Origin of the sequence: Streptomyces sp. NPDC041068 (genome assembly GCF_040647455.1) — a bacterium.
Lineage (GTDB): Bacteria > Actinomycetota > Actinomycetes > Streptomycetales > Streptomycetaceae > Streptomyces.
Genome location: NZ_JBEZCG010000032.1, coordinates 1 through 57,671, shown reverse-complemented (window position 1 = coordinate 57,671; position 57,671 = coordinate 1). Strand labels below are relative to the sequence as shown.

The window sequence follows — 57,671 nt, the reverse complement described above, 5'->3', positions numbered from 1 at the left end:
GTACGGGCTGGGGTGAGGGTGCGGGCATGCTGCTGCTGGAGCGGCTGTCGGACGCGCGGCGCAACGGTCACCCGGTGCTGGCGGTGGTGCGCGGCTCGGCGGTGAACCAGGACGGCGCGAGCAACGGTCTCACCGCGCCCAACGGCCCATCGCAGCAGCGGGTGATCCGCGCGGCGCTGACCGACGCGCGGCTCTCCACCACCGATGTGGACGCCGTCGAGGCCCATGGCACCGCGACCACACTGGGTGATCCGATCGAGGCGCAGGCGCTGTTGGCGACGTACGGCCAGGAGCGGTCGGAGGACCGCCCGTTGTGGCTCGGCTCGGTGAAGTCGAACATCGGTCATACGCAGGCTGCCGCCGGTGTGGCCGGTGTCATGAAGATGGTGCTGGCGATGCGGCACGGTGTGTTGCCGCGGACGCTGCATGTCGATGAGCCGTCGTCGAAGGTGGATTGGTCGGCGGGTGCGGTGGAGTTGCTGACGGAGTCGCGTGAGTGGGCGGAGGTCGAGGGTCGTCCGCGTCGTGCGGGCGTCTCGTCCTTCGGTGTGAGTGGCACCAACGCGCACGTGATCCTGGAGCAGGCGCCGGAGTCGGAGCAGGTCCCGGAGTGGGAGTCGGAGTCGGAGTCGGCGGTGGCGTCTGCTGACCCCGTCGAGCCTCTGGCGCTGCCGTGGCTGCTCTCGGCACGTGGTGCGGAGGCGCTGCGCGACCAGGCCGCGCGACTTCTCTCCCACCTCCAGGCTGACCCGGCCCTGTCCCCGATCGACGTGGGTTGGTCGCTGGCGTCCGGACGTACGGAGTTCGGCCACCGCGCCGCTCTGGTCGCCAGGGACCGGGACGGTCTGGTCTCCTGCCTGGAGACGCTGGCTCGTGGGGAGAGTGCCCCGGGTGTGGTGACCGGTCCTGCCGGGGGTACGTCGGCTGGGTCTCGTGGCCGGGTGGTGTTTGTGTTCCCGGGTCAGGGTGCGCAGTGGGCGGGCATGGGCGTGGAACTCCTGGACGCTTCCCCGGTGTTCGCCGAGCGGCTCGGTGAGTGTGCGGCGGCTCTGTCGGAGTTTGTGGACTGGTCGTTGGTGGACGTGCTGCGTGGGGTGGCGGGTGCGCCGTCGTTGGAGCGGGTGGACGTGGTCCAGCCCGTGTCCTGGGCGGTGATGGTCTCGCTGGCCGAGGTGTGGCGCTCCATGGGCGTGGAACCCTCGGCCGTGGTGGGGCATTCGCAGGGTGAGATCGCTGCCGCGTGTGTGGCGGGTGGTCTGTCGTTGCGTGATGGTGCGCGGGTGGTGGCGTTGCGCTCGCAGGCCATCGCGGAGCATCTTGCGGGTCGTGGCGGGATGATGTCGGTGGCGCTGCCGCTGGCCGAGGTGGAGTCCCGGCTGGAGGGCTGGGTCGGCCGGTTGGAGATCGCGGCGGTCAACGGCCCCTCCTCCACGGTGGTGGCCGGTGAGCCGGACGCCCTGGACGAGCTCCTCGCCGCGTGTGAGGCCGAGGGTGTGCGTGCGCGCAGGGTGCCGGTGGACTACGCCTCGCACACCTCGCACGTGGAGTTGATCGAGGACGAACTGGCCCGTGTCCTGGGCGACATCACTCCTCAGCCCGCTCGGGTGCCGTTCTATTCGGCGGTGACCGGACAGCCCGTGGAGACCACCGGGCTGGACGCGGGCTACTGGTACCGCAACCTGCGCCAGACGGTCCGCTTCGAGGAGTCGATCGGCGCGCTGTCCGGTGCGGGCTTTGGCGCGTTCGTCGAGGTGAGCGCGCATCCGGTGTTGACGATGAGCGTGCAGGAGGCACTGGAGGGCGTTGAGCGGCCCACGGTGGTGGTGGGTTCGCTGCGGCGCGACGAGGGCGGCCTGGACCGCTTCCTGACCTCGGTCGCCGAGGCCTGGACCCACGGTGTACGCGTCGACTGGACGCGGGCCTTCACCGGAACCGGCGCCACCCGCGTGGAGTTGCCCACGTATGCCTTCCAACGCCGGCGCTACTGGATCCAGGTCGACCCCGCGGTGACCGGTGACCTCAACGCGGTGGGTCTGCTCCCGACCGAGCATCCGCTGCTCGGCGCGGCGGTCGAACTGCCCGACTCCGACGAGGTCGTCTTCACCGGTCGGTTGTCGGCGTCGGCGCACCCCTGGCTCGCCGAGCTGTCGGTGGGCGAGGACGGGGCCGTACTGGTACCCGGCACCGCCTTCGTGGAGCTGGCGATCCGTGCCGGTGACGAGGTGGGCAGCCAGGCGCTGGAGGAACTGACGCTCGACGCCCCGCTCATCCTGCCCGCGCAGGGCGCCGTCCAGCTGCGGGTGAGAGTCGCCGGACCGGATGCCGCCGGTCGCCGGGCGATCAGCGTCTACGCGCGCCCGGAGCACGCCCCTGAGCACGCCGACGACGCGGTCCGAGCCGTCTGGACGCGGCATGCGACCGGTGTGCTGGCCGCTGATGCTGCTACGACCGGGGACGCCGCTGAGGCGTCCGACACGGCCGATGTGACCCCCTGGCCCCCGGCCGGAGCCGTCACGGTCCCCATGGGAGCGGTGCCCGTCGAGACGACCGGCGCGCTTCAGGCGCTGTGGCGCGGCGACGACGAGGTGTTCGCCGAAGTGGCCCTGCCGGAGGAGCGGGAGACGGAGGCGGCGGGCTTCGGCCTCCACCCCGCGCTGCTGGACGCCGCGCTCGACGCGGCCCGATTCGCCGCCCGTGCCGCCTTCGGTGACGCCGAGGACGGCACGGAGGGGGAGGACGAAGCGCAGCGGGACGTCGAGGCTCTGTGGCTGCCGTCCTCCTGGCGCGGTGTCGCCCTCCAGGCCGTCGGTGCCACCTCGCTGCGCGTACGGATCGCCGGAGCCAAGCCGGACGCGCTCGCCGTCACCCTTGCCGACACCACGGGCGCGCCGGTGGCACGGGTGGACACGCTGGCCCTGATGCGCCGGGACGTCACGGACCTCGTGGCGGAGTCCGGCGCGGCAGTCGGGACAGGCGAAGGGGTACGGGTCGCCGTACGCCGTGCTCCGGCCAGGCGGACGGCCGCCGCGGGCGGCAGCGCTCCCGTCGGACCGGACCTGGCCCGGCAGTTGGCGGGGCTCCCGGAGACGGAGCGGACCTCCGTCGTCGTCGACCTGGTGCGGGCCGAGACCGCCACGGTCCTGGGCCACACCGCACCGGAGACGGTGGAACTGGACCGCGGGTTCTTCGAGTCGGGGTTCAACTCCCTGATGGCGGTGGACCTCCGCAACCGGTTGAGCGTGGCCACCGGGCTGCGACTGCCGACGGCGTTCCTCTTCGAGTACACCGTGCCCTCGGCCGTCGTCTCCTATCTGCTCAGGGAGTTGGCCGAGGCCGACACGGCGGACGCGGACGGCGGCCCGGCCGGGGCCGGAACGAGGTCATCGGACGGCGCGGGCACGGGGAGCACCCGGAGCGCGCAGCCGGGCGGCGTCACCGCGCTGTTCCGGCAGGCACACGCCGAGGGACGGCACGTCGCGGGCAACGAGCTGATCACGGCCGCGTCGGTGCTGCGCCCGACGTTCGACGCCGCGACCGCCGCCGACCACGTCCCGACCGCCGTGCGGCTGGCGGCCGGGGAGGCCCGTCCCCGGCTGCTCTGCCTGCCGGCGGTCGTGGCCACGGCGGGGCCCCAGCAGTACACGCGGTTCGCCGAGCACTTCCGCGGCAGGCGGGACGTGACCGTGCTGCCGCAGCCGGGGTTCCTGCACGGCGAGCACCTTCCCGCCGACATGGAGGCGCTCGCGGAGCTGCACGCCGATGCGGTGCAGCGGGCCGCGGGCGAGGACCCGTTCGTACTCGTGGGACACTCCGCCGGCGGCCAGATCGCGCACGCCGCCACGGCCCGGCTAGAGCGCCTCGGCGTCCGTCCCGCCGCGCTGGTGCTGCTGGATGTGCCCTGGCCGGAGGACACGGCCGACGACGACGTGGCGGCGGCCATGCTCGGCGTGGTCTTCGACCGCGAGGCGAAGCTCGGCGGGGACATCATGAACGACAACCGGCTCACCGCCATGGGCGGTTACCACCGGATCCTCGGCCCCTGGCGGCCGGAGCCCATCGCCACGCCGACCCTGGTGGTGCGGGCCACCGAAGCGATGCCGGGGCCGTCCGGGACCACGAAGGACGGCGCGATGCTGCGCGTCACCTGGAAGTTGGACCACATGGTGCGGGACGTGCCCGGAAACCACTTCACCATCGTCGAGGAATGCGCCGGATCGACGGCACGCGCCGTCGAGGAATGGCTCACCGAAACGGTCTGACCGGCCCTGACGGCACCCGGCGGCCAGGAGACTCGGCCGCCTCGAAACACCTGAAATAGGAGTACGTCTCAGTGAAGCACCACATCGCGTTCCTCGGCTCGCCCTATCAGGGGCATGTGAACCCCACCTTGTCCGTCGTCGCCGACCTGGTGAGGCGGGGCCACCGGGTGACCTACGTGACCACGGACCAGTTCGCCGAACGCGTGGCCGCCACCGGCGCCGAGGCCGTGCGCTACACCTCCGTATGGCCCGCGGACCGCAGCGCGCCGGCCGAGATGTCGGCCGACGAGATGGCCCAGGGGCCGTTGCAGCACCTCCGCGAGAACATCGCCGCGGCGACCGCCGCCGAGGCGGAGCTCGCCGCGGACCTGCCGGACCTGGTGGTGTACGACGCGCTCATGAACTTCGCGGGCAAGGCGCTCGCCGAGAAGTGGAAGCGCCCGGCCGCCCAGTCGGTGCCGATGTTCGCGTCCAACGAGCACTTCTCGGTGCTCCAGGCGCTCGCCGAGGAGTTCCCGGCACTCGACCCGCAGCACCCGGCGCTGATCCAGTTCGGCACGGAGCTCGCGGAGTTCCGGCTGGGACAGGGGCTTTCCGCACCCGGCCCCGGCGACTTCCTCGCCGCGGCCGAGGACCTCAACGTCGTCTTCCTCGCCGAGGAGTTCCAGCCCGCCGCGGACACCTTCGACGAACGGTACGTGTTCGTCGGCGCCGGCCTGGTCGACCCCTCGACCCAGAAGCCCTGGAACCCGCCGGCCGACGGCAGGCCCGTGCTGCTGATCGCCCTGGGCACGGTCTTCAACGAGCGGCCGGACTTCTACCGTGCCTGCGCCGAGGCGTTCGCGGACCTGCCCTGGCATGTGGTGATGGCCACCGGTCACCGGGTCGACCCCGCCGAACTGGGCGAGCTCCCGGACCACTTCGAGGTCCATCGCCATGTGCCGCAGACGGCCGTGCTGGAGCACGCACGGGTCTTCGTGACCCATGCCGGAGTCCGCAGCGCGATGGAGTCCCTCCACCACGACACCCCGATGGTGGCCGTACCGCAGTCCGTCGAGCTGGACTTCACGGCCCGTCGGACCGCCGAACTGGGCCTGGGGCTGCGGATCGCCCGCACCGAGGCCACCCCCGAGGCGCTGCGCGCCGCCGTGCTGAAGGCCGCCGAGGACCCGGAGATCCGGCGGCGGGTGTCGGAGATGGGGCGGCAGGTCCGCGCGGGCGGCGGCGCCCGCCGGGCCGCGGACGCCATCGAGGCGTACCTGGGGCGTGGCTGACATGGCGTCGGACTACTGGTCCGGCCGCACCGTTCTGGTGACCGGTGGGCTCGGCTTCGTCGGCTCCCACTTCGTCGAGGAGTTGCTGGACAGGGGCGCGGAGGTGCTCTGCCTGTACCGGGGCGAGCGGCCCGAGGTCCTCGCCGAACTCCCCGCCGCCCAGGGGCTGCGGCTGCTGCGGGTGGACCTGCTGGACCACGAGGCCCTGCTCGCCGCCACCGAGGCCGTGCCGCGCATCGACGCCGTCATCAACTGCGCCACCCTCGACGGCAACATGGAGTTCCTGCTCCAGCAGGCGGGACGGATGCTGGACGAGAACATGCGCATGCTGTCCCATGTGCTGAACCTCGCCCGGGACCGGCGAATCGCCGATGTGGTGCTGCTCAGTTCGGCCGAGATCTACTCGTACCAGAGCACGTCCCCGGTGCGTGAGGACGACGACCACCGTCGGCACATGCAGTACACGCCGAACGGCTACCGGCTGTCGAAGATGTTCACCGAGGTGCTTGCGGACCTGTACCGCGAGCAGTACGGGATGAAGATCTATACACCGCGCCCGACCAATGTGTATGGTCCCCGTGACGATTTCGGTACGACCACGAATCACGTCATCCCCAACATGCTCGGCAAGCTCGCCTCCGAGCAGGACATCGAGATCTGGGGAGACGGCAGCCAGACCCGGACCTTCATCTACGTGAAGGACCTGGTGCTCGCCGTGTTGAAGATGGTCGAAGACGGCCGGTTCCAGACGCTGAACGTCGGAACCGAGGAGTCGGTCTCCATCCTCGACCTCGCCCATCTCGTGGCGGAGGCCGCCGGATGTGACGCCGGCAGGGTCAGGATCGATCCCGACAAGCCCGTCGGGGCCTCCCGGCGCGCACTGGATCTCGACGCCTTCCATTCCCTGGTGGACTTCGCACCGAGATCCCTGAAGGACGGCCTGCGCGAAACCGCGCAGTGGTACCACAAGAACTTGCAGAGGGCGAAATGAAGGTTTCACTGCAGACGTTCGGGACGCGCGGCGACGTGTACCCCTTTGTCGCGCTGGGGGCAGGGCTCCGTGCCCGCGGCCACGACGTCGACCTGGCCACCTCGGTGGACTTCAAGGCCATGGTGGAGGAAGCAGGGCTCAACTTCCGCGAGATACCCGGCAGCGGCGCCCACTACTTCGCCACGCCCGCGGTCGTGAAGGCCATCCGGAAGAGCCCTTCGTCCATCCGCACCGCGATGGCCATGCCCCGCCCCAGCGTCGACGAGGTCGCCGACTCGCTGGAGCGGATGTACGACAACGCCCAGGGCGCCGACTTCATGCTCAGCAACCTGATCACCCGCGGCATCGGCTACGCGGGACCGGGTGTGCCCTGGGGCACCGTCTCGTGGTGGCCCATGACTCCCACCCGGGAGTTCCGCGCCTACAAGACCCCCGACCTGCCGCTGGGTTCGGCCTACACCCGGCTCACCCACGGCATGGCCGCCCAGATGGAATGGGCGTTCAACCGTCCCGCCGTCAACCGGTTCCGCACCCGCAGGGGGCTGCCCAAGCTGTCCAAGTCCCCGGTCGGGCAACTGGGCCACCAGCAGCCGGTGTTCTACCCGTACAGCCCCCACTTCCTGCCCCCGCCGTCCGACTGGCCCGAGCGCGTCCACGTGACCGGCTACTGGTCCTGGGAGCGGCCGGAACAGCAACACCAGGCCGATCTGGTGGACTTCCTCGCCGCCGGCTCCAAGCCGATCGTGCTGGCGCTGGGCAGCGCCTGGCCGGTGTACGGCGAACAGACCCTCGACCTGGTCCGGCAGGCCGTACGGCAAGCCCGGCGCCGCCTCATCGTCGTCGGCGGGCCCGAGGGCGACCGTCCCGACGACGAACTGCGGGTGCAGGAGGTCGACTACGGCTGGCTGTTCCCGCAGGTCGCCGCCGTCATCCACGGCGCGACCTTCGGCACCACCGCGGACGTGCTGCGCTCCGGGGTGCCCCAGGTGACCGTGCCCTGCTGGGCCGACGGCCCCTACTGGGCGGCCCGGCTCGCCCAGGTCGGAGTGGCCCCCGCACCCATCCCGTTCCAGAAGCTCACCGGCGCGCAACTGCGCGCCGCCCTCGACGAGGTCGTCACCGACCCGGGGTACGCCGAGCGCGCCGCCGAACTCGGTGCCCGGGTGCGCGCCGACCGCGGTGTGGAGAAGGCCTGCGACCTCATCGAGACGTGGGTGTCGAACACCACCGCCTGACCCACCGACCCCTCGTGCGAGCGGCGCCCGCCCTCGCCGGCCTCCCGCGGCCGTCCCGCGGCGCCCTCGCACACCCTTTCCCGAACTCACCTTTGCCTGCCGGAGCCTTCAGGTTCCACGTCCCACGACCTTGGAGGTTCCACTCCCCATGACCACGTACGTCTGGAACTACCTCACCGAGTACGAGAACGAGCGCAAGGACATCCTCGACGCGGTCGAGACGGTCTTCGACTCCGGTCAGTTGGTGCTCGGCGCCAGTGTGCGCGGCTTCGAGGAGGAGTTCGCCGCCTACCACGGCGTCCGCCACTGCGCCGGCGTGGACAACGGCACCAACGCCATCAAGCTGGCGCTCCAGGCCGTCGGCGTCGGCCCCGGCGACGAGGTGATCACGGTCTCCAACACCGCGGCCCCCACTGTCCTCGCCATCGACGGCACCGGCGCGACCCCGGTCTTCGTCGACGTCAGGGAGGAGGACTTCCTGATGGACACCGACCAGGTCGCCGCCGCCATCACCCCCCGTACCAAGGCCCTGCTGCCGGTTCACCTGTACGGGCAGTGCGTCGACATGGCCCCCCTCAAGTCCCTCGCCGAACAGCACGGGTTGGCGATCGTCGAGGACTGCGCCCAGGCGCACGGCGCCCGCCACCACGGCCAACTCGCCGGCACCATGGGCGAGGTCGCCGCCTTCTCCTTCTACCCCACCAAGGTCCTTGGCGCCTACGGCGACGGCGGCGGGGTCATCACCAACAGCGAGGAGGTCGACGCCGCCCTGCGCCGACTGCGCTACTACGGCATGGAGAAGGTCTACTACGTCGTCCAGACCCCGGGCCACAACAGCCGTCTGGACGAGGTGCAGGCAGAGATCCTGCGCCGCAAGCTGACCCGTCTCGACGCCTACGTCGACGGCCGGCGTGCCGTCGCACGCCGCTACGAGGAGGGCCTGGGCGACCTCACCGACCTCAAGCTGCCCACCACCAACGACGGCAACGAGCACGTCTATTACGTCTACGTGGTGCGCCATCCCCGGCGTGACGAGATCATCGAGCGGCTCAAGGCGTACGACATCTCCCTGAACATCAGCTACCCGTGGCCGGTGCACACCATGACCGGCTTCGCCCACCTCGGGTACGCCAAGGGATCCCTGCCGGTCACCGAGGCGCTCGCCGACGAGATCTTCTCCCTGCCCATGTACCCGTCGCTTCCCACGGACGTCCAGGACAAGGTGATCGCCGCGCTGCGCGACGTCCTGTCCACCCTGTCCTGACCACCTCCTGACCCTCTGAGGAGAGACCTCCGATGAAAGCACTGGTGCTGTCCGGGGGCATGGGCCTCCGCCTGCGGCCCTTCAGCCATTCCCGGCCCAAGCAGCTGATACCGCTGGCCAACAAGCCCGTCCTGGTCCATGTGATCGAGGAGCTGAGGGCCATGGACGTCACCGACATCGGCATCGTGGTGGGCGACCGCCCGGAGAAGATAGCCGACCTCCTCGGCGACGGCTCCGAACTGGGGGTCCGGCTCACCTACATCCCCCAGGAGGCCCCTTGCGGCCTCGCCCACTGCGTGGCCATCGCCCGGGACTTCCTGGCCGACGACGACTTCGTGATGTACCTGGGGGACAACGTCCTCACCTCGGGCGTCGCGGACATCGCCGAAGAGTTCCGGAACAACCGGCCCGCCGCCGAGCTGGTGGTGCACAAGGTGGCCGATCCGCGGGCCTTCGGCGTCGCCGAGGTCGATGCCGAAGGCCGGGTGCTCAGGCTCGTGGAGAAGCCGGAACACCCGGTCAGCGACCTCGCCGTGGTCGGCGTCTACTTCTTCACCCCCGCCATCCACGAGGCCGTCGCCGCGATCGAGGCCAGCGCCCGCGGCGAACTGGAGATCACCGACGCCATCCAGTGGCTGGTGACCCAGGGGGCGGAGGTCACCGCCCGTACCTACAGCGGCTTTTGGAAGGACGCCGGACGGGTCGAGGACGTCCTGGCGTGCAACCGCGAGCTCCTGGACCGGCTGAAGCCGTCCGTGTGCGGCGAGGTCGACGCCGACAGCGAGCTGATCGGTGCCGTGGTCGTCGAGGAGGGGGCGCGGGTGGTGCGCTCCCGGATCATCGGCCCGGCGATCGTGGGCGCCGGGGCGCTGGTGGAGGACAGCTCCGTCGGCCCGCACACCGCCGCCGGCCGTGACTGCCTGCTGAGCGGTGTGGACGTCAGCGACACGATCGTGCTGGAGGGCGCCAGCGTCCGCGATGTCGGCCCGGTGCGCGCCTCCGTCATCGGACGCGAGGCCAGCGTCAGCCGGTCCGCCGCGCCCGAAGGACCCCACCAGCTCATCGTGGGCGACCACAGCAGGATCGAGGTGGCCGCATGAGGATCCTGGTGACCGGGGGCGCCGGGTTCATCGGCTCCGCCTACGTCCGCACCCTGCTCGACGGCGGCTACGGCGGCCACGAGCAGGCGCGCGTGACCGTGCTCGACAAGCTCACCTACGCGGGCAACCGCGCCAACCTCCCGGCCCAGCACGAGCGCCTTGAGTTCGTGCACGGCGACATCTGCGACCTGCCGCTGCTCCTCGAGCTGCTCCCCGGCCATGACGCCGTGGTGCACTTCGCGGCCGAGTCGCACGTGGACCGCTCCATCGACGACCCCAGCGCCTTCATGACGACCAACGTCACCGGCACCCAGGTGCTCCTTGAGGCATGCCTGCGCAGCGGCGTACAGCGGGTGGTGCATGTCTCCACCGACGAGGTGTACGGCTCCATCACCAGCGGCTCGTGGACCGAGCAGTGGCCGCTTGCGCCCAACTCGCCGTACGCGGCGTCCAAGGCGGGCGGCGACCTGATCGCACGGGCCTACTGGCGCACCCACGGCCTGGACGTGTCCATCACCCGCTGCTCCAACAACTACGGGCCGTACCAGCACCCGGAGAAGTTGATCCCGCTGTTCGCCACCAACCTGTTGGCGGGTGAGTCGGTGCCGCTGTACGGCGACGGCTCCAACATCCGCGAGTGGCTGCACGTCACCGACCACTGCGCCGCGATCCAGCTGGTCCTCACCGGCGGCAGGGCCGGCGAGGTCTACAACGTCGGCGGCGGCAACGAGCGGACCAACCGGCAGATCGCCGACGCCCTCCTGGAGCTGTGCGACGCACCGGCGGGGCTGCTGCGGCAGGTGGCCGACCGCAAGGGGCACGACCTGCGCTACGCCCTGGACGACAGCAAGATCAGGGAGGAGCTCGGGTACGCCCCCGCGGTGTCCTTCGAGCGCGGGCTCGCCGACACCGTGGCGTGGTACCGGGACAACCCCGGCTGGTGGAAGCCGCTCAAGGAGCGGAAGGGGGATGCCGCATGACCGCGGTGCTCCCGTCCGGCGTGCTGCGGCCCGCCGACGACCCCGAGCTCCCCGCACGACTCCTGGCCTCGGCACGGGCTCGCGACGAAGGGCTGATGCCGACCGAGGAGTTCGACGTATGGCTCGAAGGGCGGCGCAGGGCGCACCCGTTCAAGGTCGAACGTGTGCCGTTCGCGGAGGCCGACGGCTGGAGCTTCGCGCCCGACACCGGCGACCTCGTCCACTCCAGCGGCCGCTTCTTCAGCGTCGACGGGCTCCGGGTGACCTCGGCCGACGGCCCCTACGGGAACTGGGACCAGCCCATCATCCGGCAGCCGGAAGTCGGCATCCTGGGCATCCTGGTCAAGGACTTCGGCGGGGTGCCGCACTTCCTGATGCAGGCCAAGATGGAGCCGGGCAACCCGAACCTGCTCCAGCTCTCGCCGACGGTGCAGGCCACGCGCAGCAACTACACGCGGGTGCACCGCGGTTCAGCGGTCCGCTACATCGAGCACTTCGTCGGGCCGCGCCGCGGCCGGGTGATCGCCGATGTGCTGCAGTCGGAGCACGGCTCCTGGTTCTACCGCAAGAACAACCGCAACATGCTCGTGGAGACCGACGAGGACGTGCCGCTGGGCGACGACTTCCAGTGGCTCACGCTGGGGCAGCTCAACGAGCTGCTTGCCCGGGACAACGTGGTCAACATGGACGCGCGGACGGTGCTGTCCTGCCTGACCCCCTTCCTGCCCCGTGAGGAGGGTGGCGAGGGCGCGCTGCACCCCACCCCGGAGCTCCAGAGCTGGTTCACCGGGCAGCGCAGCGACCGGGACATCGAGGTGTCCAGGATTCCGCTGCGCGACACGGAGGGCTGGCATCGCGACGCCGAGCGGATCGCGCGTCCGGACGGCCGCTTCTTCCGCGTGGTGGCCGTCTCGGTACAGGCCGGGAGCCGCGAGGTGGCGCGCTGGAGCCAGCCGCTGTTCGAGCCCACGGGACCGGGCGTAGTCGCCTTTGTGGTACGGGAGTTCGACGGAGTGACGCATGTGTTGATGCGGGCCCGGGCCGAGCCAGGATTCCGGCAGACGGTGGAGCTGGGGCCGACGGTGCAGTGCGTACCGGAGAACCACACCGTCGAGCCGCCGCTGCTGGAATACGTGCTCGCCGCGGACCCCTCCCGGATCCGGTACGACGCGGTGCACTCGGAGGAGGGCGGACGGTTCCTGAACGCGGTGTCGCGGCACCTGGTGGTCGAGGCGGACGACGCCCATCCGGTGCAACCACCCGCGGACTGCGCGTGGTTCACGATGGCTCAGCTGGGGGAGCTGCTCCGGCACGGCAACTACCTGAGTGTGCAGGCGCGTACGCTGCTCGCCTGCATGAACGCCCTGCCGCGCCGGTAGCTCAGCTGTCGTCCCGGTGCAGTGCACCGTCCCGTTCCGTGTAGCCCTCGCCCGTGTCCGGGCAGCGGAACCGGCCCTCGCCCTGGTCCTCGAGCGGTACTCCGGCGCGTCCGACCCAGCCGATCCGGCGGGCCGGCACTCCGGCGACCAGGGCGTGGTCGGGGACGTCCCTGGTGACCACCGCACCGGCCGCGACAGTGGCCCAACTGCCGATGGTCACCGGGGCCACACAGACCGCCCGCGCACCTATGGAGGCACCGTGACGGACCGTCACACCGACGGGCGTCCAGTCCTCGGCACGCTTGTGCCGCCCGTCGGGGGTGATGGCGCGCGGGTGGGTGTCGTTGGTGAACACCACCGCGGGGCCGATGAAGACGCCGTCCTCGACCTGCGCGGGCTCGTAGACCAGGGCGTGGTTCTGGACCTTGCAGTCGTCTCCCAGCGTCGTCCCCGGGCCGATGTACACGCCGCGTCCGATGTTGCAGTTCCGGCCCACCGAGGCGTGCTCACGGATATGGGACAGGGCCCAGACCGAAGTTCCTTCGCCGACCAATGCTTTGCCGTCCACCTCCGCGTCGGGGTGAATGTACGCAGCCAACGTTCCTCCTCAACTCGGGAGCGCCAGAGCGTACCTCGTACCCAATTGTGATTGAAATCACAGGAGGGTGCGGTTTGCTGAACAACGCGTAAACGATCACTGAGGGTAAGGGTGGTGCCGTGCCGTTGGGTGTGGAATTCGGGGTGTGGGCGCCCTTGTCGTCGATGTGCTGGTCACGGTCTGTGGTCGGTTTTGGCGCATGGCTGCCGCGGCCGTCGGCCGGGCCTTCGTGCCGCTTCCGTCAGGCCTTGACACGAAGGTCTGAAAGATATTTAGCTGGGCGATAGTCGCCGACGTATTCGGGCACGGGGGAACATTTTCTGGAGACGGGGCAGGGGTTTCACAACGGGGTCTTATCCAGACCTTCCGTATGCGTAAAATCCTTTCGTAGTGCCGCGCCGAAGTTCATTTCTCTCTTTCTTCCAAGCGACCGTACCGAAAGGATTCCGGAATGCGGGTTGAGGATGTCTACATCGACTCGATCGGGACGTACCTGCCCACATGGGTGGCCACCGAGGATGCTCCGGGCATCGGGGAGTACCAGCTCGGTGAGTTCACCGCCGCCGGCCTCGTCGGGACCTATGTAGCCGGTGATGAACCCGCCGTTGACATGGCCGTTCGCGCGGCGCGCAACGCCATCGAGAGGTCCGCGGCCGACGTCGCCGCGATCGACGCGCACGTTCACGGCAGCGTCTATTACCAGGTTCCCGAAGGGGCCTACGCGCCCGGTTACATCCTTCGCGAACTGGGTGCGGGAAACATCCCCTCCTTCGATGTCCACCAGGGCTGCAACGGGCTCCTCGGCGCCCTTGAGGTGGGAATCGGGCAGCTGACCGGTGCCGCCCGCCGGAAGAATGTGCTGCTGACCACGGCGTCGAACTTCACCACCCCGCTCTTCAACCGGTGGAACGACTTCGGCACCTCCTCCATCTACTCCGACGGTGCCGCGGCAGCGGTGGCCAACAGCACCGGCGGATTCGTCAAGGTGCGTTCCCTGAACTCCGGCACCCTGCATGAGATCGAGAAGTGGCACCGCGGCGAGGAATCACTTCTCCCGCCGCGCGGGGAAGCCGCCAAGCATTTCAACATGGGTGAGCGGTCGCAGTATTTCGTCGACAACGTCATGGATTTCGCGCAGCTTTTCCAGACCTTCTTCAAGTTCGACCTCGACGTCATCAACGAATCCCTTTCCGACGCCGATGTGACCGCCGCCGAAATATCCAAGGTCATCACCATCAACGTCGACACCCGAATGGTCGACCAGGCACTTCTGCGGCCCCTTGGAATTCCGGCCGAGCGGCTGTGCGCGGAGTACGGGAAGAAGGTCGGCCACTCCGGGGGCGCGGACATCTTCCTCACCTTGGACCACCTGGCCAGGACCGGGGAGCTGCAGCCCGGCGACAACATCCTCATGACGTCCCAGGGCCCCGGCTGGATCTGCTCCGCCGCCGTGCTCACGGTCGTGGACCTGCCCTCCTGGAGCGAGGCGTGATGCGGGCGGATCGCCAGGCCGTCGCCGAGACGGTCAAGAGCATCGTCATCGCCGAAGCCCGCGCCGACCTCGAACCGGGCCAACTGCCCGACGACGAGCCGCTCGACGGCGAGTTGCTGAAGGTCAGCTCCATGGGGCTGCTCGGCATCCTGACGCGGATGGAGGACGAGTTCGGCGCCGCACTGCCGGACGACCTCTTCACCGGCCGCAGTCTGAAGACGGTTCAGGACCTCATCGCCCTGGTGAACGAGCTCCCGGAGGGGGCCGAATGACCGAGCGCGCCCCTCTCGGCACGTCCGGCCATCCCGGTGCCCCCGTCGTCCCCGATGTCGTCGAGGTGCCCGAACCCGCCGTCCACGCGGAGCTGTTGGACTGCCTGCAGGCCAACCTCGCCCTGCTCGCCGACCGGTACCACGGCGCCGGCACCCACCTCAGGCTGGGCGCCAGGCTGCGCTTCGCACCCCGTCCGGGGGAGGGCGCACTGCCCAGCACCGAGCCCACCCTCGCCGACCATCTCGCGGACGCCGAGGACCTGTTGGGCCTGGTGGCCACCGACCACCGGCAGCGCGTGCCCGGGGCGGAACTCGCGGCCGTGACCGAGCCCGTGTACGTGGTCGCCGACGCCTACCACCTGCCCTGGGTGCCGTACCACGGCACCAAGCACGTCGAGCACAGCTTCCTCGTCGGGCCCGACGGCGACGGCCCCGACGGCGACGGGCTCGCGATCGAGGACGCGTACCACAACGACACCCAGTGGGGCCGGGCCCGCCCCCAACGGCTGCGCTACGGACGTGCCGAGCTGGCGGCCCTCGTGGACTCCCTGCCCGAGGGCGCGGAAGTGGTGTGGCTGAACCCCAAGCCGCCGGGCCCCGCGCCCGAACCGGTGGCGCTCGGCGCCGAGCCCGCCGACGACTACGCGCGCCGGTGCGAGGACTACGTACGACGCTTCACCGAACACCCGGACCGCGTCGAGGCGTTGGACCGCTTCACCCTGGAGACCTGGCTGCTCGCCCGTGCCCGTCGGCTGCACGCGCGGTACCGCTTCGACGGCACGGAGCTCCCGCCGTCGGTCGCCGAGCACCTGGCCCGGTGGGACAGCGTCGTGGAGCACGCCTACCTGGCCTACCGACGGGTCGCCCGCGGCCGCGCCGAACCGCCCGAGCTGCTCGCCAGGGCCGCGGACGCGCTCCGCGCCGACACCGAGCTCTTCGCCGCCGCCCCGAGCCCGGCGCCCTCCGCGGGGCCCGGCGACGGCGACGACGCGCAGGCGCTCCACGCCGCCGTGCGCGCCGTCGTCGCCTCCGTCCTCGGCACGGCGCCGGAACTCCTTCCCGACGACGACCTCACCGCACTGCCGGCGTTCACCTCGCTGCGCATGGTCGAGATCGTCGAGCAGCTGGAGACCTCGTACGAGGTGGAGTTCGCCCCCTCCGACCTGGTGCCCGAAAAGCTGCACCGCCTCGCCGACCTCACCGAACTGGTGCGTCGCGCACAGCGCGACGCATAGCCGAATCCTCCCTCGCGAAAGGCGCCGGACCTCCCGTGGACCCGCGATTCATCGAACTGCTCACCCCGTTCCTCCCGTATCTCCATGACCGACCCCTCACGGACGAGACCCCGCTGCGTACCTACGGCCTGGACTCCATGCAGGCCATCGAGCTGATGTTCGCGGTGGAGGACACCTTCGGCGTCCAGCTGCCGGACGAGCTGCTCACGGAGGAGACCTTCAGCACCGCGGGCAAGCTGTGGAGCGCGGTCCACGCCGCGACGGGGGAACAGTCCGGCTCGGCGGTGGACGCCTGATGACCGGCGTCGTGGCGGCTCCGCAGGGCGTGCGTCCCGAGCTGGCCGCGGCCGTCGAACAGGTCCGGGCCCTGGCGGAGAAGCACGCGGACGCCACGGACGAGGCGGCCGAGTTCCCGGTCGCCGTCCTGGACGAACTGCGCGCCACCGGACTGCTCGGGCTCATGGTGCCCACGGAGCACGGCGGGCTCGGCGGCAGCCTGGACGACATGCTCGACGTCAGCATGGCTCTCGGCCGGGCCGACATGTCGGTGGCGATGATCTTCTCGATGCACTGCCAGCAGGTGGCGGGCATCGTCGACCACGCCGACGACCGGCTGGCCGGTGAGCTCCTTCCGCAGATCGCCGCGGGACGTGCCTACCTCGCGTCGGTGACCACCGAAGCCGGGAAGGGCGGCCACCTGCTGACGGCGGAGGCCGAACTCACCGCGGAGCCGGGCTGGCTGGACATCGACCGGTTCGCACCGATCGTGACCGGCGGGCTGCACGCCGACGGCTTCCTCGTCACCATGCGCAGCCCCGATTCCCGGTCGCCCAACGAGGTCTCCCTGGTGTACGCGCACCGGGACCAGCTCGACATCAAGCCGTCGGGGGAGTGGAACCCGCTCGGCATGCGGGCCAGCCACAGCACCGCGCTCCACCTCACCGGCCGGGTGCCGGAGCATCAAGTGATCGGCGAACACGGCCAGTTCCGCCACATCGTCCTTGACACCTTCGGCCCCCTGGCGCACCTGGGCTGGTCGGCGAGTTGGCTGGGCACCGCGAGCGGCGCCCTGTCCCGGGTGCTGCGGATGCTGCGCAGCCCCGCCGGGCGCAAGAGCGCCAACCTCGACTCCGAGCTGCTCCTCACCCGGCTGTCCCGGGCCCGCCAGCGCCTGGACACCGTGCACGCCCTGATGCGGCACACCGCCGCCACGTACCTCCAGGTACGGGCGGACGGGGACGACCTGTCCCGCCCCCGCTACCAGCTCCAGATCAACGCGCTGAAGATCACCGCGTCCGAGGAGTGCCACCGGGCCGTCGAGGACCTGATCGACGCGGTCGGGCTGCGCCACGGCTACCTCAAGAGCGGCCCGACAGGCCTGGAGCGGTCCCTGCGCGACCTGCGGTCGGCGGCCTTGAACTACAACAACGACCGGCTCCACCAAGCGGGTGGCAAGCTCGCCCTGCTCGACCCGGAGGTCCGCCTTGTCTGACGTGCTCGTCGGGCTGCCGGCCGAGGCAGGAGCCAGGGAGGCCCTCGCCGCCCTGGCCGAGGCGGGCCTGCTCACCGAGCTCTACGGAGAGCAGCCGACCGGCCGCCTCGACCCGCTGACGCTGCGTCGGCTGCTCGCCGCGGCCGACGCACGCGGCCCTCAGGGGCTGGTCCTTGCGCTCCTCGTGCAGTTGGCCACGGCCGTGCCGCTGCTCGCCGAGAACGCCACCACCCCACTCGCGGAGCGGACCCTCACCGAGGCGGTGGACGGCACGACGCTGCTGGCGCTCGCCGCCACCGATGAGGCAGCGGGTTCGGACCTCGCAGGACTCTCCACCACCGTCGAACTCGGCGACGGCAGCGGCGACCTGGTCGTGGACGGAACCAAGCGCTGGGTGACCTCCGCGCTGTCCGCCGACTACGCCCTGGTGCTGGCCCGCCATCGCCCTGGTCGGCACTTCACCTCCTTCACCTGGGTACTGGTGCCGCTTGCCGCGCCCGGCGTCACCGTCGAACCGGCCGACACCGCGATGTTCCAGGGCTCCGGAGTCGGCCATCTCCGCCTCTCGCAAGTCACCCTCTCCCGCGACCACCTGCTGGGTCGCCCCGGCCGAGCTCTGGCCATGTTCGCCCGGCACATCTCCGTCGAGCGCCTCGCCTCGGCCGCGTGGGCCATCGCGCTGTGCCGCAGAGTGCTCGCCGACACCGAACGACGGCTGCGCGCCAGGCTGGTGGACGAGGTGCCGCTGAGCCGCTCGGCGAGCGTGCGGCAACGCCTTGCCGAATGCGCCGTCCACATCAGCGCTCTCCACGCGCTCTGGACGACCTCGTGCGACGCGATCGCCACGGACCGCGACGCCACCGCCGCCGCGGTGCTCAAGGCCGCGTCGGGCGCCACCGTCGAACGGGTCCTCGCCACCTGCGCCCAGCTCCAGGGCGCGGACGGCTTCGGCCGCGGGGGAGTACAGGAACTCCGCGCGGAGGCGGCCGTGTTCGGCATCGGCGGCGGCACCACCGAGACCGTTCTGGACACGGTCGCCGACCGGCTCGACGCCGTACTGAACGGTCTTGCGCCATGACCCGTACGCCCCCGGAACCCCTCCAGGCAGCCCCCGGCATCCACGTCGCCACACAGACCGGCGACCCCGAACCCGGGCTGCTCACCGCCCATGACCGCGCCGGCGCCGCGCGGCTGCCCGCGTGGCGGGCCCGCCACCGTCTGCTCGGCCGGAGCGCGCTGCGCCGCGTGCTGGCCGCGCGGTTCCCCGAGGCCGCCGCCGCGGACGTGGTCCACGGACACCACGGCAGGCCCGAGCTGGCCGGCTGGCCCCGGATCGGCATCAGCGTCTCCCACGACCAGGACACCGGCGCTGCCTGCGCCGCGTGGGGCCACGCGGTCGGCGTCGACGTCCAGTACCCGCCCGACCGTCTCTCCGACTCCCTGCTGCGCCGCTGCCTGGGTGAGCACGCCGCGGTGCTCGACCCGATGGCGCGACGCTCGCGCGCCACCGAGTTCGCCTGGGTGTGGACCGTTCAGGAGTCCTGCGTCAAGGCCGCGGGCACCGGCCTTTCCGGCCGCCCCTGGGCCATCGGGGTGCGTCCCTTCACCCGGCGCGGTACCTGGGATGGCTACCGCTGGGTCAGTCTTCGCGAGCAGTCCCCCGTACCACTGAGCTGCGCGTTCGCCGAACTGCCCGCAGCACCTACCCCTCAGGAGGCCCCGTGAGCGAGCCCATGGAGCTGAGCTGTTACACCGCGAACCTGGTGGCCTACCTCGAGGCGGGGAACCCGGACATCGCCCGGGACCTCGCGGCCGCGGTCCGGCTGTCGGTCCGCACCGACCCGCCGGAGGGCGGTCTGGCCTTCTCGCACCACACCCGCGTGGACAGGGACGGCTCCGGCCGTGCCCTGGCGTACCGAGGCGCCCCCGACTGGAGCGAGGCGCGGGCCGCGCTGACGGCCGAACTCGACCGGCACGGCCGGGTCCTGCTCGTCGGCAACACCCGCTTCCTTCCCTGGTCCCCCGCGTACGAGCGGAGCGAGACCCCGCACTGGCTGCTGGTCCAGCGCGACGCGGACGACATGTGGTCGGTCCGCGACGACTTCGAGGCACTGACCCCGCACGGCGAACAGGCCCCCTATTCAGGGCAGTTCGACGACGAAGGGCTGCGCCGCCTGGCCACGCCACCGGAGGGGATGACCCCCGAGGCCGCCAACCGTGACCGCTACGCACTGGGCCTGCCCGTCGACCTGCCGTCGCCCACCGGCTACCGCTGGCTGGTCGTCACCGACCCGGAAACAGAGGCGGAAACAGAGGCGGAAACAGGCGCGGCCACCGACGCCGCCGCGGACGCCGAACAGGGCGCCTGGGTGCACGGCACGGCCCCCGCGCTGCGCTGCGTCGCCGAGCGCCTGTGCGCGGACGACGGCGCGCTGGCCCGGCACGCGGACGACGTATGGACGGCCTCCCGGCATCAGCGGCACCGCCTGGCGCTGCTTCCCGCCGCCGGGGACAAGGAAGCGGCGGCGGCGGCCGAGGCAGCCGCCGCGTGGGGCGAGCTGCCGCGTGCCGTGCGCTTCGCCATCGCCTCCGCCGAGCGCGGCCGGCCCCGACGGGCCCTGGTCGAGAAGGCGTTCACCGCGGTACTGGACGCGGTCGAGCGCCTGGAGGACACGAAAGGCGGCACCACCCATGACGGCTGACGGCACCCCCCGCCACCTGTACGAGTGGTTCGCCGGGACGGCGCGGCGCCATCCCGACGCGGTCGCCCTCGAGGTGGCGGGCGAGGCCCACACGTACGCGGAGCTGGACGCCCTCGCCGGGCGGCTCGCGGCGGCACTGCTCGACGTCGGCTCCACCCGCCCGGCCCGTGTGGGCCTGCTGGCCGCCCGTACCCTCACCGCGTACGCGGGCTACCTCGCCGCCCAGCGGATCGGCGCCACGGTGGTGCCCCTCAACCCGGCCTTCCCGGCCGCGCGCAACGCCGCCGTCACCGCCGCGGCGGGGCTCGACCTGGTCCTTGCCGACTCCGACCGCGCCGATGCCGAACTGCCCGCGCCGGTGTGCGCGTTCGACGCGGCCGACCCGGCGTTCGCGACCGGAGGGGCCGATGCGCCCCCGCCGGCCGATCCGGGCCCGGAGGACGTCGCGTACATCCTCTTCACCTCCGGATCGACCGGTACCCCCAAGGGCGTGCCGATCCAGCACCGCAACGTCAGCGCCTATCTGGACCATGTGATTCCGCGGTACGAGCTGGGCGTCGGATCCCGGCTGTCGCAGACCTTCGACCTCACCTTCGACCTGTCGGTCTTCGACCTGTTCGCGGCCTGGGGCTCGGGCGCCACCCTCGTCGTCCCCGAGGCGAGCGATGTGCTGGCACCGGTCCGGTACGTCAACCGCGCCCGGCTCACCCACTGGTTCTCCGTGCCGTCGGTGATCTCCTTCGCGATGCGGCTGCGCGGACTTGCTCCCGACTCCATGCCGACGCTGCGCTGGAGCCTGTTCTGCGGAGAGCCGCTGACCGCCGCCCAGGCCGCGGCCTGGACCGCGGCCGCCTCGGGCAGCGTGCTGGAGAACCTGTACGGGCCCACCGAACTCACCCTCAGCTGCACCCAGTTCCGGCTGCCCGGCGGCACCGAGATCCGGGAGGAAGCGGGGGAGACCGTGCCGATCGGCGACCTCTACCCCGGCCTTGAGCAGCTGGTGGTGGACGAGGACGGCCGACCCGCGGCGGAGGGAGAGCTGTGCGTCCGCGGCGTCCAGCGGTTCCCCGGCTATCTGGCGCCGCAGGACAACGTGGGCCGCTTTCTGCGCTACGAAGGTGAACGGGCCACCGTGGTCCAGGAATCGGCGCCACCGGACGAGCGGCTGTGGTACCGCACCGGGGACCGCGTCCGTGTCCGCGATCGCGGCCTGGTCCATCTGGGCCGCCTTGACCAGCAGGTCAAGGTGCGCGGCTACCGCGTCGAACTCGGTGAGATCGAGGCGATGCTGCGGGCCCAGCCCGGGGTGCGCGACGCCGTCGTGGTGGCGATCCCCAAGCCCCGGGGCGACAGCGCTCTCGCCGCTGCCTGCACGGGAGATGACTCCGACCCCGAGCGGCTGCTCGCGGCGGTGCGCGCCGCCCTGCCCTCGTACATGGTCCCGGACACGCTCACCCCGTTCGACCGCTTCCCGCTCAACGCCAACGGCAAGATCGACCGCCGGGCCCTCGAGCGGGCTCTCGCACCGGCGAACGGAGTCGCGCGGTGAGCGGGGACGGCGCCGCGGTCCACCCCGGCCCGGCCCTCCACGAGCCGGTCTCCCGCGAGGACTTCAAGGAAGCCATGACGCGGTTCGCCACCTGCGTGACGGTGGTGACCGCCACCGCTTCGGGCGCCCCCGTCGGCTGCACGGTGACGGCCGTGTTCTCCCTGACGGACCAGCCGCCCACCATGGCGGTGTCCCTGCGCACCGAAAGCAGGACGCTGCGCGACATCCGTGCCGCCGGAACCTTCGCGGTCAACGTTCTGCCGTGGCACCGGCGGCAGTTGGCGCAGCGGTTCGCCACGGCCGACCCCGGCCTGCGGTTCGACGGCGTCGGTCATGTGATGCGGGACGGCGCTCCCGTGCTCACCGACGCCGTGGCCGCGGTGGTGTGCCGCACCGCCCAAGAGGTGCCGCTGCTGGATCACACCCTGCTGGTGGGCACGGTGCTGAGCGCCGAGACCGCGGCCGACGGGCAGCCGTTCGTGCTCTACCAGCGGGACGCCCACCCGCTCGGAGCGCCCTGACGTGGACCCTCTGACGAAGACCCCCTGACGCACCCGTCCCCGCCCCGACACCCGTCCCCGTCCCCGTCTCCGCCCCCCGACTTCCCTTCCCGACACCCTCACAGTGAGAGAGCACGTTGGACAGCCACTCCGATTCGATCCGCCACGACGCCACCGGGGACGCCGGGACGGCCCCCGAGGCGGGGCTCATCCACGCCCTGCTGGACGAGGCCGCGGCGGAAGTGCCCGACGCCTCCGCGATCCGGGACGCCAACGGTGCGTGGAGCTACCGGCGGTTGGCCGCCTTCAGCCACGCCTTCGCCGACTGGCTGCGGGCCCACGGCGTCGGCCGGGGCGACCGCGTACTGGTGCAGCTCCCGAGCAGTCGTGAACTGGTCGCCATGTTCTACGGCACGTCCCGCAGCGGCGCGGTCTTCGTGTCGCTCAACCCGGTCATGAAGCCGTTCCACCTGAGGTCGGTCGCGGAGAACGCCGAACCCGCGCTGATCATCGGGGACGCACGGACGGCAGGGCCGCTGCGCGAGCTGGGAGCCGCGCCGGTGCACGAGCTCGCCGACGTGCTGGCCGATGTCACCCGGCGCTGTGCGGACCTCGAGCGTACGGAGGGACAGGAGCCGGCTGCCACGCCGCGTCCGGCAGCCGCGCCCGCGCACCCCGACGACGTGGCGGCCCTGATCTACACCTCCGGTTCCACGGCCGCCCCCAAGGCCGTGGTCAGCCCGCACCGCCAAGTGGTCTTCGCCACCCGGGCCCTGACCCGGGCCCTGGGCTACCGGCGCGACGACGTCGTCTTCTGCCGCTTCCCCCTGTCCTGGGACTACGGCCTCTACAAGGTCCTGATGACCTGCGTGGCCCGCTGCGAGGTGGTACTGGCCGACGGGGAGTCCGACTTCGTCCTCCTCAAGCGGATGCGCGAGACCGGGGCGACCGTCGTGCCGATCGTCCCCTCCCTGGCCACGATCATCACGCAACTGGCCCGCCGCGACCGCGAAGAGCCGCCCCCGGTACGGATGTTCACCAACACCGGCGCCGCACTGCCGCAGAGCACCATCGACGCGCTGCGCAAACACTTCCCCGGAGCGCGGGTGGTGCGCCAGTACGGCCAGACCGAGGCCAAGCGCATCACCGTGATGCCCCCGGAGCAGGACACGGAGCGCCCCACCGCGGTGGGCCTGCCGTTGCCCGGCACCCGCGTGCTGATCCTCGACCCCGAGGGTGCGGCCGTCCCCACCGGCCAGACCGGTGAGATCGTCGCCGAGGGCCCGCATGTGATGAGCGGCTACTGGCGCAACCCCGAGGTCAGTGAGCGCACCTTCCGCACCGACCCGGCCACCGGCGCCCCGCGGCTGCACACGGGCGACTACGGAAGCCTGGACGAGGACGGTTACCTGTACTTCGAGGGCCGCCGCGACGACATGTTCAAGCGCAAGGGCCTGCGGATGTCCACGCTGGAGATCGAGAGCGCGGCCATGGACATCCCCGGAGTCCGGGCCGCCGCCGCGCTCGCGCCCACCGACCGGCACGACCTCGCGCTCTTCGTCGAGGCCGACCTCGACGTCCCCACCATCACCGACGAGCTGATAGCGCGCCTGGAACCGGCGAAGATCCCGGCCGTCGTCCGGGTGCTGTCCGAGTTCCCCTTCACCCTGCACGGGAAGAACGCGCGCCAGGAGCTGGCCGCCCTGCTGGACGGAGAGAACCAGTGAGCGCCCGAACCTCCCTTGAGGAGCTGGGCCGACGCTACGGCACCCCGTGCTACGTCTACGACCTGGACCGGGTCGAGGCGGCACGCCGGGACCTGGCCGCCCAACTGCCCGAAGGCACCGAGATCTTCTACGCCTTCAAGGCCAACCCCCATGTGGATCTCGTACGAGCCCTGCGCACCGGACCCGGTCCGGCCTGCAAGGCCGAGATCAGCTCCACCGGTGAACTGGCGGCGGCCCTCGAGGCCGGGTACCCCCCGTCGGACATCCTCTACACCGGCCCCGGCAAGACGCCCGGTGAACTGAACGAGGCGATAGCCGCCGGGGTGCGGATGTTCTCCGCCGAATCCCTCACGGACCTGGAACACATCGGCGAGGCCGCCACCGCGCACGGGACGGTGGCCGACTGCCTGCTGCGCATCAACAGCGCGACGGCGAGCGCCAGTACCGGTATCCGGATGACCGGCAAGCCCACCCAGTTCGGCATCGACAGCGAGACGCTGGCTTCGATCGCGGACAAGGTGCGCGCGGTCCCCGGCACCTCCGTCGTCGGCCTGCATCTGTTCTCGCAGAGCAACGCCAAGGACGAAGCGGCGCTGATCGGGGAGTTCCAGCACACGCTGGAGGTGGCCGTCCAGGCACAGCACGACCTCGGTGTCCCGCTGCGTCTGCTGGACATCGGCGGTGGGTTCGCCGTGCCGTACGGGCAGCGCGGGGAGCGGGCCGCCTACCCCCGGCTGCGCGCCGAGCTCGAAGCCGCTCTCGACGCACACTTCCCGCAATGGCGGCAGGGCGCGCCTCGGGTGGCCGTGGAGTCCGGCCGTTATCTCGTCGGCGACAGCGGCACCTTGCTCGCCACGGTCAGCAACGTCAAGGTCAGCCGGGGGCGGAAGTTCGTCATCCTCGACGCGGGCATCAACACCTTCGGCGGGATGTCGGGCCTCGGCCGGATCCTTCCGGTCTCCGTGACGGTCGAGGGCCGGACCGCGGACGGGGAGACGGACGGGGAGGCGGAGACGGAGAAGGCCAGCCTGGCCGGTCCGCTGTGCACTCCGGGTGACCTCCTGGCCCGGGAGGTCGAGGTGCCCGCCCTCGCCCCGGGCGACGTGGTGGCCGTGCCCAACACCGGCGCCTACGGCCCGACCGCCAGCCTCCTGATGTTCCTGGGCAGGCCCGCGCCCACGGAGGTCGTCGTCCGCGGCGACGAGGTGGTATCCGTCTCCCGCATCGAACACGTGCGGACCTATGGACGCGTGGGGCGGGATGAGTGAGGCACCCGTTCCCAGGGGTGAGGCACCCGTTCCCAGGGGTGAGGCACCCGTTCCCAGGGGTGGGACACCTGTTCCCAAGGTCGGGGCGCCGGACCGGCGCGACTTCACCGTCGTGGTCACCTCGATGGCCTCCGACGCCCACACCTGGAACCTGGTCTTCCTGCAGCTTCTGATCGAGGAGCTCGGGTACCACGTGGTGAACCTCGGCCCGTGTGTCCCCGACGAGTTGCTGCTCGCGGAGGTCCAGGCCATCGACCCGGCGGTGGTCGTCATCAGCAGCGTCAACGGCCACGGCCACCAGGACGGGATGCGGGTGATCCGGCAGCTGCGCGACCTGCGGGCGCTCTCCGCCACGCCCGTCGTGATCGGCGGAAAGCTGGGCGTCACCGACGACGTGGCGGGCACGCGCGCCCGCGAACTGATGGCCGCCGGGTTCGACGCGGTCTTCGAGGACAGCGGGGACCCGGTGGCCGCCCTGCGGAACTTCATCGGCGCACTGCCCGGAGCGGCACCCGCCGTCGTGGGGCAGCCGCCGGCCGGCTCGGAACAGCAGGTGCGGGCCGCGGAGCAGACACCGGCGATCTCAGGGCAGGCACGAGGCGTATGACCGCTGATTTCGGTGAGTTCGTGCGGGCACGGGGCGGCAGCGGCCGGCTGGTGGTCCAGCCGCGTATGGGGTTCAGCGGCCCCCGGGCGATGCGGGAGGGGCTGCTGGCGACCAAGCGGGCCGACGCCGCCACCGTCGGCACCATCACCTTGGACGCCCATACGCGCGTCGGCCATCTCGAGGCGGTACGGACCGCGCTGCGCGAGGGCATCGACCTCAACGGCTACCCGATCGTCAGCCATGAACCGGAGACCACCGCCTGGGTGCTCGGCGACGCCTGGGGCCCTGACTTCCCGGTCCAAGTCCGGCACGGCTCGGCCGCGCCGCTGGACATCTTCCGGGCCCTGGCCACGCTGCGGCTCGGCGCCAGCGAGGGCGGGCCGGTCTCGTACTGCCTGCCCTACGGACGCACCCCGCTCGCCGAGTCCGTCACCAACTGGCAGGACAGCGTCCGGCTCTTCGCCCAACTGCGGGACAGCGGGATCGAACCGCACCTGGAGACGTTCGGCGGCTGCATGCTCGGGCAGCTCTGCCCGCCCAGCCAGCTGGTCGCCATCAGCGTGCTGGAGGCGCTGTTCTTCGTCCAGCACGGCGTGCGCAGCGTCTCGGTCAGCTACGCGCAGCAGACCCACGCCGAACAGGACAGGGAAGCGGTCGCCGCGCTGCGTCGGCTCTGCGCCGAACTGCTGCCCACCGAGGACTGGCACGTCGTGGTCTACGCCTACATGGGGCTGTACCCGCAGACAGCCGAAGGGGCGTACCGGCTGCTAGGCCTTGCGGCGGAGCTGGCGGTGGCCAGCGGCGCCGAGCGGCTCATCGTCAAGACGGAGGCCGAATCGCGTCGTATCCCGACCATCGAGGAGAACGTGCGCGCCCTGGAGCACGCGGGCCAGGCCGCTCGGCGCGCCTCGCCCCGCCCCCCGGACACTGTCGCCGACAGCCAGACGTACCAGGAGGCGGCGGCCCTGGTCGAGGCGGTGCTGAACCTCGACGGGGACATCGGGAAGGCCCTGTTGCAGGCCTTCCGGTCCGGCTACCTCGACATCCCCTACTGCCTGCACCCCGACAACCACGGAGAGACCCGCAGCTACATCGACTCCAGCGGCCGACTGCGCTGGGACCGCACAGGCTCCCTGCCCATCGAACACCTGGTACGGAGCGAGGGCCCTCGACGGGTGACCTCCACCGGGCTGCTGGCCGACCTGTCGTACGTGAGACGCCGCTTCGACACCGCCCCGCTGGACCACGAAGCGCCCGCAGAGCTCTCGCCCTCGAACTGAGCATCTCGAGACGGATGTTGAGATGCCCCCCGTTGTGCGAAGTGGAATGTTGTGCGAAGTGGAATTTCGTGCCCTCTTCCACAGGCCCATACGGTCGGATTCATGGAGTGGAATTTTCCGACAGCCGAACAACTCGCGGCTGCCTTGCGTGCCGGTGAAGTGACCTCGGCGGAACTGACCGACGAGGCGATTGCCCGTATCGAGCGCGACGACAAGGCGATCAACGCGATCTGTGTGCCGGACTTCGACCGTGCACGGGCCGCCGCGCGCGATGCCGACCAGGCGCGCGCCCGCGGCGAGGACCGGCCCCTGCTGGGCATTCCGGTGACGGTCAAAGAGTCGTACGACATCGCCGGCCTGCCCACGACCTGGGGCATACCGCAACACCGGGACTACATGCCGCCCGAGGACGCGGTACAGGTGTCACGGCTCAAGGCCGCGGGCGCGGTGGTCCTCGGCAAGACCAATGTGCCCTTGGGGCTGCAGGACATCCAGAGCTTCAACGAGATCTACGGCACCACCAACAACCCGTGGGACCACCGTCGTACGTCGGGCGGATCCTCCGGCGGCTCGGCGGCGGCCCTGGCGTCCGGATTCGGCGCGCTGTCCATCGGCTCCGACATCGCCGGTTCGTTGCGCACCCCCGCGCATTTCTGCGGCATTTACGCGCACAAGCCGACACTCGGCCTTGCGGCGAGCCGCGGCATGGTCCCGCCGCCCGGTCCGGCCCTGCCGGTCGAGCAGGACCTCGCCGTCGTCGGCCCGATGGCGCGCACCGCTCGCGACCTCACGCTCCTGCTCGACGTCATGGCCGGACCGGATCCGCTGACGCTCGGTGCGGCATACCACCTGACGCTGCCGCCCGCACGCCACGAACGGCTCCGCGACTTCCGGGTCCTGGTCCTCGACGAGCATCCGATCATTCCGACCGGGTCCGCCGTGCGGTCGGGCGTGGGCCGGGTGGCCGACGCGCTTGTCGACGGCGGCGCCCGCGTCGAACGGCACAGTCCGCTGCTGCCCGATCTGACCGAAGCCGCGATGCTCTACAGGCAGTTGCTGTTCTCGGGCTCCGTCGCACGTTTTCCTGTCGAAGCGTACGAGCAGCTGCGGACCCGCGCCGCCGCACTGAGCGCAGACGACCAGAGCCTCGATGCGGCGATGCTGCGCGGCATGGTGTGCAGCCACAGCGACTGGATCGAGGCGAACAGCCGCCGCGAGCTCCACCGCCACGGCTGGCGCCGGTTCTTCGCCGAGTTCGACGCCGTGGTGTGCCCCATCACGCCCACGCCCGCGTTCCCGCACGACCACCACCCCGACCCGAGAGAACGCCTGATCGCCATCGACGGCGTCGAGTACCCGTACTTCGACCAGCTCGTCTGGGCCGGTCTGGCCACCATGCCCGGCCTGCCCGCCACCGCCGTACCGGCGGGCCGGTCGCCCGAGGGTCTGCCGGTGGGAGTACAGCTCATCGGCCCGATGTTCGAGGACCGCACCCCGCTGCGGCTGGCCGAACTGCTCGAGCGGAAGATCGGCGGCTTCCGGGCGCCGAAGTAGGGCGTACGGCTGGTGGTGAGGGGCGAGGGGCGAGCGGGCCGTCGACGCTCTGATCAGTGTGGTTCCCGAGGACGTCCCCGACGACCTCGCCCGATCACGAACAAGTGGCTGTACCACTCTCCGGGCCGGACGGCGAACAGGCGGGACTTGCGATCAAGTCCTGCGGCTCCCCGCTACAGCCAATCCCGCCGCTTGAACATGAAGTACAGGCTCACGCACACCACCGCCATCAGCAGAATCGCGAACGGATACCCGGCCGCCCACTTCAGCTCGGGCATCGTCTCGAAGTTCATGCCGTAGATGGTTCCCACCAGTGTGGGTGCGAACAGAATCGCCGCCCACGAAGAGATCTTCTTGATCTCCTCGTTCTGTTCGAAGCCCGCCTCCGCCAGCGCCCGCATCTCCGCGTTCTGCTGCTGGGTGACCAGCGTCGCGTTGACCGTGAGGATGTCGGCCAGGGCCTGGCGGAAGCCGTCGACGCGTTCGCTGGTGTGCGTGACGTGGTCGGCCACGTCGCGCAGGTAGCGCTGGAGTTCCTCGTCCGTGCCGTACTTCGCGAAGCCTGCCATCAGGGCGTGCAGCATGCCGACCAGGGGGCGGGTGGCGCGTTGGAACTCGACCATTTCGCGGGAGAGTTCGTAGATGCGGCGTGAGGCCTCGGGGTCGCCGCGGAAGACCTCGGTCTCGATCTCGTCGATGTCGTTCTGGACGCCGGAGACGACCGGGGCGTAGCCGTCGACCACCGCGTCGAGGATCGCGTAGAGCACTGCCTCGGGGCCGAGCTTGAGGAGGTCGGGGGTCTCCTCCATGCGGCGGCGTACGCCGGACAGGTCGGGGGCCGCGCCGTGCCGGACCGTGATGACGAAGTCGGGGCCCACGAAGACGTGCAGCTCGCCGAAGTCGACCTCCTCGGGCGCGTCCAGGTACCGGGCGGCGCGCAGGACGACGAAGAGCGTCTCGCCGTAGCGCTCCAGCTTCGGGCGCTGGTGGGCCTCCATCGCGTCCTCGACCGCCAGCTCGTGCAGGTCGAACTCGGCGGCCAGGGACAGGAGTTCCTGCTCGGTCGGGCGGGCAAGGCCGATCCACGCCATGCCGTCCGGCTGCTCGCGCAGCTCGCGGTAGGTGTCCGCGAGGGAGGCCGGAGTCGCCACGCGGACGCCGTCGCGGTACAGCGCGGCCTGGACGACGCTGTCCGCGTCGTCGCGCGCGGTGGCCTTCGCCGGTCCCGCGGGGCGTGCGTCCGTGGACGGCGGTGCCGCCGGGGGCTGCGTCGTGCGCCGCCACGCGTGCTTTCTCGCGGTCGGTGCGGGACGGGCTCGGCGGTCAGCCATGCCGGCACCTCCATGTCGAACGTTTGTCTAGGTGGCCACGGAGCAGGATATACGTCCCAAAAGGCGCGAGCGTGGCCATGGCGCGACGCGGGCGTGGCCGGTCGTGAGTCGTGAGTCGTGAGTCGTGAGTGTGGGTGGTGCGTGGGAGTGAGTACGTGCTCATGCGTTGCGGACCGTATGTGTCCGCAAGCCTCGCTAGCGTGCCCGGCATGACCAAGACGAACAAGGGCACGGCGGGTGCCGGTGGCTCGGGTGCCGCCGGTGGCGTCGGCACCTCCGGTGCCAGTCCTGTGCTGAGCGCGCGTTCCCTCAACCGCGCCACCCTCGACCGGCAGCTCCTCCTGCGCCGCTCCCGGGACCGCGACCTCTCCGTCGCCGACGCCGTCGCCCATCTCGTCGGACTCCAGGCCCAGAACGTCAAGCCGCCCTACTACGCCCTCGCCGCGCGCCTGGACGGCTTCGACCCGGCCGAGCTCTCCGCGCTCCTGGAGTCGCGCGAACTGGTTCGCATGGTCACCCTGCGGTCCACCATCCATCTGCACACCGCCGCCGACGCCCGTACGCTGCGGCCCCTCGCGCAGGTCGCCCTCGACCGTGAACTGAGCGTGTTCCGCAAGGGGCTGGTCGGCGTCGACCTTGAGGAGCTCGCGGGGATCGCCCGTGCGGCCGTCGAGGCGGAGCCCCGTACGTTGAAGCAGCTCCGCGAGGTGCTGCTCGTCCGGTGGCCCGACGCCGACCCACAGTCCCTCGCCATCGCCGCGCGGTGCGCGCTGCCGCTCGTCCAGGTCACGCCTCGGGGGCTGTGGCGGCGCAGCGGGCAGGTGGCTCTGACGACGGTGGAGAAGTGGATCGGGGAGGGGCGGGGGAGCGATACCGGTGCCGGGTCCGCCGTCCTTGGAGCCGTGCCTGGAGTCGTGCCCGAAGCCGCGCCCGAAGCTGCGCCCGGAGTCGTGCCCGGAGCCCTGCCCGCCCTCGACGCCCTCGCCCTCCGCTACCTCGCCGCCTTCGGCCCCGCCTCCGTCAAGGACATGCAGACCTGGGCCCGCCTCACCCGGCTGAGGGAGGTCTTCGAGCGGCTCAGGCCCCGACTGCGTACGTTCCGAGACGAGAGCGGCGTCGAGCTCTTCGACCTGCCCGACGCGCCCCGCCCCGACGCGGACACCCCGGCCCCGCCCCGCTTCCTGCCCGAGTACGACAACCTCCTCCTGTCCCACGCCGACCGCGCCCGCGTCGTCCCCGCCGAGTACAAGGGCCGGACGTGGAAGGGGAACTTCGCTTACTGCGTCTTCCTCCTCGACGGGTTCCTCGCCGGGCTGTGGCGGCTGGAGGAGGACGCGAAGAGCGGGGCGGCCGTGCTCACCATCGAACCGTTCGGGCGGCCCACGCGGGCCCAGCGCGATGAACTGACCCGCGAGGCCGAGCACATGCTTGCGCGGATCGCCGAGACGTCGTCCTCGTACGACATTCGCTTCGGGGTCGTCGTGGACGCGTGATGCGTGCTTCGGTACCCGTGACCCGTGACCCGTGACCCGTGACCCGTGACCCGTGACCCGTGACCCGTGACCCGTGACCCGTGACCCGTGACCCGGTTTCCGTGCTCCCCTTACGGCAACAATCCCGCCCGCCGGGCCGCCACCACCGCCTCCAACCGCGTATGCGCCCCCAACTTCCGCATGGCCGACCGCAGATACCCCTTCACCGTCTCCGGGCGCAGCCCCAACCGCTCGGCCGCCGCCGCGTTCGTCACACCCGTGGCGACGCAGGCCAGGACGTCCACCTCGCGCGGCGCGAGCGCGACGGCGCGCGCATGCTCGGGCTCAGGCACCGTGACCGTCGCCGCGGACTCCAACCGGCCGCACACGGCTAGGAGTTCGGCCCGCAGAGCGGGGTCGGTCACACGCGGGGCGAGGGCCCGCAGCGCGCCGTGCGCCTCGCGGACCTCCTCCCACGCCCCCGGGTTCGCCACCGGCTCCCGGGCCGCCGCGAGCAGCGACCGCACTTCATCGCGTACGAGAAGGGCCTGCTCCACGTCGCGCGCCGCGGCCACGGCGGCCGACAGGGCCCGGTCGCCGAGCGGTTGGGCCGCGCGCAGCGCGCCGTACAGCACGCCGCGCACCCGGCGGCGCACCACGACCGGCACCGCGAGCACCGACCGCAGGCCCTCGGCGGCGACCGCGGCGTCGTACTCATGGCTGATGTGACGCGAGACGTGGTAGTCGGTGACGGCGCACGGCCGTGACAGGGCGACGGCCTTGCCGCCGAGGCCGTTGCCGGAGGAGATGGTGAGGCCGTTCAGGGCGCGCGTCGCCGTGCCGCTCAGTTCGCCGATCCGCACCCTGCGCGGGCCTTCGAGCGCGCCGCCGCCCTCCAGGAGCCCACCGAAGGCCACCGGAAGCCCCGTGCAGCGGCGCAGCCGCAGCAGAGCGGCTCGCATCTCCACCGTCTCACCGCCGTCAGCCGACACCCTTGGGTCCGACCTTCTTTGGTCCGACCTCCTTTGGCCCGATGCCCTTTCGCCCGACACCCGTTCGCCCTTTCACCCTGTGACTCACCTGGGGACACCCCCGTACGGGGGTAGTGAGATCCGCATCACGAATTACACGATGTCACGTAGCGTCCGGCAATGAGTAAGGCAGCACGCGCAGCCACGAGTTCAACGGCAGCGGGACAAAGCAACATGTCACAGCAGCAGGACATAGCAGCAGGACACAGCAGCAGGGCACGGGCAGGACACAGCAGCAGGGCACGGGCAGGACACAGCAGCAGGGCACGGGCAGCGGGATCGACGAGGGGTGCACATGACGAGGACCGGGACGAATGCCACGGAACAGTTCCGTACCGCGCGGGACTTCCTCCTGCGGCATCGAGAGGACTACGCCGCCGCGTACGAGGGCTTCGCCTGGCCCCGTCCCGAGCGGTTCAACTGGGCGCTGGACTGGTTCGACGTCATCGCCGACGGAAACGACCGGACCGCGCTGCACATCGTCGAGGAGAACGGCGACGAGGCCCGCTTCTCCTTCGCCCAGCTGTCGGCGCGCTCGGACCGCGCCGCGAACTGGCTGCGCGCGCAGGGCGTCAGGGCAGGCGACCGCGTCGTGGTGATGCTCGGCAACCAGGTCGAGCTCTGGGAGATCGCCCTCGCCACGATGAAACTGCGCGCCGTCGTCATCCCGGCGACTCCGCTGCTCGGCCCGGTCGACCTGCGCGACCGCATCGGCCGCGGTCGCGCCCGGCACGTGGTCGTACGCCCCGAGGACACCGCGAAGTTCGACGACGTGCCGGGCGACTACACGCGGATCGTGGTGGGCGCCGGGAGCGACACCGGCGCCGGCGGTGAAGCGGACGACGCGGGCTGGATCTCGTACGCAGGTGTGGACGAGGCCCCCGAGACCTTCGAGCCCGACGGCATCACGCTCGCCGACGACCCGCTGATGCTCTACTTCACTTCCGGCACCACCGCACGCCCGAAGCTCGTCGAGCACACCCATGTCTCGTACCCCGTAGGCCACTTGGCGACGATGTACTGGATCGGCCTGAAGCCCGGCGACGTCCACCTGAACATCTCGTCGCCGGGCTGGGCCAAGCACGCGTGGTCGAACCTGTTCGCGCCGTGGAACGCGGAGGCGACCGTCTTCATCCACAACTACTCCCGCTTTGACGCGGGTCGACTGATGGCGGAGATGGACCGGGCGGGAGTGACGTCGTTCTGCGCCCCGCCCACGGTGTGGCGCATGCTCATCCAGGCGGACCTGACGCAGCTGCGCACGCCGCCCCGCGAGGTCGTCGCCGCGGGCGAGCCGCTGAACCCCGAGGTCATCGAGCAGGTGAACCGTGCGTGGGGCGTGGTGATCCGCGACGGCTTCGGACAGACGGAGACGGCCGTTCAGGTCGCCAACTCGCCCGGCCAGGAGCTGAAGCCGGGCTCGATGGGCCGCCCCACGCCGGGCTTCGCGGTCGAACTCCTCGACCCGGTGACCGGCGAGCCGGGCGCACAGGAGGGCGAGATCTCCCTCGACCTGGGCGCGAACCCGGTGGGCCTGATGGTCGGCTACCACGGCGACCTCGAACGCACGGCCGAGGTCATGGCGGGCGGCTACTACCGCACAGGAGACATCGGTTCGCGCGACGCCGAGGGCTACATCACGTACGTGGGCAGGGCCGACGACGTCTTCAAGGCATCGGACTACAAGATCTCCCCGTTCGAGCTGGAGAGCGCGCTCCTGGAACACGAGGCGGTGGCCGAGGCCGCGGTGGTCCCGGCTCCGGACCCGGTACGCCTCGCGGTTCCGAAGGCGTACGTGGTCCTGGCCGAGGGCTGGTCACCGAACGAGAAGACGGCGGAGGCGATCTTCCAGTACACCCGCTCGGTCCTGGCCCCCTACAAGCGCATCCGCCGCATCGAGTTCACGGAGGAGCTTCCCAAGACCATCTCCGGCAAGATCCGCCGGGTGGATCTGCGGGGGCGGACGGAGCAGGGGGCTGTGGACGAGTGGGTGGAGCGCGGCAAGAGCTGACGGACACGAATCCGAGCGCTCGTTGGATGTGGCTGTGGTGGGTCAGGCCAGTGCCGAGTGGTTCTGCTTCGACAACGGCGTACGCGCGAGGAGCTCGGCGGCAACCGGGTCATGGCGCTCCTCGGACTGCGGCGCACCGTCTGGCGCGTCTGGCTCCGCCCGGTCTCCCCGGGGTGGCCTGATGCGCCGAGGTGACTATGGCAGAGCCTGGGCGGCTCTGAGGTGTCGGGTCAGCTGCTGGAGTGCGGTCCAGGATTTCGGGTCGGTGCCGTCGCCCAGCGCATAGTGGAGCGCGGGCCGTGTGGGCGCCCCGAGTTGGACGGGGCGCGGGCCGAGCGGTGGGTGGCGGGCATGGTCGAGGCCGATGTCGTGCACGTCCTCGGGGCCGAGCGTGAAAGACAGCGGGATGGGCGGCGCCTCGAAGTGGGGCGGGGCAGTGAGGTCGCGGCGGGCGCGGCGCAGGGACACCAGCATGGTGGCGAGGTCGTGCTCGGCGGTGAGGGTTTCGGCCAGGGTTGTGATGGCGTCGAGGGGTGGGGTTTCGCCGGGGCCGTAGCCCAGGGTGAGGGTGATGTCTTCCTCGACGCCGCCGGCGGTGCGGGTGATGCGGTGGTTCCCGATGGCGGGGCGGTCGGGGTGGCCGACGGCGAGAAGGTGGGTGGGGGCCGGGGCGCGGTCGCGGGCGAGGTCGGTCAGCTGACGGGTGGACCAGGGGAGGTTGACGGGTTCGGCGGTGCCCCAGCCGGCAGGCGGGGCGCCGGTGAGGTGGGTCCAGGCGGTTTCCAGGGCCCGGCCGAGGATGAGCCGTTCGTCGGCCCGGTGCACGGTGCGGAGGGCGACGATGAGTTGGCGGTCGGCGGGCGGGGCGATGGCGGTGAAGGCCTTGGCCATCGAGGTCTGTCCGTCGGCGCTGCGGTTCGGGGCGAAGGTGCCGTTCTGCCAGCTCAGGACCGCGCCCGAGAGACCGTCGTAGTAGCCGTGATCGGGGTCCTGGACGACCCAGCGGTTCGGGATCCTGGCCAGGGTGGCGCGGGCGGGTGCGCTCAGGCGTACGTGGGGCGGGGTGACGATCTGCAGGCTCAGCCCTGACTGGGCCGTGGTGCGGAAGATGTCGGAGAGCCACGTGGTGAGGGCGAGGACCGGCCGGTCGTGCAGGACGACGGCGGTGGAGTCGGTGAGGACGTCCACCGCGGGCTGGGCTTCGGCCGGGGCGGGGAGTGCCGTCACATCGGCAGGGGGTGGGACGACTTCGGTGGTAGCGGCTTCCGCGGGCCAGGTGGTGCCGCCGAGGAGGAGAGTGAGGCGGCCGCAGACGGAGCCCGCGAGGCGTTCGGCTTCGGCGATGGCGGTGGAGGCGCGGGCCTCCGTCCACCAGAACGGGCCGTCAGGGGCGGCGACTTGGGCGCCGAGGAGGCGCTGGGCCTCGCCCGGGACATGGACGAGTACGGGGGCTTCGACGGAGACCAGGGGCCGCCCGCCGGGGCCGCGGAGCTGGATGACCGCGTCGGTGCCGGCGGCGGTGGCCAGTTCCGCGTCGGGGCCGCCCGCGGCGAGTCCGGCCAGCAGCGCCCAGGTGTCGGGCATCTTCGGGGTGAGGGCGATGACGTCCTTGGTCACGGCTGCTGGGTCTCCGCGTCGGTGTCTTCGGTTTCGGCGAGGGCGGTCTGGATGAGCTGGTGACGGCGGCCTCGGCGGACCAGGGTGCCGCGTCCCGGCGGCTGCGCCGAGGCGTACAGGCCCGGGAAGAGCTGGCCCTCGGTGCGGTCGCCGGTCATGAGCAGGGCGGTGGTGCCGGTCTCGCGCAGGGTGGTGAGGAAGGGTTCGTACAGGGCGCGGGAGGATCCGGCGACGCGGCGGGTGACGACGAAGTGCAGGCCGATGTCCTGGGCGGAGGAGATGTAGGGGAGGAAGGGGGCCAGGGGCTGTTGGCCCGCGGTGGTGAGGATGTCGTAGTCGTCGACGAGGATGACGATCCGAGGGCCGCTGAACGTCGGTCCCTCGGCGATCGCGTCGGGGTCGGCGGTTTCCGGCAGGCGCTTGTCCAGTTCGCCCGCGATGCCGGTGGCCAGGGCGGCGGCGAGTTTCGTGTTGTGGGCGTAGCCGCCGCGGTAGGGCTCGGGGATGTGGCCGCGCAGGCCGCGGCGCGGGTCGAAGACGCCGAAGACCAGTTCCTTGTCGCCGTGGCGGGCGGTGAGCTGTTGGGTGATCAGCTTCAGCAGGTTGGTCTTGCCGCACTCGTTGTCGCCGAGGACCAGCAGGTGCTGGTCGGTGCCGAACAGGTCGAGGTGTGCGGGGGCGAGGGCGTCCTGGTCGACGCCGAGCGGGATGCGGGTCGGCTCGGTGGCGGGTGAGGGGAGTTCGGCCGCGGGCAGTTCGGTGGGCAACACCCGTACTGGTGCGGCGAGTTCGCCGTGCCATCCGGCGCGCACCGTACGCGCGGCGCTCTCCAGGGCGGGTCCCAGGCCGTCGACGGCGGGAAGGCTGTCGATGCGGGGCAGAGCGGCCTGCGCGAACAGCTTTCCATCGGTCAGGACGCGGCCCGGGGTGTCGGGGGTGAGCGTTTCGGAGAGTTTGCGGTCGATGCTGGAGTCGGAGGGGTCGTTGAGGCGCAGCTCGACGCGGGTTCCGAACATCGACTGGGTGGCGATGCGTACGTCGTTCCAGCGCAGCATGCCCGCGACGATGTGGATGCCGTAGCCGCTGCCGCGCTTGAGGAGTTCGGCGACGGGGTCGTCGAGTTCGGCGAACTCGTCGCGCAGCGCGCCGAACCCGTCGACGAGCAGGACGATGTCGGTGGAGCCCAGCTGGGCCGACTCGGTCAGTGCGCCCCGTGCGCGCAGGCGGCGGAGCTGGTCGACGGAGTCGATGCCGCGGGTGCGGAAGAGCTCTTCGCGGAGGGCGAGTTGGGCGCGGACCTCGGCCACGGTGCGCGCGGCGCGCTCATGGTCGGCGCGCCCGGCGATGCCGCCGACGTGCGGCAGACCGGCCAGGGCGGACAGGCCGCCGCCGACCAGGTCCAGGCCGTAGACGGCGACGTCGGCCGGGGTGTGGGTCAGGGCCAGGGAGAGCGCGAGGGTGCGCAGCAGGGTGGTCTTGCCGGACTGTGGGCCGCCGATGACGGCCGCGTGACCACCGGCGACGGTCAGATCGAGAAACCAGGGCGCCTGCCACTGCCTGGCCGGGGCGTCCAGGACGCCCAGTGGCACCTGCATCGCGCCGCCCCGATGGGCGAGGTGCAGGCCGCGCTCGGAGGCCTGGACGGGCCCGGCGGCCGCGGCGAGGGTGATCGCGTCGGGCAGCGGGGGCAGCCAGATGCGGCGGACCGGAGGGGCGGCCGCGCAGAGTTGGGCGACCATGGTCGACAGGACGGTCGGGCCGGTCTCCCGCTCGCGTATGCCGGGCTCGTCTTCGGGTGCGGTCTCCTGCGTGCCCGCGATTCCGTTGTAGGTGGGGTAGGCCCAGGCCAGGGGCTCTTCGTCCGCCTCGGCACGGCGGGAGGGGCCGCGGTAGGCGCCGGAGACGTAGCCCGCCTTGAAGCGTTCGTACGTCGATGTGTCCACCTTGAGGTAGCCGAAGCCCGGCAGCGGTGGCAGCTGGAAGGCGTCCGTCGTGTCGAGGACCGTGCGGGACTCGTCGGCGGAGAAGGTCCGCAGGCCCAGGCGGTACGAAAGATAGGTTTCCAGGCCCTTGAGCTTGCCGGATTCGATGCGCTGGCTGGACAGCAGCAGGTGTACGCCGATGGAGCGGCCGATGCGGCCGATGGAGAGGAACAGGTCGATGAAGTCCGGCTTGGCGGTGAGGAGTTCGCCGAATTCGTCGATGACGACGAACAGGTGGGGGAGGGGCTCCAGGTCCGGTCGTGTCTCACGCAACGCCGCGTAGTGCCCGATGTCGGCGACGTTCCCGGCGTCCTTGAGGACCTGCTGCCGCCGCTTGACCTCGCCGGCCAGGCTGGTGTGGACGCGTTCGACGAGCCCCGCCTGGTTCTCCAGGTTGGTGATCACTCCGGCGACGTGCGGGAGTTCGGTGAACGGGGCGAAGGTGGCGCCGCCCTTGTAGTCGACCAGGACGAGCGCCAGGTCCTCCGGCGAATGCGTGGCGGTGAGCGCGAGAACGAGGGTGCGCAGCAGCTCGCTCTTGCCGGAGCCGGTCGCGCCGACGCACAACCCGTGCGGGCCCATGCCGAGTTCGGAGGACTCCTTCAGGTCGAGGAGCACCGGCTCGTGCCGGTCGTCGAGTCCGATGGGCACACGCAGGAAGTCGCGCTCCCCGCGCGGCGCCCACAGCGTCGTCAGGTCGAGTGCGGCCGGGTCCTGGATGCCGAGCAGCTCGGGGAAGTCCACGGGCCCGGAGATCGGGGTGCCCTCGGCGGCGGATTCCGCCGACAGCCGGAGCGGGGCCAGCATGCGGGCCAGCCCCTCGGCTCCCGCCGTGCTCATCTCGTCGGCGGTGCCGTGCCCTGGCTGCGCGTCGGGGGTGCGAAGGTCCTGGACGCTCACTTGGTCGCCGTCGACCGTGATGCGGACGCTGACCTGGTCCGGCTCGTGCACCTGCTGCTCCAGCAGGTGCAGCACGGTCACGCCCATGCTCGCCAGGTCAACGGCGGTGTCCGGGCGGGGGAGTTCCGTGGCCGTGGTGCCGTAGGAGTCGCTGACGGCGAGCAGCCGGTCGGACATGCGCAGCGCGTGACGGTCGGAGAGCCCACGGCGCACCTCCGCCGCGTACGAGGCGCGGCGCCGCAGATCCGGGGCGCACTGCCGGGCGAGCCGGGCGAGGTCGGGGGCGATCCGCCGGGCGGCGAGGGGCCCGTCGTCCTGGTGCGTGTCCAGGACGTGGGGCAGCCACTTGGCCCACTCCCACTCGGGAAGACGGTCGCCGGGTACGCCCAGCGCGATGGCGACGTCGTCGGGGGCGTGGGTCACTGCGGCCTGGATCAGCAGGGCGCGGGCCACCCGCAGCACGCCGTCCCGGTCGCCGATGACGCTGACATTGCCCGCCCGGTCCAGGGGCGCCATCAGAGGGAAGTCACTCGCAGTGGCGAACCGGTGCTGCAGGGCACGGGCCTCATTGAGCATGAACGGGTCGGGCGGGGTGAGCACCCCGCCCGCCGAGTTCTGGCCGATGACCAGAGCTTGTACGGGTACGTCGCCGGTGCCCAGTCGCACACGCAGGAAGTCCGCGTCCGGCCGGCGCCGCTCCCACAGCCTGGCAGGGTCGCGCACCAGGTCGTACAGCGCCGCGGGCGGCGGATTGAGGACCCGTGCCCGCTGCCGCAACTCCCGCTCGGCCGCGCCCAGTTCCTCGCGCTGCTCCTCCACGTACTCCAGATAGCGCTCGCGCTGGGTACGGCGGGTGCGCTGGGCCTTGCCGCGCTGGGAGAGGAAGAGCGCCACCGCGCCGAGCAGCGCGAAGACGAGGACGATCGCGCCGACGGCGGCGAACTGACTGTTGCGGATGACCGTCATCATGACGACCGAGCCCATGACGCCGGCCATCGGCAGCAGCGCGGTCGCCGCGTTGCCCATCTTGCCCTCGGGCAGGTTGGGGGGCGGCTCGATGGTGCGCTCCGGGGCGGCGGCGAGTGGCCGGGTGCTGCGGGCCGGGCGGTGGATGAGGCGTCTGGTCATCGCACTCGCACCGCCCGCCGCATCACCTCGGCGGCCAGGTGGACGGCCGCCTCGCGGGAGTCTTGGCCCAGCATGCGCGTGTGGATGGGGCCTCCTTGGGCCAGATGACGGTCGTAGGGGAGAGGCACCACGGCCACTCCGGTCTCCCGCAGGTGCGCGGCGGCCGTCTTCAAGTCGAGCGTCGTATCGGGGGAGTTCGCACTGAGCGCGACGACCGTGGTGGCCAGAGCGGAGTGCGGCAGCATGGCCAGCCAGTCGAGGACCACGCGCGTGCCGTTCACACCCTCGGCGGTCATGGGCGCCACGATGACGCGGGCGTGGGCGGTGTCCATCGCGGTACGTGCCACTTCGCCCGGCAGCGACTCGCAGTCCACGACCGTCACCGCGAAATAGCGGCGCAGAGCCAGCGTGACGGTGCGGTAGGTGGGGACGTCCAGTGGGGCTCCGACCCGGCCCTGGCCCGCGGGCAGCAGCCACCCGCCGTCCGCGACCGGCACCAGGTAGCCGGTGACGTCGGTGAGTTGCATCGCGGGGCTCAGGAGCCGGGCCAGATCCGCGCACGACCAGCGGACCGACTGCGCGCCGAGCCGCACCGGCAGCGTGCCCAGGGCGGCGTCGGCCTCCAGGGCGAGCACCGGATCGTGCCGGTAGTGGTTGAACGTCCGGGCCAGCAGCGCCGAGACCGTGGACTTGCCCACCCCACCGCGGATCGAGGTCACGGCGATGACCCGGCCGGTGGTCACCGGCTGTTGCACCTCGCGGGCGAGCCGCGTCTGCTCGGCGACCTCCTGTCCGGCCGATGCGGTCAGCCTGCGGAGCGAGCGTCCGGTGCGTCGGACCGCGGAATCACCGTGCTGCGGGCTGCCGAGCGCGAGGGCCAGGCGTGGATCGACGGTCGGTACGGATTCGGGTGCCTGCAGTGGAACGCGAGGGTCACGCACGCCGCCGGGCGTAGGCAGAGGCGGGCTCGAAGGTTGAGCCCGGGGGGCCACGGCAGCGTCCGATTCCACTGCTTGTGGTGCCGCCGTCGGCTCGACCGCCGGGGTGGCGCTCGCCCCCAACTCCCGCAGTACGTCCCGCTGCCAGTCACTTCCCTGAGCCATGCCGAACATCCCTACGCGAAGGTGTCGAGCAGGCGCCCGTACACACCGAACGCCCCGATGACCAGCGGCAGCATCACGATCACACCCACCGATTCCAGCACATCACCCATACGACGAAGCCGCACCCGCACATGCTCGGCAGGCTGAACGGCCAGCACCACCAGGGGAATCAGCGCCAGGGCCACCAGGACAGCCAGCGGCCCCGCGGCTGCCGCCCGCTCCAGCCACACCACTACCAACGCGACCGTGACGACGGCCGCGGCGACCAACAACCCCACCACCTCGGCGACCAGTGGGAAGGCCCGTGCACGCAACGCGAGCACCACCGCGGTGACGGCCGCGAGAAGCACGGTCCACGCGGTCGGCGCGCGCAGCACCATCACCCCGGCCGCAGCCGCCGACGCGGACAGCACCACGGTGGCCAGGGCCAGCCCTCGATGGGTCGCCGTCAATGCGGTGCCCACCCGGTACCGGCTCACGGACACACCGCCCGAGCGCCGGTCGTCGAGCCCGGACAGGCCGGACGCCATCAGGGCGAGCCGGGGTAGCACGCCTAGAACCACCACGGACGTGACGGCGAGCAGCGCACCCACCCGGGCCTGCTCGCGCGCCGTCCCGGCACCGTCCTGCAGGGCCACGGCGGTTTCCCACGCCACGAGGCATCCGACGAGGGCTCCGGCGCCGATCAGCGCGCCGCGGCCCAGGGGAGAGAACCGGCCGAGGAGCAGGAGCGTGAGGGCGACGCTCGCAGCGGTCCCGGCCAACAGAACCGCCCCCGACCAGCCATGGGCCTCGCCGAGCGTCCACGTGCCCAGTACGCCGAGGGAGCCGCCCGTCACGATCAGGGTGGCGGCCAGGCCGAGCCGCCGCGTCCACCCCAACAGAGCTCCGGCGAGGGCTGCCAACGCGGCGGCGCCGAGCAGCGCGTTGCCCACGGCGGCCGGCTCGAACTCACCGCGGGCCAACACCCCGGCGACCAGCGCCCAGACCACGGTGGCAAGACCGGCCACCACGCGCCGGGCGGCGGGCTGCCACCGCCAGGCCCGCTCGTCCAGATCATCGGCGGCCTCATCGGTGACGTCGTGCACCACCGGCGCGGACGGCGCGTCCTCTGCCCGCACCAGCCGCAGCACCGCACCGTCCGGCACACCGGCCGACTCCAGGGTGCTGTCGTGCGCGAGGGCCGAGCCGTCCGCGGTCACCAGATGCCGCACCATCGGCCGGGCGTCGGCCCGATCGTCCAGCAGCCGCAGAACTTCGGGCAACAGAAGCCCGACGGGCTCCTGCGAAGGGAGGACAAGATCCACCCGCCGCTGCTCTCCGACCAGGGTGACGCGGCTCAAGGCCGTACGACTCGTACCGCTCGTGCGGCTCAACGGCCCCGCAGATATCACGCGTTCGAACCTATCATCGAGAAGAAGGAGTCACGGAGGGTGACGAGGAGGCCGGGGTGGACGGCGAGGTCGACGGCACGGAAGAGCTGTAAGGCCCCTTCCCGATGAGCCGGTGCGAAATGAACGACCACCCCACACACCCGGCACACAACAAGGCCCCGATCACCACTCCGGCGAACACCTTCCCCAACCGCTCATCGACGGACCGCCGCTGCCGCTGGGACCCGAACAACAGGGCGTCGCGAAGCCGCCGACGCCGGACCGACACCGACTCCAGCAACTGGCTGTCGTAATCCTGGGCTGCCACGTATGCCTGCTGTCTATCGTGTAGGGACTGCTGATGAAATCCGGCCTTTTATGTTGGAGATCGGGCGGGGCGCTTCCTCGATCAGGTCAATCCTCGAGGCGCCAACTCCTGGTTGGCTGGCCGTCCTTGTCCCACTTGAACTCCTCGCGGAGCGTCAGGCCATCGTCATCAAAGACCTTACGGGAGGCCAGTGTTCCGTTCGGGTGCCATTCCTTGAACTCTCCGCAGGGAAGGCCCATGCGCACCATCCCCTCGGAGCGGATGGTGCCGTCTTCGTACCACTCGCGCGACAGGCCGTCCTGCGTTCCATTGGTGTAGTTGTCCAGGCTGACCAGCTTGTCTCCCAGGTACTCGGCCACCTCGCCGGTAAAGCACTGGCCCCGATAGAGCAATCGCTGTGCGTCATCCATATCTACTTCTGGATCGTCGATATCGATTCGCGCAGTGGGATTCTTCATGGGGTCCAGTTCTCATCGCTCGGTGGGTATCCGGTGAATCGCCCGTGGCTACTAGGCATGCCATCGAGCATGAAATTGCAGTTCGCGCAGAATGGTGCCGGTCGCCCGGGGGTGCCCGTGGCTTTGTCCGTCAGATAGGGAAACTCGACAGAGGCCCGCATCTCAGAAAGTGCTGATTCCCCGTCAGGTAGCCCTAGTTTTGTGCGTTCCCAGAGTAGCTCGTTGGCTGCCTTGACCTCGGCGTGCCCCAGAGGGTGATCGTTATGCGGTGGTGGCGTTCCGATGTCGTCGTATCGTGCTGCGAGTGTCGGATGCAGTTTGTCGAGCGGGATGATGGCGTCGGCCTTGCCATTGATACCTTCGATGATCGTGCCCGTGCGAAGATCGACCACGGCGCCTACGCAGGCTCCCGTTTGCTTCCGGGGGAAGGCCTTGGCTTCCTTCGCAGCACGATAGGTCGCGCCACGATCACGAGCGACGTCGTCCAGGTAGTCCGATACTGCACGGCCGTCGACGTGGGTGATGAGTCCGTTCCCGCGTGTCACCCGGTGGTCGTCAAGGTGACCAAGAACCTTCTCCCCTGGGCCCGGTGGGGGCAGAGTGTCGGCGCTCGGCTGGTCTGGGGAGTACCCGTTCTCGTGTGTCCCCGACGTGTGAGCCTCCGACTGAGGGCGGGCGCCGGCCTCCAAGTGGCTGGAGGCCGTGGGTTCGGAGCCTGGGGGCAATCCATCGGATCCGTGACCAGGAACGTCTGTGCTGTAGTCGCCATGGGATGACGAAGGGGCAGGACCTAACGGCTCACCGGGCGGTTCATGGCTGGCAGAGGCACCACGCCCCGAGTCGGGAACGTGGCCGTCCGGTCCGCCGTTGTTGGTCCTGCTGGAGATGTCCTGGACTGTGCCAGCGGGCAGGTCGTCGCCAGCGCGGCCGACCGTGCCGGCTGGCCTCTCTCCGGTGCCGGCCATCACCGGCTCCCGCTGAGGCGCCTTCTCGGCCTGTTCGGCGGCACGTTCTGCAGCCGTTCCCTCGGCTTGCACCTCGTCGGCGCGCTGGATGACCTTGCCGTGCTCGTCCAGTACCGCAAACGTCTTGGTGTCCAGGTAGACGACCTTGCCCTCGGCGTCGACGAACGGCATGGCGTGCTCAGGCACCCCGGCGGCGCGCGTGGGCAGTGGCATGTTCGGGTCCGGCAACCGGTAGGCGCCGCCTGCCATTTCCACGTAGGCGCCACTGCGGGTGTTCTTGAGGGTTGCCATGACATCGCGGACGGTGACGCCGGTGAATTTGGCGCCCTTGGCGAGGTACGTGATCGGGTTGACGGCGTTGGCGGCCTTGCCGACGACCGCTGCGGTCCGGGCCGCCGCCCCGCCCTTGGCCGCGGCACCGGTTCCGCCGGTGAAGACCGTGGTGATGACGTTGAAGGTGACGGTGCCGGAGGCGCGGGCGGGGTTCTTGCCCCACATGTCGTAGGCGACGAACGCCTTGCCCGTCTCGGTCATCGCCGTGCGGGCATCGCGCAACACCGGCGGGAGGTCCTTGGCCGGGGTGCGCCAGAACCGGTCGCCGACGAGGGGGGTGGCGGTGACGGCCACGCCGGTGGCCAGCAGGCCCAGGCCATTCCAGGCCTGCTCCTGGGCGTCGGAGCCGTTGAAGCCTGCCAGGGTGACCAGGCCTTGCACCATTTCCCAGCCGCCGTCGACGAGGAATCCCTCGGTGAAGCTGGTGACCTGGTGGCTGACCCAGTCCAGGCCCTCGCGCTTCTTCGACTCGGGGGCGCCCCAAGGCAGTTGGTCCATCTTCTTGAGGACGTCGGCGGTGTAGCCGTAGGTCACGTCCCCGAGGTGCCGCAGCATGGGGCCGTCGGACTCCATGACGAACCGGGTGCCGCCGACCAGCGCCGTGATCTTGTTGTTGGCCGCCACCTCGGCCGCCTGGAAAGCCGTCGTGGCCTCGATGATGTCGCCGTACAAGGTGTCGTACTCGGCCAGCTTGCCGTCGTCCTTGCGCCAGTCGTCGTCGACCTTGCCGCTGTCGTCGGTGATGCTGCTGACGAAGGTGGTGGCCCGTGCTTTGAGGTGCTTGAGCCGCTCCGCGATCGGCCTGACGGCTGTGGCGTACTCCGTCAGCGCCTCGGCGACCGTGGCCACCTTGTCGGCGTAGGCGTCGGCGCCGTCACGCACCGGGGCGGTCGAGGCGAACAGGTCGTCGGCCTCGGGAGCGTCGTAGAAGGCCGAAAGACCCTGGAAGCGGCTGTGCGCGGCATCGCCCGCCAGCCGGATGCCGTCGGCCGCCTTGCGCAGCCCGGCGGTGTGGTGCTCCAACTGCCCCAGGTCCCCGGTGAACTGGGGAATCTTGGCCGGATCGATCACAGGTGGCCTCGCGTCAAGCCGCCCGGCATGTCCAGGTCCGCGTCGATGATGGCAGCCGCCTGCTGCTGGGTGTGCGCCGCCATTTCCAGGTCCCCCATCCGGTAGGCGGCCGTGGCGTTGATCGCGCCATTGATCGACTTGCCGGCCCGCGCGCCGATGAACTGCAGCTCTTGTGCGGTACCCGCGATGAACTCGGTCAGCGCCGAGGCCACCAGGCCCATCGGCCCTCCCTCACCGCCCGCGCTCGCCCCGCCAGGAGCCACCGTCCCGGACGTCTTCGCCGCACCCTCCAGCTCTTCGCCGTACGTCTTGACGATCTTGTCCAAGGCGTCCAGCACATCGCCGACACGGGAGGTCACCACCCCCACCCCGGCCGGATCGATGTCCCACTTAGGCATGTCCTACCCCCTGCCGATCCCCGTTGTCCCGCCCCGCCCCGCACCTCGTCGCGGCCGTCAGCCGATGTTGTCGACCGCGGCCCGCGCCTTGGCGATCGTCGTCTGCGCGGTGCCGTCGTTCTTCTCCAGCGTGCCGCGCACCAGGCGGATGATGTCGCGGACCTCGTTGGCGGCCTTGTTCCAGCGGACTTCCTTGCCGTGGTACTCATCCGAGACACCGTCGGCCTGATAGTCGGCCATCGCGGCCTTCACGGCCCGGTCGCGGTCGCCCAGGACGCGCTCCAACTGGCCGATGATGATCTGCAGACCACCCTGTACGTCGCCGGAAGCGCCGGTGTCGTAGGAGCGGCGGTCCTGGTTTCCTGCCATGACGAGAAGTCCCCCTGAGAACCCGAATGAAGTGTGTGAGCGGAAGGTCAGCCGGAGAAGCGGGCGGCCTGGAAGTTGGCGGCGCCCATGTTCTGGTGGGCGTTGTCGGCCTGCTCCTGATCGCCGGAACCGAACGCGGTGTCCATTCCGGCCTGCCCGCCCAGGATCGAGGACAGCGCGCCGTTCAGATCCGAAGTGATCTCGTCCGCACGCAACTTGAACGAGTCGAAGGTCGCCTTGCCCGCCCCGTTGAACTTGCCCTCCAGCGGCTCGGCCGCCTGCACCAGCAGATGAATCAGCGTGCCGAGATCGTCACTGGACCCCACCGTGCTCTTTCCCAGCACCGCGAGAGTCGTTTCCCCCATGTCGAACTTCATGACCCCACCCCGAATTGTGTGGTGCGCCGCGGCAGTTCCCTCATCACTGAAACCGCATGCGTCACTCACGCCACGTAGCGTGTCGAACATCCTCTCCCATGGCGAGTTGCAGGCGCAACGCAGTTGGGCGCCCGGTGGCGCGATTCGGCCCACCGTCGCCTGAATTCGTGTCAGCCGGAAGCCCGGCCGACCTGGCCCGATCGGCCGCATGACGCACGGCGATGGCGAAGAGCGGACATGCCCCCGGCTCTGACCTGGCTGGATTTGTGCGCCATGAGCCGACGGTGCGCCAAGGTCGTGTGCCCGGCGGCAGTGGTGAGGGGACCTGCCGCAAGTCCTGGGCGGGGCGTGACGGTTGGTAACCTCCGCGCACACTGATCGTCGGGGAGGGGCACAGGGGATGCGGGCGACAAGGACGATGCTCGGGGTCGTGGTGATGGCCACCATGGTGGCTGGCTGCTCAGGCTCGGGCAGCTCTGACGGAAAGGGCAATGGCGGGGTCCCTGAGGCGAACTCCGCGGCGAAACCGCTGGCCAAGCTGGCTGTTCCTGCGGCGTACGACGGGGCCAAGGGCTGGGACGAGACCTTGAACTGGGTACCTGAGTCGGTGGGCACGCTGCCTGTCACGGTGGTGCCTCGATCGGCGTCGGTCGCCATGATGTATGCCGCGTCCGACGGCTACACGGTGAAGGTCAGGGACGCACGCGGCGGCCAGGTGCGATGGAGCTCGGCCCCGTGGAACCCTCCGACCCCGGTAGAAGGCGCCGCGGGCGACCCGGAGTCGGGAGAGGACGCGGAGATCCCGGACATAGTCGGCATGGAGCAGGGCGGACATGGCTATGTCGTTGCGTATGCGCACGGGATGCGCGGCAAGGACGATCTGCACGAGGGCGCCGAGGTGGTCCGTCTCGCGGTGTATCCGGCGGGCGCCTCGGGCTCCGCGGTGAAGCCGCTCCGGGAGATCGACGTGCCGGTGTCCGCCGACCCCGGGGAGGTGACGGTCAGCGCAGACGGTGGGCGGTTGCTGGTGGGCTGGGGGGAGGAGGGAATGTTCCCGCGTTCGTCGCACGCGGTGGACGTGACCACCGGGAAGATCACTGCGTACGAGGAGCCCAACCAGTTGCTGCCCCAGTGTGAGGAGGCCGTGGCCTGCTCCAGCAGCCGGGTCATGGCGGCCGGCGCGGACGGACCGCTGGTGGCGATGGGCGGGGGCGGCTTCGGAGTGCCGGACCGCTGGTTCAGCGACGACGTACGCCCCACCGGAGTCGAGGCACAGACGGGCATCATCGATTCCCCCAACGGTGAGGTGTACGGCGTCACGGACGGACTCTTCCTGGCCGAGTGGGAGCGAGGCGGGAAGTACGGGGCGGATGTCGCCCCGATGTGGTCGGTGCACGATCTGCGCTCGGGTGAGCCGCAGGCTGCCATGGCTTGCGGGTACAAGGGCACGACGGACTCCGGAGTGCTCGAATCCGGTGCCACCCGTGACTACCCGGTGGTCGCCTCGCCCTCCGGTCGCTACCTCGCCGCAGGGCCGGTCGCCTTCGATCTGAAGCGCAAGAAGGGGCTCTGCTTGCAGGGCGACGGCAACCGCAAGACGATCCTGCTCAGCTCCATCCAGGACGACGGCACCGCCTACGGCGTGGTCGAGGAGGACTCCGCGGCCAGCGGCGCCGAGCCGGTCGCCGCCCAGGTCGATCTCACCACCCCCACCGGCAAGCCGAAGGTTCTCGGCGTCGGTACCGACTTTCCCTTCTACACCGGCGTGAACGGCTCAGGTCTCTTCCTCAGCCGTGACGACGACAAGAATGTACGGATCTCACTGCGTCGCGAACGCTGAATCGGACTTGCCGTGAAGCAGATGGAACACTTCGACAACGAGTGGTTCCAGGACGCACCGCCCGAATCCCGTATCAACTCGCTGGCACTTTCCCTTGGTTGACCGTCTTTGCCGGAGAAACGAAGGTGCCGCAGATGGACACCCGGCTGTCCGGACGGCTGTGCTCGGCGGCCGAGACTCCGACCGCCCTGTCATCCTGCCCCTGGAGGCGCACAACCTGGACGAGTTCCGACGCGAGTTCGGAACGGACCGTTTCTGGTGCGGCACGCTGCTGGGTGGCTGCGGCGAGAAGCTGATGACCAAGCGGTACGAGACCAAGGTCTGCCACTTCTCTCACCATCCGGACCGCGCCGGCGACAGCCCGCTCTGTCATCGCACCGCGAACGGCGCGGACAGCGCCGACCACGTGTTCATCAAGCATCACGTGAAGGAGTGGCCGGCCGGCCAGGGGCACGCGGCCCAGGACGATCCGCGCAGCCTCGGGCAAGGCCCTGGTGGCGGCGTCAACTTCTGGCTACGGGCCACGTGGCCCGGGCCTCCCTGAGCCGCGTCCGCGCCCGGCATCAACAACGCGTTAAGACTGCCGGAAATCGGCAATGACCCGTGGCCCTCTCCCGGGTCAGGATGGACGTGGCAGAAACGGGGGCCTGGTCCCGGTGCCGGGTTGCGGAAGCGGATCCGGTGCCGGGGCCGGAGCTGCGGGTGCGTGACGTGAAGGGGGATGGCGGATGCGGGAGTTCGTGGAAGCCGCCGCTGGTTTTCCGGCCGTCGTCTTCACCTCCGCCCTGGTGGTCGTCCTCGGCTTCTGGCTGCTCGTCGTCCTCGGCGGGGCCGAAGCGGACGGCTTCGACGCGGACGTGGACCTGGACGCCGCGGGGCTCGGCGGTGTGCCGGTCTCCGTGGCCGTGTCGATGGCCGTCGTGGTCGCGTGGTTCAGCACCCTCACCGGAGCCGTGCTCATCGGCCGGGCCGAGCTCACCGGGTTCGGTCGGCTCGCCGCCGAACTTGCTCTGCTGCTCGTCTCCTTGCCCCTCTCGTGGTGGGCGGCGCGTTCTCTCGTGCGCCCCCTGGCCCGGCTCTTTCCCGACGAACCCGGGCCGTCCCTGCAGGACTTCATCGGCTCGGTCTGCACCATCCGCACCGGGCGTGTGGACGCGCGCTTCGGCCAGGCGGAGGTCGCGGCCCAGGACGGTGCCGTCGCCGTCGTCCAGGTGCGGCAGGACCCGCAGGCCCGTGAGGGCGCGCTGACCGCCGGCAGCAGTGCGTTGTTGTACGCGTACGACGACACGGGGGAGTTCTTCTGGGTCGCGCCCTACCAGGCGTCGCTCGACCCGGGCCGCCGCCCCAGCGCCGCTTAGCTGCCGGCGGCACGTATCGCCACGGGACTGCCCGCACCACCGCTCATCGGGCCTCGCCGCCCCGCAATCTTGAGGACTTCACCATGGATGCCATCACCCTGGGCATCGGCGTGTCCGTCGCCGCTGTCCTGATCGTCGTCGTCGCCCTGCTGCTCGTCGTCACGCGTCTCTTCCGCAAGGTCGAGCAGGGCAAGGCGCTGATCGTCTCGAAGATGCGGAAGGTCGACGTGACGTTCACCGGGCAGGTCGTGCTGCCGGTGCTCCACAAGGCCGAGGTCATGGACATCTCGGTGAAGACCATCGACATCACCAGGACCGGCCGCGACGGTCTGATCTGCCGCGACAACATCCGCGCGGACATCCGGATCTCGTTCTTCGTACGCGTCAACAAGACCGTCGAGGACGTGATCCGGGTCGCGCAGGCCATAGGGACGGCGCGGGCCAGCGACCAGAACACCTTGCAGGAGCTGTTCAACGCCAAGTTCTCCGAGGCCCTGAAGACCGTCGGCAAGCAGATGGACTTCGCCGACCTCTACACCAAGCGCGACGAGCTGCGGGACCGCATCATCCAGGTCATCGGCACCGATCTGAACGGCTACAGCCTGGAGGACGCGGCCATCGACCACCTGGAACAGACGCCGCTGAACCAGCTGGACCCGTCCAACATCCTGGACGCCCAGGGCATCCGGAAGATCACCGAGCTGACGGCCGTCGAGCACGTACGGACGAACGAGTACACGCGCAACGAGGAGAAGGAGATCACCCGGCAGAACGTCGACGCGCGCGAGGCCATCCTGGAGCTGGAGCGCCGCCAGGCCGACGCCGAGATCAAGCAGCGGCGCGAGGTCGACACCGTACGCGCCCGTGAGGAGGCCGAGACGGCGCGGGTGGTGGAGGAGGAGCGGCTGCGCGCACAGGGCGCCTTTCTCGTCACCGAGGAGAAGCTCGGCGTGCAGCGCGAGAACCAGGCCCGCGAGGTCGCCGTCGCGCAGAAGAACCGCGAGCGGGTCATCGCCATCGAGAACGAGCGCATCGAGAAGGACCGCCTCCTCGAAGTCATCGCCCGCGACCGCGAGACCGAGCTGACGCGGATCGCCGCCGAGAAGGAGGTCGAGGCGGAGAAGCGGGAGATCGCCGAGGTCGTCCGCGAGCGCGTCGCCGTGGACCGCACGGTCGCCGAGCAGGAGGAGTCCATCAAGAAGCTGCGCGCCGTGGAGGAGGCGGAGCGCGAGCGCCAGGCCGTCGTCATCGCCGCCGAGGCCGAGGCCCAGGAGGGCCTGGTCAAGAGCATCAAGGCGGCGGAGGCCGCCGAACAGGCCGCCACGCACCGCGCAGCCGAGGAACTCACCCTCGCCGAGGCCCGGTTGAAGGCCTCCGACCTGGAGGCGCGCGCCAAGCTGCGCCTCGCCGAGGGCGTACAGGCCGAGCGCGCCGCCGAAGGCCTGGCCGCCGTGCAGGTCCGCGAGAAGGAGGCCGACGCCGTCGAGAAGGCGGGCCGCGCCGAGGCCGAGGCCACCGAGGCCCGGATGCGCGCGGAGGCCGAGGGCGTCGAGGCCAAGCTGAAGGCCGAGGCCGCGGGCCTGACCGAGAAGGCGGCCGCGATGGCCGCCCTCGACGAGGCGTCCCGCACCCACGAGGAGTACCGCCTGCGCCTGGAGGCGGAGAAGGACGTCCGCCTCGCCGGCATCGAGGTGCAGCGCCAGGTCGCCGAGGCGCAGGCCACCGTCCTTGCCACCGGTCTGGAGAACGCCGACATCAGCATCGTCGGCGGCGAGTCGGTCTTCTTCGACCGCCTCGTGTCGTCGATCTCGCTCGGCAAGAGCGTCGACGGGTTCGTGCGGAACTCCGAGACCGCGCAGGCCCTGGCCGGACCGTGGCTGGACGGCACCGCGAGCTTCACCGACGACCTGACGCGTCTGCTCGGCTCCGTCTCCACGTCCGACGTGCGGAACCTGACCGTCTCCGCCCTCCTGACGAAGCTCATGAAGGGTGGCGGCGAGCAGTCCGCCCGGCTGAGTGAACTGCTCGACAAGGCAGGACAGTTGGGCATCGCCGACATGCCGCTCGCCGAGCTCGACGGCGCGCTCGGCAACGGCTCGCCCAAGAACGGTTCACCCAAGGACGCCTCACTGGCCAACGGCTCGCTCAAGAGCTGACACAGACCGGCCGGGACCGCTCCACGGGGGTGAGCGGCCCCGGCCTCCGCACGACGCGTACTACACGCAGAACACGCACAACGCGCACAACACGTACGACACGTACGACACGTACGACGTACGTGATGCAGAACCGTACGAGACCGAGAAAGAAAAGGGAGAGCCGGACATGGACAGCGGGACCGGTCTGGACGCGGGAACGTACGAGGTGCTGCGTGACCGTCTCGCCGCCCAGGCAAGGGAGTTGGCCGACCGCGCCACCGCCCTCAACGACCGCCGCGTCGCCGCCTTCGGCTCCACCGAGCTCACGCTCACCGGCACGGACAGCATCCGCACCGAGCAGCCGTGCGCGCCGCGCGACGTCATTGCCGTCGGCGACGCCCTGCTCCTCGGCGTCAATGATTCCCTCGGCTTCGACGGCGCCCTCCGCGGCAGTGCCGAGACCGCGGTCGGCGACGTCCTCGCGCTCTACGACCGCGACCTGAACCGGCTCCCCGGCGACGCGGTGCCCGGACTCCTCGACGACCCGGCCTTCGTCCGCGAATTCGCCGCCCTCTTCCGCTACTTCCGCAACGCCCGTCTCCTCCGGCTCCGGCACGTCGAAGGCAAGGTCCTCGCCGTCTTCCGCACCGGCGAGAAGGCCGACGACATCCGCGTCCTGCGCTGGACGCTGTCGCCCGAAGGGCGGGCCGAGTTCCTCGACGCGCGCGGCGAGCGCGACCACGTCCTGCCACCGTCGCACGACTTCGCGTGGACCGAGGCCACCCGCGAGGACCACGTCCTCGGCCGTCACCCGCACATCTCCATCGGCGGCGAGATCTACGTCGCGACCGTCGGCGGCACCCTCACCGTCAAGACCGAGGACGACACCGGGACCGGTCGGGGCGTGTACGAGGAGCCGGTCGACGAGCCGCTGCAGTCCCTCGCCGACGCGGACGTGGCCCACGCGCGCGTGGGCGCGCTGATCCTCCTTCGCGTGCGCCCCTACAAGGAGGGCGCCTGGCGCCACCTCGTCTTCAACACCCTCACCCGCACCGTCGTACGGCTCGACGGCATCGGCCAGGCCTGCCGCCGGCTGCCCGAGGACCAGGGCATCGTCTTCCCCGGCGGCTACTGCCTGGCCACGGGGACGTACAAGACCTTCGACGCGCTGGACACCGACGGCCTGGAGTTCGAGGGGGCGGTGCGCTCGCCCAACGGCGAGGACGTCCTTTTCGTCTTCCACGCGCGCGTGGCGGGCCGCAGTCTGCTCCTGCCGTACAACATGATCCGCAAGGAAATCGCGACGCCGCTGTCCTGCCAGGGGTACGCGCTCTTCGACGACGGACTCCTCGTCGTGCTGCGGGCGGGATCCGACGAACCCACGCGCGTGCACCCGCTGCAGCTGTGGGACTCCCCGTACGTCTCCGACACCTACGCCGCGTCCCGCCCGGCGGGGGACGGACCTTCCCCAAGCTCTCACCTCCGTTCGAGCAGGGGAGACCCCATCGCCCGCATCGGCAACGCGGACCTCGTCCGGGGCATCTCCGACTGCCTCTCCGTGGCCCGCGCCGTCACCGGGACCACGCCCACCGCCGAGGTCTACGAGACGCTCGCCGCGTCCTGCGTCCGGGCCGCCGACTCCTACCACTGGCTGGGCGAGGCCGAGGTGGGGGACCTGCGGACGCCGCTGGACGCCGTGCGCGCCACCGCCGAGCAGGTCATCGGCGAGTTCGCGACCGTGCAGACACTGACCCGGCAGGCCGGCGACGCGCTCGCCGAAGCGGCCGCGCGCATCGCCACGCTCGTCCGCCGCATCCGCGGGGAGGCCCCGCGCGCCGCGCCCGAATGGGTCGAGCGGATCACCGAACTGCGCCGCGCCCAGGGACACTTGCTGACCCTGAAGGACATGCGGTACGCCGACGTCGCACGCGTCGACGCGCTCGCCGACGACCTGGCGGGCGACATCGCGTCGGCCGGACAGCGCGCCGTGGCGTTCCTGGAGCGGCCGGACGCCTTCGCCGCGCACCACGCCGACATCGAGCGGCTGACCGCGGAGGCCGACGTCCTCACCACGGCGGCCGGGGCCGGGCCTCTCGCCGACCGGCTCCAGGAGCTCACCGAACAGCTGCGGACCGTCACCGAGGTCGTCGCGGGACTCGACGTCGGCGACGCCACCGTCCGCACCGCCGTCCTGGAGCGTGTCGCCGAGGTCCTCGCGGGCGTCAACCGGGCCCGCGCCACGCTGGACGCCCGCCGCCGCGACCTGACCGCGCACGAGGGGCGGGCCGAGTTCGCCGCCGAGTTCTCCCTGCTCGGCCAGGCCGTCACCGGGGCGCTCGCCGTCGCGACGACCCCCGAGTCCTGCGACGACCAGCTCGCCCGCCTCCTGCTCCAACTGGAGGACCTGGAAGGGCGGTTCGCCGAGTCGGACGAGTTCCTCGCCGAGCTCGACAGCAAGCGCGCCGAGGTGTACGAGGCGTTCTCCTCCCGCAAGCAGACCCTCGCCGACACCCGCGCCCGGCACGCCGAACGCCTCGCCACGTCCGCCGCCCGCGTCCTGGACACCGTCGCGCGCCGCCTGGCCGCGCTCGCCTCCGCCGACGAGATCAGCACGTACTTCGCCTCCGACCCGATGGTCGGCAAGGTGCGCCGCACCATCGACGAACTGCGCGAACTCGACGACCAGGTAAGGGCCGAGGAGCTGGAGGGGCGCCTCAAGGCCGCCCGCCAGGAGGCCGCACGCTCGCTGCGCGACCGCACCGAGCTGTACGCGGACGGCGGCGACACCATCTGCCTGGGCCGCCACCGCTTCGCGGTCAACACCCGGCCCCTGGACCTCACGCTCGTCCCGGCCACGGACGGCGACGGCATGGTCTTCGCGCTGACCGGCACCGACTACCGCGCGCCGGTCACCGACCCCTCCTTCGCCGAGCTGCGCCCCTACTGGAACCAGCTCCTGCCCTCCGAGACGGGGGATGTCTACCGCGCCGAACACCTCGCCGCCCGCCTTCTGGCAGAGCACGGCCCCGAAACACTCCTGGACGCTGCCGCCAACGCCGCCAACGCCGCCAACGCCGCCGACGGCCTGCCCGCACTCGTACGCGCGGCAGCCGAAGCGGCGTACGACGAAGGGTATGAACGCGGCGTCCACGACCACGACGCGACGCTCCTCCTCGGCGCGCTCCTGCGCCTGCACACCGGCGCGGGCCTGCTGCGGCACACCCCCGAGGCGCGCGCGGCCGCCCAGCTGTTCTGGGCCCATGCCACCGACCCGCACGAGCGCGAGCTGTGGACGCGGCGCGCGGTGTCGCTGGCCCGCGCCCGCGACGCCTTCGGCCTCGTGCCCGCCATCGACGACCTCCGCGCCGAACTCGCCGAGCGGACGGGCGAGTCGGCCGCCGCATACCTCTTCGATGAGCTCACCACCGGGCCCGCCGGTTTCGTCACGTCGAAGTCCACCCGCTCGTTCCTCGACAAGTTCCGCCGCGCCGTGGACAGTTCGGCGTACGAGGAGGACCTGGCCGGTATCGAGGACCTCGCCGCGCGGCGCCAGCTGGTCGAGGCGTGGCTGTCCTCGTACGCGGCCGCGACCGGCGAGAGCGTCGACGACCTGCCCGAGGCGGTCGCCGTCGAGCTCTGCCCCGGCCTTGAGCGCTACGACAGCGCGGCCGCGCTCACCGAGACCGTCGACGGACTCCTCGGCACCCATCCGCGCATCGAGCAGCGCCGCCTCACGGTGCGCCTCGACGAACTCCTCGCCCGCACACACGACTTCAGGGCGAACTCCGTCCCGGGGTTCCGCGCCTACCAGGCCCGCCGCACCGAACTCGTCGCCGCCGAGCGGGACCGACTGCGCCTGGACGAGTACCGGCCGAAGGTCATGTCCTCCTTCGTCCGCAACCGCCTCATCGACGAGGTGTACCTGCCCCTCGTCGGCGACAGCCTCGACAAGCAACTCGGCGCGGCGGGCGGACTCCTGCTGCTCGTCTCCCCGCCCGGCTATGGCAAGACGACCCTCATGGAGTACGTCGCCGACCGCCTCGGCCTGGTCCTCGTCAAGGTCAACGGCCCCGCCCTCGGCCACGGCGTCACCTCGCTCGACCCGGCCGAGGCCCCGAACGCGACGGCCCGCCAGGAGGTCGACAAGGTCAACTTCGCGTTGGAGGCGGGCAACAACGTCCTTCTCCACCTGGACGACATCCAGCACACCTCGCCCGAGCTGCTGCAGAAGTTCATCTCCCTGTGCGACGCCCAGCGCCGCATGGAAGGAGTCTGGAACGGCACGTCCCGCACGTACGACCTGCGGGGCAAGCGCTTCGCGGTCTGCATGGCGGGCAACCCCTACACCGAGTCCGGCGCCCGCTTCCGTGTCCCCGACATGCTCGCCAACCGCGCCGACGTGTGGAACCTCGGCGACGTACTGACCGGCAAGGAGGACGCCTTCGCCGCGAGCTTCGTCGAGAACGCCCTCACCGCGCACCCGATCCTCGCTCCGCTCGCCGGGCGCGACCGCGCCGACCTCGACCTGTTGATCCGCCTCGCGGAGAACGACCCCACCGCGCGGCCCGACCGGCTCGCCCACCCCTGTGCCCCGGCCGAACTGGAGCGCGTCGTCGCCGTGTTGGGCCATCTGCTCACCGCGCGCGCCACCGTCCTCGCGGTCAACTCCGCCTACATCGCCTCCGCGGGCCAGTCGGAGGAGACCCGCACCGAACCGGCCTTCCGGCTCCAGGGCTCGTACCGCAACATGAACAAGATCGTCGCCCGGATCGACCCCGTCATGAACGACGCCGAGCTCGCCGCCGTGGTCGAGGACCACTACACCGGCGAGGCCCAGACCCTCACCGACGGAGCCGAGGCCAACCTGCTGAAACTGGCCGAGCTGCGCGGCACGCTCACCCCCGAACAGGCCGACCGCTGGGCCGAGATCAAGGCGGCCCATGTCAGGACCCGCACGCTCGGCGGTTCCGACGAGGGCCCTTCCCCGCACGCCAGTCGACGCCCGTGACCGCGGGAGCCCCCGAGGACTACCTCGACGGATACGCCGACCTGCTGGCCGCGGCCTCCGCCACCGGGCGCCGCTTGACCCGCGACGAGCTGGACACGCGCCGCACGCTGGGCGAGCGCGCGGCCGAGGAGGGGTACGGCCTGCGGCGACTGGTCGCCGCCCACCTGGCGGCGACCCGGGCCGCGTGGCCGTGCGGGAACGCCCCCGCGGACAGCGTCCTCGCCGTCGCGGAGCAGGCGGTGGACGCCTTCGCCGAGGGGTATGAACGCGCCCAGCGCCTCGCCGTACGCCAAGAGGAAGCGGCCCGGCGGGAGTTCATCGA

General features: G+C 71.0%; 43 protein-coding genes and 1 pseudogene (1 of these 44 running past the window's edge). 31 read left to right on the top strand and 13 right to left on the bottom strand.

Going from position 1 to position 57,671, the window contains the following annotated elements:
• The 8 genes from AB0B50_RS42895 to AB0B50_RS42860 all read left to right on the top strand — a co-directional run.
• Window positions 1-4,259, top strand: partial view of an SDR family NAD(P)-dependent oxidoreductase gene (locus AB0B50_RS42895; protein ID WP_362342948.1) — the 3' portion only. The gene continues 3,172 nt to the left of window position 1, outside the view; the window shows 4,259 of its 7,431 coding nt (coding positions 3,173-7,431); its start codon lies beyond the left edge, outside the window; it ends in the stop codon at window positions 4,257-4,259.
• A gap of 71 nt (window positions 4,260-4,330) precedes the next feature.
• Window positions 4,331-5,533: a macrolide family glycosyltransferase gene (locus AB0B50_RS42890; RefSeq protein WP_362342945.1), complete on the top strand. Its 1,203-nt coding sequence runs from the start codon at window positions 4,331-4,333 to the stop codon at window positions 5,531-5,533.
• 1 nt (window position 5,534) lies between these two features.
• Entirely contained in the window at window positions 5,535-6,524 is a 990-nt protein-coding gene (locus AB0B50_RS42885) for an SDR family NAD(P)-dependent oxidoreductase (RefSeq protein ID WP_362342966.1), read from the top strand.
• A complete protein-coding gene (locus AB0B50_RS42880) occupies window positions 6,521-7,759 on the top strand; it encodes a glycosyltransferase (protein WP_362342942.1) in 1,239 nt (412 codons plus the stop codon). The genes AB0B50_RS42885 and AB0B50_RS42880 overlap by 4 nt, the downstream gene beginning before the upstream one ends.
• A gap of 148 nt (window positions 7,760-7,907) precedes the next feature.
• Complete coding sequence (locus AB0B50_RS42875; RefSeq protein WP_362342939.1) at window positions 7,908-9,023, top strand: DegT/DnrJ/EryC1/StrS family aminotransferase; 1,116 nt, start codon at window positions 7,908-7,910, stop codon at window positions 9,021-9,023.
• Window positions 9,024-9,055: 32 nt separating this feature from the next.
• The gene (locus AB0B50_RS42870; RefSeq protein WP_362342936.1) at window positions 9,056-10,123 is read left to right on the top strand and encodes a glucose-1-phosphate thymidylyltransferase; all 1,068 of its coding nucleotides are present in this window, start codon (window positions 9,056-9,058) and stop codon (window positions 10,121-10,123) included.
• A complete protein-coding gene (rfbB, locus tag AB0B50_RS42865) occupies window positions 10,120-11,103 on the top strand; it encodes a dTDP-glucose 4,6-dehydratase (protein ID WP_362342933.1) in 984 nt (327 codons plus the stop codon). Before AB0B50_RS42870 ends, rfbB begins: the two co-directional genes overlap by 4 nt.
• A complete protein-coding gene (locus tag AB0B50_RS42860) occupies window positions 11,100-12,482 on the top strand; it encodes an NDP-hexose 2,3-dehydratase family protein (RefSeq protein WP_362342930.1) in 1,383 nt (460 codons plus the stop codon). Before rfbB ends, AB0B50_RS42860 begins: the two co-directional genes overlap by 4 nt.
• 1 nt (window position 12,483) lies before the next feature.
• On the opposite strand, the gene AB0B50_RS42855 is transcribed toward AB0B50_RS42860, so the two are convergent.
• Window positions 12,484-13,080 carry an acyltransferase gene (locus AB0B50_RS42855; RefSeq protein WP_362342927.1) on the bottom strand — a complete coding sequence of 199 codons (597 nt, stop codon included), beginning with the start codon at window positions 13,078-13,080 and terminating at the stop codon, window positions 12,484-12,486.
• Between the two features lie 451 nt (window positions 13,081-13,531).
• Between AB0B50_RS42855 and AB0B50_RS42850 the strand changes: the two genes are divergently transcribed.
• From AB0B50_RS42850 to AB0B50_RS42780, 15 genes are all read left to right on the top strand, one after another.
• Window positions 13,532-14,572 carry a ketoacyl-ACP synthase III family protein gene (locus AB0B50_RS42850; protein ID WP_362342924.1) on the top strand — a complete coding sequence of 347 codons (1,041 nt, stop codon included), beginning with the start codon at window positions 13,532-13,534 and terminating at the stop codon, window positions 14,570-14,572.
• On the top strand, window positions 14,572-14,844 hold the full coding sequence (locus AB0B50_RS42845) for an acyl carrier protein (RefSeq protein WP_362342964.1): 273 nt from the start codon (window positions 14,572-14,574) through the stop codon (window positions 14,842-14,844). Before AB0B50_RS42850 ends, AB0B50_RS42845 begins: the two co-directional genes overlap by 1 nt.
• Window positions 14,841-16,079 carry a phosphopantetheine-binding protein gene (locus tag AB0B50_RS42840; RefSeq protein WP_362342922.1) on the top strand — a complete coding sequence of 413 codons (1,239 nt, stop codon included), beginning with the start codon at window positions 14,841-14,843 and terminating at the stop codon, window positions 16,077-16,079. Before AB0B50_RS42845 ends, AB0B50_RS42840 begins: the two co-directional genes overlap by 4 nt.
• Window positions 16,080-16,114: 35 nt before the next feature.
• Entirely contained in the window at window positions 16,115-16,375 is a 261-nt protein-coding gene (locus AB0B50_RS42835; protein ID WP_362342919.1) for an acyl carrier protein, read from the top strand.
• Complete coding sequence (locus AB0B50_RS42830) at window positions 16,375-17,571, top strand: acyl-CoA dehydrogenase family protein (protein ID WP_362342916.1); 1,197 nt, start codon at window positions 16,375-16,377, stop codon at window positions 17,569-17,571. The genes AB0B50_RS42835 and AB0B50_RS42830 overlap by 1 nt, the downstream gene beginning before the upstream one ends.
• A 1-nt stretch (window position 17,572) precedes the next feature.
• Complete coding sequence (locus tag AB0B50_RS42825) at window positions 17,573-18,649, top strand: acyl-CoA dehydrogenase family protein (RefSeq protein WP_362342961.1); 1,077 nt, start codon at window positions 17,573-17,575, stop codon at window positions 18,647-18,649.
• Window positions 18,646-19,296 (top strand): 4'-phosphopantetheinyl transferase superfamily protein, encoded by a 651-nt coding sequence (locus AB0B50_RS42820; RefSeq protein ID WP_362342914.1) that lies wholly within the window; start codon window positions 18,646-18,648, stop codon window positions 19,294-19,296. The genes AB0B50_RS42825 and AB0B50_RS42820 overlap by 4 nt, the downstream gene beginning before the upstream one ends.
• The gene (locus tag AB0B50_RS42815; protein ID WP_362342911.1) at window positions 19,293-20,273 is read left to right on the top strand and encodes a hypothetical protein; all 981 of its coding nucleotides are present in this window, start codon (window positions 19,293-19,295) and stop codon (window positions 20,271-20,273) included. Before AB0B50_RS42820 ends, AB0B50_RS42815 begins: the two co-directional genes overlap by 4 nt.
• Window positions 20,263-21,822 carry an amino acid adenylation domain-containing protein gene (locus tag AB0B50_RS42810; protein ID WP_362342908.1) on the top strand — a complete coding sequence of 520 codons (1,560 nt, stop codon included), beginning with the start codon at window positions 20,263-20,265 and terminating at the stop codon, window positions 21,820-21,822. Before AB0B50_RS42815 ends, AB0B50_RS42810 begins: the two co-directional genes overlap by 11 nt.
• Window positions 21,819-22,343: a flavin reductase family protein gene (locus tag AB0B50_RS42805; RefSeq protein WP_362342906.1), complete on the top strand. Its 525-nt coding sequence runs from the start codon at window positions 21,819-21,821 to the stop codon at window positions 22,341-22,343. The genes AB0B50_RS42810 and AB0B50_RS42805 overlap by 4 nt, the downstream gene beginning before the upstream one ends.
• Before the next feature lie 188 nt (window positions 22,344-22,531).
• Window positions 22,532-24,049, top strand: coding sequence for an AMP-binding protein (locus AB0B50_RS42800; RefSeq protein ID WP_362342958.1), 1,518 nt, complete (start codon window positions 22,532-22,534; stop codon window positions 24,047-24,049).
• On the top strand, window positions 24,046-25,317 hold the full coding sequence (locus tag AB0B50_RS42795; RefSeq protein WP_362342903.1) for a type III PLP-dependent enzyme: 1,272 nt from the start codon (window positions 24,046-24,048) through the stop codon (window positions 25,315-25,317). The genes AB0B50_RS42800 and AB0B50_RS42795 overlap by 4 nt, the downstream gene beginning before the upstream one ends.
• A 112-nt stretch (window positions 25,318-25,429) precedes the next feature.
• Window positions 25,430-25,924: a cobalamin-dependent protein gene (locus AB0B50_RS42790; protein ID WP_362342901.1), complete on the top strand. Its 495-nt coding sequence runs from the start codon at window positions 25,430-25,432 to the stop codon at window positions 25,922-25,924.
• Window positions 25,921-27,204: a methylaspartate mutase gene (locus tag AB0B50_RS42785; RefSeq protein ID WP_362342898.1), complete on the top strand. Its 1,284-nt coding sequence runs from the start codon at window positions 25,921-25,923 to the stop codon at window positions 27,202-27,204. The genes AB0B50_RS42790 and AB0B50_RS42785 overlap by 4 nt, the downstream gene beginning before the upstream one ends.
• A 102-nt stretch (window positions 27,205-27,306) precedes the next feature.
• Window positions 27,307-28,758, top strand: a complete 1,452-nt coding sequence (locus AB0B50_RS42780; protein WP_362342896.1) for an amidase — start codon at window positions 27,307-27,309, stop codon at window positions 28,756-28,758.
• A gap of 173 nt (window positions 28,759-28,931) precedes the next feature.
• Here AB0B50_RS42780 and AB0B50_RS42775 read toward each other — a convergent pair whose 3' ends face one another.
• Complete coding sequence (locus AB0B50_RS42775) at window positions 28,932-30,089, bottom strand: magnesium and cobalt transport protein CorA (protein WP_362342893.1); 1,158 nt, start codon at window positions 30,087-30,089, stop codon at window positions 28,932-28,934.
• Between the two features lie 209 nt (window positions 30,090-30,298).
• On the opposite strand from AB0B50_RS42775, the gene AB0B50_RS42770 reads away from it, so the two are divergent.
• Entirely contained in the window at window positions 30,299-31,582 is a 1,284-nt protein-coding gene (locus AB0B50_RS42770; RefSeq protein ID WP_362342890.1) for a winged helix DNA-binding domain-containing protein, read from the top strand.
• Between the two features lie 110 nt (window positions 31,583-31,692).
• Here AB0B50_RS42770 and AB0B50_RS42765 read toward each other — a convergent pair whose 3' ends face one another.
• Entirely contained in the window at window positions 31,693-32,523 is an 831-nt protein-coding gene (locus AB0B50_RS42765; RefSeq protein WP_362342955.1) for a helix-turn-helix transcriptional regulator, read from the bottom strand.
• A gap of 364 nt (window positions 32,524-32,887) precedes the next feature.
• On the opposite strand from AB0B50_RS42765, the gene AB0B50_RS42760 reads away from it, so the two are divergent.
• A complete protein-coding gene (locus AB0B50_RS42760) occupies window positions 32,888-34,603 on the top strand; it encodes an AMP-binding protein (protein ID WP_362342887.1) in 1,716 nt (571 codons plus the stop codon).
• A gap of 195 nt (window positions 34,604-34,798) precedes the next feature.
• Here the strand turns inward: AB0B50_RS42760 and AB0B50_RS42755 are convergent, their stop codons facing one another.
• From AB0B50_RS42755 to AB0B50_RS42710, 10 genes are all read right to left on the bottom strand, one after another.
• Complete coding sequence (locus AB0B50_RS42755; RefSeq protein WP_362342884.1) at window positions 34,799-36,220, bottom strand: DUF6177 family protein; 1,422 nt, start codon at window positions 36,218-36,220, stop codon at window positions 34,799-34,801.
• Window positions 36,217-40,230, bottom strand: coding sequence for a type VII secretion protein EccCa (gene eccCa, locus AB0B50_RS42750; protein WP_362342882.1), 4,014 nt, complete (start codon window positions 40,228-40,230; stop codon window positions 36,217-36,219). The genes AB0B50_RS42755 and eccCa overlap by 4 nt, the downstream gene beginning before the upstream one ends.
• Window positions 40,227-41,333 (bottom strand): hypothetical protein, encoded by a 1,107-nt coding sequence (locus tag AB0B50_RS42745; protein ID WP_362342879.1) that lies wholly within the window; start codon window positions 41,331-41,333, stop codon window positions 40,227-40,229. Before AB0B50_RS42745 ends, eccCa begins: the two co-directional genes overlap by 4 nt.
• 11 nt (window positions 41,334-41,344) lie before the next feature.
• On the bottom strand, window positions 41,345-42,709 hold the full coding sequence (eccD, locus tag AB0B50_RS42740) for a type VII secretion integral membrane protein EccD (protein ID WP_362342951.1): 1,365 nt from the start codon (window positions 42,707-42,709) through the stop codon (window positions 41,345-41,347).
• A gap of 31 nt (window positions 42,710-42,740) precedes the next feature.
• On the bottom strand, window positions 42,741-43,034 hold the full coding sequence (locus AB0B50_RS42735; RefSeq protein ID WP_362342877.1) for a hypothetical protein: 294 nt from the start codon (window positions 43,032-43,034) through the stop codon (window positions 42,741-42,743).
• Between the two features lie 86 nt (window positions 43,035-43,120).
• Window positions 43,121-43,492, bottom strand: coding sequence for a hypothetical protein (locus AB0B50_RS42730; RefSeq protein WP_362342874.1), 372 nt, complete (start codon window positions 43,490-43,492; stop codon window positions 43,121-43,123).
• A complete protein-coding gene (locus AB0B50_RS42725) occupies window positions 43,489-45,861 on the bottom strand; it encodes a hypothetical protein (RefSeq protein WP_362342871.1) in 2,373 nt (790 codons plus the stop codon). The genes AB0B50_RS42730 and AB0B50_RS42725 overlap by 4 nt, the downstream gene beginning before the upstream one ends.
• Window positions 45,858-46,259 carry a DUF6507 family protein gene (locus AB0B50_RS42720; protein ID WP_362342868.1) on the bottom strand — a complete coding sequence of 134 codons (402 nt, stop codon included), beginning with the start codon at window positions 46,257-46,259 and terminating at the stop codon, window positions 45,858-45,860. The genes AB0B50_RS42725 and AB0B50_RS42720 overlap by 4 nt, the downstream gene beginning before the upstream one ends.
• Before the next feature lie 57 nt (window positions 46,260-46,316).
• Complete coding sequence (locus tag AB0B50_RS42715) at window positions 46,317-46,628, bottom strand: pore-forming ESAT-6 family protein (RefSeq protein WP_362342866.1); 312 nt, start codon at window positions 46,626-46,628, stop codon at window positions 46,317-46,319.
• Between the two features lie 47 nt (window positions 46,629-46,675).
• Window positions 46,676-47,005 (bottom strand): hypothetical protein, encoded by a 330-nt coding sequence (locus tag AB0B50_RS42710; RefSeq protein WP_362342863.1) that lies wholly within the window; start codon window positions 47,003-47,005, stop codon window positions 46,676-46,678.
• 400 nt (window positions 47,006-47,405) lie between these two features.
• Between AB0B50_RS42710 and AB0B50_RS42705 the strand changes: the two genes are divergently transcribed.
• The 6 genes and pseudogenes from AB0B50_RS42705 to AB0B50_RS42680 form a co-directional block, all read left to right on the top strand.
• Window positions 47,406-48,845, top strand: a complete 1,440-nt coding sequence (locus AB0B50_RS42705) for a hypothetical protein (RefSeq protein ID WP_362342860.1) — start codon at window positions 47,406-47,408, stop codon at window positions 48,843-48,845.
• Between the two features lie 160 nt (window positions 48,846-49,005).
• Window positions 49,006-49,389: a hypothetical protein gene (locus AB0B50_RS42700; protein WP_362342857.1), complete on the top strand. Its 384-nt coding sequence runs from the start codon at window positions 49,006-49,008 to the stop codon at window positions 49,387-49,389.
• Between the two features lie 184 nt (window positions 49,390-49,573).
• Window positions 49,574-50,203 (top strand): hypothetical protein, encoded by a 630-nt coding sequence (locus AB0B50_RS42695; protein ID WP_362342854.1) that lies wholly within the window; start codon window positions 49,574-49,576, stop codon window positions 50,201-50,203.
• Between the two features lie 83 nt (window positions 50,204-50,286).
• Window positions 50,287-52,359, top strand: a complete 2,073-nt coding sequence (locus tag AB0B50_RS42690) for an SPFH domain-containing protein (RefSeq protein WP_362342851.1) — start codon at window positions 50,287-50,289, stop codon at window positions 52,357-52,359.
• A gap of 169 nt (window positions 52,360-52,528) precedes the next feature.
• Window positions 52,529-57,349 (top strand): DNA repair ATPase, encoded by a 4,821-nt coding sequence (locus AB0B50_RS42685; RefSeq protein WP_362342848.1) that lies wholly within the window; start codon window positions 52,529-52,531, stop codon window positions 57,347-57,349.
• Window positions 57,346-57,671: pseudogene (locus AB0B50_RS42680) on the top strand (PucR family transcriptional regulator); the annotation flags it as partial. The gene AB0B50_RS42685 and the pseudogene AB0B50_RS42680, both read left to right, overlap by 4 nt.

Bases quoted from the DNA above. Each gene is read 5' to 3' on its own strand.
- AB0B50_RS42710 (WP_362342863.1), bottom strand. From the start codon at position 47,005: ATGAAGTTCGACATGGGGGAAACGACTCTCGCGGTGCTGGGAAAGAGC.
- AB0B50_RS42745 (WP_362342879.1), bottom strand. From the start codon at position 41,333: ATGGCTCAGGGAAGTGACTGGCAGCGGGACGTACTGCGGGAGTTGGGG.
- AB0B50_RS42840 (WP_362342922.1), top strand. From the start codon at position 14,841: ATGACCGAGCGCGCCCCTCTCGGCACGTCCGGCCATCCCGGTGCCCCC.
- AB0B50_RS42720 (WP_362342868.1), bottom strand. From the start codon at position 46,259: ATGCCTAAGTGGGACATCGATCCGGCCGGGGTGGGGGTGGTGACCTCC.
- rfbB (WP_362342933.1), top strand. From the start codon at position 10,120: ATGAGGATCCTGGTGACCGGGGGCGCCGGGTTCATCGGCTCCGCCTAC.
- AB0B50_RS42860 (WP_362342930.1), top strand. From the start codon at position 11,100: ATGACCGCGGTGCTCCCGTCCGGCGTGCTGCGGCCCGCCGACGACCCC.
- AB0B50_RS42850 (WP_362342924.1), top strand. From the start codon at position 13,532: ATGCGGGTTGAGGATGTCTACATCGACTCGATCGGGACGTACCTGCCC.
- eccCa (WP_362342882.1), bottom strand. From the start codon at position 40,230: ATGACCAGACGCCTCATCCACCGCCCGGCCCGCAGCACCCGGCCACTC.
- AB0B50_RS42870 (WP_362342936.1), top strand. From the start codon at position 9,056: ATGAAAGCACTGGTGCTGTCCGGGGGCATGGGCCTCCGCCTGCGGCCC.
- AB0B50_RS42690 (WP_362342851.1), top strand. From the start codon at position 50,287: ATGGATGCCATCACCCTGGGCATCGGCGTGTCCGTCGCCGCTGTCCTG.
- AB0B50_RS42715 (WP_362342866.1), bottom strand. From the start codon at position 46,628: ATGGCAGGAAACCAGGACCGCCGCTCCTACGACACCGGCGCTTCCGGC.
- AB0B50_RS42760 (WP_362342887.1), top strand. From the start codon at position 32,888: ATGACGAGGACCGGGACGAATGCCACGGAACAGTTCCGTACCGCGCGG.
- AB0B50_RS42730 (WP_362342874.1), bottom strand. From the start codon at position 43,492: ATGAAGAATCCCACTGCGCGAATCGATATCGACGATCCAGAAGTAGAT.
- AB0B50_RS42810 (WP_362342908.1), top strand. From the start codon at position 20,263: ATGACGGCTGACGGCACCCCCCGCCACCTGTACGAGTGGTTCGCCGGG.
- AB0B50_RS42785 (WP_362342898.1), top strand. From the start codon at position 25,921: ATGACCGCTGATTTCGGTGAGTTCGTGCGGGCACGGGGCGGCAGCGGC.
- AB0B50_RS42765 (WP_362342955.1), bottom strand. From the start codon at position 32,523: ATGCGAGCCGCTCTGCTGCGGCTGCGCCGCTGCACGGGGCTTCCGGTG.
- AB0B50_RS42695 (WP_362342854.1), top strand. From the start codon at position 49,574: ATGCGGGAGTTCGTGGAAGCCGCCGCTGGTTTTCCGGCCGTCGTCTTC.
- AB0B50_RS42885 (WP_362342966.1), top strand. From the start codon at position 5,535: ATGGCGTCGGACTACTGGTCCGGCCGCACCGTTCTGGTGACCGGTGGG.
- AB0B50_RS42845 (WP_362342964.1), top strand. From the start codon at position 14,572: ATGCGGGCGGATCGCCAGGCCGTCGCCGAGACGGTCAAGAGCATCGTC.
- AB0B50_RS42875 (WP_362342939.1), top strand. From the start codon at position 7,908: ATGACCACGTACGTCTGGAACTACCTCACCGAGTACGAGAACGAGCGC.
- AB0B50_RS42775 (WP_362342893.1), bottom strand. From the start codon at position 30,089: ATGGCTGACCGCCGAGCCCGTCCCGCACCGACCGCGAGAAAGCACGCG.
- AB0B50_RS42880 (WP_362342942.1), top strand. From the start codon at position 6,521: ATGAAGGTTTCACTGCAGACGTTCGGGACGCGCGGCGACGTGTACCCC.
- AB0B50_RS42705 (WP_362342860.1), top strand. From the start codon at position 47,406: ATGCGGGCGACAAGGACGATGCTCGGGGTCGTGGTGATGGCCACCATG.
- AB0B50_RS42820 (WP_362342914.1), top strand. From the start codon at position 18,646: ATGACCCGTACGCCCCCGGAACCCCTCCAGGCAGCCCCCGGCATCCAC.
- AB0B50_RS42770 (WP_362342890.1), top strand. From the start codon at position 30,299: ATGACCAAGACGAACAAGGGCACGGCGGGTGCCGGTGGCTCGGGTGCC.
- AB0B50_RS42830 (WP_362342916.1), top strand. From the start codon at position 16,375: ATGACCGGCGTCGTGGCGGCTCCGCAGGGCGTGCGTCCCGAGCTGGCC.
- AB0B50_RS42780 (WP_362342896.1), top strand. From the start codon at position 27,307: ATGGAGTGGAATTTTCCGACAGCCGAACAACTCGCGGCTGCCTTGCGT.
- AB0B50_RS42685 (WP_362342848.1), top strand. From the start codon at position 52,529: ATGGACAGCGGGACCGGTCTGGACGCGGGAACGTACGAGGTGCTGCGT.